Below are 57,671 nucleotides of genomic sequence, written 5' to 3'. Positions count from 1 at the left end.
TTAGCTCAAATTCTTTGTCGGCAAACTCACGGCTGCATAGGTGGGTAGAGACATAGATTTCATCGGCAGTCTTATCGGCATTACAGATATAATCGATTGCCTTCTTGAGTGTTGTTTTGATGGGGTGGATTGATGTAACAGCCATTATCCGACAATCTCACTGATTAGATTATTCGATACCATAGACCTAAATTCAAAGAGCATTTGGATTTCTTTTTGGAGAACTTCTTGAATATTTTCAAGCATTATTTTCTCAATAGAGCCAGCCGTGTTGGTATATTTTGCAATCTGATTGATGTTAGTAGCATTATGACTTACGAGCGATTGAAGTTCTCGGAGCTCTTTTGCAAACTCACCACTTACATCAATGCTGATGATTCGATTTTTCAAAATGGAATCCAGATAAAACTCTCTTTTGGTTTTATAACCAGAACGATTGAAGCGTCTGTTTAGTTCTTCCATTTCTTCTTCGTTTACCATGAAATGAACGGTATGATTATTGGTTCTCTTAATTTCATTGGTCATATATTTTTCCTCCTAGGTTTTTGTTTTTGGGTTTCAGGGTGTCCCTGATTAATAAATTTGGTACAAATTTCAAGCCTACTTTTGAGACTGTGGTCAAAAAGTATATGCTTGCTATCAACTAAAAGTATCTGAAATTGATTTCCTTATTTTCAAATAGGACTAGCACAAAGGAGCCCATAAATAGGACTCCCTCATGATTTACCGTTCATACCGTGCAGAGCGTGCGACATTCGGGGTATAGGGAAACATTGAACGGTCTTCACGGTAATTAGTACACTACATCCTCTGGCAGATACTTAATGGAATAGATGTTGTTGTTTTTGCTGCGTTTAGAAGTTACTGTGATGCCATTCTTACTTAGCACATCTTTATTTCTCTGAATCGTTTTGCCAAACTGCTGAGGACTTTCAATGTCGAGTTTAATCTTAGAACAGATATCGACAATGGTTCCTTCAAACTCATGAATTTTAGGCATCGCCTGCACTAGTCTTTGAATAGATGGTTCAAGGGACTCAATTGGGTCGATTTGATCCAGTTCAAGGATCTTTCTTTGCGGATTAATTTTGACTTGATAGGCTTTGGATTCAAACAAGCGGCTTGTGACATCCAGCTTAAATTCAGTATCAAATTCCGATGGCTTATCAATGGCAATGATGGTATCAACTGAACCAGATAGAGCTTGAGAGCCAATCACTTTCTCACTGACACTCTTCACACTGGAATCCTTCTTGGTGTGGTACATCATGATAAAAGTGCAGCCATATTTTTCAATTAGTTCGTAGTACTTTGCCATGATTTCATAGGTATCACTGTAATCGTTGGCATTATACTTTCGGTCATATTTGATTTTGGAGAAGGTATCAACGACAAAGACTTCATAACCCTCCTGTGTATCATTTTTGATGATGGATTCAAAGGTTTTAAAGTCAATATAACTGGTTCCCTCATAAAACTTCATATCAGCTGAACAAGGAATATCCAGCCTCTTAATTCGCTCTTGAATGAGACTGCCAGATAGTTCATTGCAGTAATAGACTACCTTGGTTTTTTTGACTGTTTGCTCTAGAAAGTTGACTCCTTCATGAATGCAAAGACCAAGATTTAGTCCTAGAGCTGTTTTACCTTTTTTGGGTGAAGCAACGATTAAGGTAATGCTTTTTCTAGCAATCAGATTATCAACAATGAACTTATCACCAACGTCAAAGGCTGTTTCAATGGTATAGGATTTCATCGGCTCAGCTCCCTTCGTGGTGACTTCATAAACTGGTAATCCCAGAAATTTTGATGTCCAATTTGATTTGCTTTTTGAATACTACCTCTTAGGTATTTAAGGTAGGACTCCTTATTACTTCTTTTGCTTCCTTCGCCCAGTCTACTAAGGGCAGATTCTAAGAAGATGGACTCCATGAGCTGACTATTGCCATGGGTAAAGCTTCGAAGTAGCAGAAGTAGAGCAAAGTCATCCTTGCTCCAATCACCACTTAAATTAGAACCATAAAAGAGCTCTCTTGCTCGTTGGTTGAATCGGCACATGGTATCAATGATGGTTCTGACATCGGGTAGTTCTTCTGTGCTAGTTGGTGCTTTTGATAACGTTCTAGTTTCTATTCTAGGGGCATAATCGTGGTAGAGTTGATTCAGTTCCTTGTCATAATCTAGGAGCGTTGTAGAGGTTTTTAAGTGCCTAGAATCGACATCACCAGTCATGGCAATGCAATGGTTCTCCTGATAAATTTCAACCCCATTTAATTGGCTATTAAGGTTGCCTGGCACTCGCCCTTTGCAAAAGATATGAACACCTTTCTTTGATTGGGAAAGCTCCATATAACTGCCTGTAAAGGTTTCTATAATTGCTTTTGATGGTAGATTTAGTGAATCATTTTCAAGACATTGGTCCAGGTCAATACAGACAAATGGATCATCACTTGATAGCACGAAGGCTAGACCATCAGCTTTAGAATTGACTAGCACATAGAGTGCAACTTCAAAGCTTGTCCACATCTTTTTGCTATTCCAATCACTGGCAGAAAGAGTTAATGCACTCATTGGAATTTTAGCGATTTTTGTTTCACCATATCGGTTTGTGCGTGGTATTTTTTTAAAGATAACCCACTGGGGGCTGTCTTTTAATTCTTTTGGAATGTATTTTTGATATTGATTTATTAGTTTTTCTTTCATCTGTTCCTCCTGTTTTTATTGCTAACGGAGGTACAAGCTGGTAAACTAATCTTGCTTAGGGATGGTTTACCAAGTGTACTTCCATCTTGCCCTCTGCTTAGGTGCTGGGGGCGTTTTTTATTGCTGCTTTTATAATCTCTAGTATGGTTTCTAACTCACTTTGCTTTTCTTCTGATAAATCCTTGTAACTGCTCAATCGACTGAGCTCTTCATAAATGGATAGGATTCCACTTTGACATCTATCAATAATATTTTGAGTTGCTATCACTTCAATTGGTGCTGAAAGAATCGCTTTTGTCATATACTCTTGCCTTGAAAGTCCTGATAGAGCAATCTTTGCAAATATCTTCTCTCTATCTTCCTCAGAAACTCTAAAGGCAATGGTAGTGGAGAGAATTCTGTTTTTATCAGATTCTTTGTGTTGCTCTTTACGAATCTCAATTTTATTTTCTTCTAAAGCTTTCCACTGGGCTTTTGTAAGCCTTTCTGCCTGTGTTTTTTTCTTTTCAACTACTTCTTTGTAGCTTGGGAATTTAGGAGCTTTCATTGCCAGTCTCCTTATTTAGTCTGTTTGCCATATCGACTTGCTTATTGGGGAACATATGACCATAGTCCATGAGTACCTTGAGACTTTCATGACCAGTTCTAGCTGCAATATCTACTGGGGTGAATCCCATTTCAATTAGTAGTGATATATGGCTATGACGAAGGGCATGAAGCTTGATTCTTTTAACGCCAGCAATCTTAATTCCACGATCCATTTCTTTGTTAAAATAGCTCTTGCATTTTGGGAAGATAGGAACTTCATCTTCAAAGTATTCAATTTTTAGGAAGTAGTCTTTTAGCTCATCAACTAAAAAATCTGGCAATGTTATTGTTCTCTTGCTTTTGGCTGTCTTGGGGTCGGTCACGACTTCTTTTCCTTGGATGGTTTGGGTTGATTTACTGATTCTCATCGTCTTTTTTTCAAAATCAAAATCAGGTTTTGTCAAAGCTCTTAATTCGCCAAGTCGAATCCCAGTCCAGTACAAAATCTCAAAGGCATAGAATGAAACATCCTTGTCTTTAATGGCTTCTGAAAACTTCAAATATTCTTCTTTCGTCCAAAACTCAACTTCATCATCACTTTTTCTTTTTCCGATACGACCAGTAACTTTACATGGATTTTGCCTTAAGCCATAGAAGGTAACGGCGTGATTAAAAATTGCACTGAGCTGGGCATGAATGCTTTTTAGATAGGTTGGCTTATAGGTGTTCCCTTCAGCATTTTCCATCGTCATCAGAACATTGTGCCATTTCTTTACAGTTACAGGCTTAATCTCATTCATTTTAAGTTCTCCGAAGAAGGGTAAAACTTTTGTTCTAATCATATGCTCTTTACTCATCCATGTATTTAGCCGAACCGTCTCTTTGACATCATCTTTGTAGAGCTCATAGAAATTTTCGAAGGTCATGTTGAGAGAACCAGACATCTTGATGGTGAAGTTTCTCTCAAATGTGGTGGCTTCTTTCTTGGTTGGAAATCCTCTTTTCATTTTCTTATGGCTTTGGTTGTCCCAGTCCTTATAGTAGAACGAGGCATACCAAGTCCCTGCTTTTTCATCTTTGTAGGCTGGCATTTATTTTTCCCCCTTTGCCTTGTAAATTTGTTCCATGAAATACTGTTTGTTGATACGCCCTCTAAGAGTTAGAAAGCCTTGCTCAGCAAGTTTTTCATTCAGTTCACGAATGATCTGATAAGCTTTTTGCTGCGAAACGTTTAGTATATCGGCTACTTCTCTAGAAGTTAGGAATAATTTCTCCATTGTGCTTTCCTCCTTTCTTGAGCGGAACATTTTTGTTTCTGCTTAATCATGATTATATGTAGCAAATTTGTTTCTGTCAAGGCTTTTTTATTTTCTTTTTGTTTTTTTGTAGATTTTTATTGTTTTTTGATGACCTAGCGGTTAGAATAGAAGTAGCAAATATGTTTCGTATAAGGAGGATGTCTTATGGCTTCAGGATATTTATTTAAAAAATTTAGAGAGTTACGTGGGTTAACTCAAAAGATATTAGGGGACAAAGTGAACTTAAGTGATGTCCGTATCCGACAATATGAGTTAGATATGAGAAATCCCAAAGACGATACACTGTATAACATTGCTGAAGCTTTAGATGTAAAGCCTGAATATTTCAAAGATCCAGCATATCCCTATGATTTTAACGAGGTGGTAAGACTTCTGTTTAAGCTTGAGGATTCAATCCCAATGGCAATCGGCAAATCTAGGATGGCTGATACAGAGATTCATACAGTTGCTTTCTTAGGACATAACATACTAAAAATGGATCAAGCTCTGAATGCTTGGAGGCAGATGCAAAATCGCTTCATGGATGAGGAAATCACTTGGGAAGAATATGAGGACTGGAAAGCTAACTGGCCGGATAGCATGGACGAAAACTATAAATTCAATCGTCAAAATGGGGCAAGTACCTCTTACAAGAAATATATCGACCGAGCACAAAGGCAAGATGACAAACAGGCTTTTCTAGAATCAATGGCTGAAAAAGGTCACGACGTAAAAGGAATAATGGCGAAACTAGAAAGTACTCCAGATAATACAAAACGAAAAAAGAAAAAATAAGGTGGCGATGGAATGGCGAATAAGTTGGAATTAACTTGGTATGGGAAAGAAGATAAAATCTCAGTTGAACCAAGACTATTAATAGAAAATAAAGAGCTTTCAAATACAGAGCATGACGAAAACACCGAAAATATCTTGATTCATGGCGATAATCTGCTTGCATTAAAAGCCCTAGAAAAGAAATATGCAGGTCAGGTGAAATGTATTTATATCGATCCGCCTTTTAATACAGGAAAAGCATTTGAGCATTATGATGACAACTTGGAACATAGTATTTGGCTTAATCTTATGCACACTAGGTTCAAATTACTGCATAAGTTATTATCAAATGAAGGGGTAATTTTTGTTAACTTAGATGATTCTGAAGCTGCATACTGTAAAGTTCTGATGGATGAAATTTTTGGAAGATCCAACTATTTGAATGAAATAATCGTTTCTACAAATGAATCATTTGGTTTCAAAAGTACTTCAGATATGATTTTTAAACAAGCTAACCATATTCTGTTTTATGCCAAAAACAGAAGTGAATTTGAAATAGATAAAGCATCATTATTAATTGAACGTGAATATGATACACAATATAAATGGGTGTTCTTTAATACTGAGGCAGAAGAAAGTGACTGGTATTGGGAAAATATAAATACAGTAGTTGCTCGTGAAAATGGATTTGAATCCAGCAAGGCTGCTAAAAAAGAGTTGCATGACTCTTTCGATATAATGGTTGCTAACTACGCTATAGAAAATGCAGAAAGAGTCTTTAGAACAGCATCAGTCAGCGGAGGAGCGTTACTTAAAAGAAAAGAAACTATAGCAATTTCAAAAGGGTTGAAAAATAAAATAGTACGGCATCCTGATGATGACATGGATTATATGTTTATTGGTGGGGAACGTGTTATTTATTATCGTGAAAGACTAAGTGAATTGGATGGACAACTGTTACCTGCAAAATTGGTTACCGATATTTGGCTTGATATCTCAGTTGAAGGTCTGGCTTCAGAAGGTGGAGTGTCATTTCCAAAAGGTAAAAAACCCGAAAAACTTCTGAGAAGATGCATAGAGATGTCAACAAAACCAGGTGATATTGTTCTAGACTCCTTCTTAGGCTCTGGAACAACAGCCGCAGTTGCTCACAAGATGAACCGTAGATGGATAGGTGTAGAAATGGGTAATCAAGCTTATACCCATAGTAAAATAAGATTAGACAGTATAATCGCTGGAGCTGAAAGAAGCGGAATTACGAAGTCTGTCGATTGGCAAGGTGGGGGTGGCTATCGTTTTTATGAATTAGCTCCTACTCTTATTAATACAGATGCTTTTGGTGAGCCAATCATTAATAAAGATTATAGTGCTGAAATGCTTGCCAGTGCTGTTGCACTTCATGAAGGCTTTGAATTCTATCCATCAGAAGAATACTTCTGGAAGCAATCTAGAGGAAATGAAAAATCATTCCTATTCGTCACCACAAGACATATTGATGTGAACTTCTTGGCTGGAATTCACGAATCAATGGAAGATGGTGAGTTCTTGATTATTGCTTGTAAGTCCTATGACCAAAAAGCGGAGTATCAGTTCTCTAATATCAAGATTAAGAAGATTCCTCAAATGCTTCTTGAAAAATGCGAGTTTGGGAAAGATGATTACAACTTAAATATTGTAAATCCTCCTGTTTATGAAGATGACGAGGAGGATGAATGTGATGAATAATTTTGACCAGTACACCATTGATTACATTAGCGGTGTTATGTCACTTCGTAAACCTCAGAGAAGAGCCTTAGAGATTTTAGATGATATTTTCAACTATGTTCACCCAACTAAGAATATGAACTTAGAAGTTGCTCTTGAAGAAGTTAAGAAGCGTTATCCTATCTGTATTGATTTTGAGAGGGACTTCATGTCCTTAGCTTTTGTCTTGGCTACTGGTGTAGGTAAAACAAGGCTGATGGGGACTTTTATCACTTATCTATATACGAATTATGGAGTGAAGAATTTCTTTGTTGTCGCCCCTGGTAAAATTGTATATGACAAGCTCAAACAAGACTTAGGCAACCCAGCAAATCCTAAATATGTCTTCAATGGTATTGGCTGTTTTGATAACCCACCAAGAATCATTGCTGATGATGATTATAGAGATAAGCAGATTGATTTATTTGATTCTGATGTGAAAATCTATGTTTTTAATATTGATAAGTTCAATTCTGAAAATGCAAAAATGAGAGCAATTAACGAATACTTAGGGGATTCCTTTTTCAATCAACTAGCACAGTTAGATGACCTAGTTATGATCATGGATGAATCTCATCATTATCATGCGGATAGGGGAGCTTTATCCCTCAATGAATTGAACCCGATACTTGGCTTAGAGTTGACAGCAACACCTTACTACAACAAAGGAGCAAAACAAGTTCCTTTTAAGAACGCTGTTTACGAATATCCTCTGTCTGCTTCTATTTCAGATGGATATACAAGGACTCCTTATGCGGTTACAAGGCAAGATATTGATTTCAAGAATTTTGGTGAAGATGAATTAGATCATACAATGTTATCTGATGGTCTGCTTTGCCATGAAACAATCAAACAAGAGCTTGAGATTTATGGTCTAGACAACAACGAGAAAGTTGTAAAGCCATTTATGATGGTAGTTTGTAAAGATACCGACCATGCCACAAAGATTTATAACTATGTGACGAGCACAGCTTTCTCCAATGGTGATTATCAATATAAGACTCTTCTCATTCACTCAAATCTTCCGAAAGCCAAGAAAGATGGGGCAGTTGATTTGCTTCAAAAAGTAGAAGAACAAGACAATCCTATAGAAATTGTGATTCATGTTGATATGCTCAAAGAAGGCTGGGATGTCAATAATCTTTATACCATTGTTCCACTTAGGACTGCCGCTTCCAAAATTCTTCGTGAACAGATGGTAGGCAGAGGGTTAAGGCTTCCATTCGGTCAAAGAACAGGTGTTAAAAATATTGATTCCGTAATGCTTACTGCTCATGACAAGTTTGAGGAAATCCTTACAGAAGCACAAAAGGGAGATTCCATCTTTAAGGCTGGTAATGTCATAAAGGTTGAAGATTTGGTTAAACAGAAAGTAAAAGAGACAGAACTTACGATTAAAGAACCAGAATCGACATTTGAATTTGCTGAAAATCTATTTGCACAATTAGGATTAGAAAAAACAACAGAAACCAAAGAGCAAGTAAAAAAGATAAATACAATCGTTCGTGAAGAGGTTGAAAAGGCGTTTGTTGATAATGCTAATCGTAGAGTTACTCCTTCAAAGGAAGAGGTAACTCGTAAGGTTTTTGAAGAAGTTAAGAAACACGAACAGGTAGGATTTCTATTTGTAGAAAATGGACAGACCTTAGAGTGGTATATTGAAGGAAAAACTGAAGAATATAGAACCGATGTTGTCAGTCAATTTATTCCTATACCAATTCTTAGTGTGGTTGGAACAGGGGCTGAAACCTATGAATTTGTTGACTTTGACCTAGAATTTAGTATGTTCACCCATGTGCCAGTTCGAGAAGAACTATTGATTCAAAACTTGGAGAACACTAGCGAACGATCTTTAATTCAGGGAGAAATGATTAATTTCTCGTCTTATAATGTTGAAAAAGAATTGCTAAAAGATTTGAGAGAAAAATCTGAGATTGATTACGAGAAGTGCTCTTCCCTTTTGTTTAAATTAATTTCTCAGGTTAAAGAACACTATGAAGGTCGCTATGGCGAAGATGGTATGAAAAATATCATCATGATGAATAAGAGGGATATAGTTGGAAAGATTTATAAACAAATGATTCTTCCAAACCATTTCTACTTCTCTTCTGGGGAGATTGAAGAAGAAGTAGTTGATGTTCAAAAGACTAACCTAACAACAAGATACCAGTATGAGGTTATAAGGCAGCTTTTTGAAGAGCCGCAAGGAGCATTAACAAGTAATCTATTTGATGGTATTCGCAAAGGAGTATTTGCTCAAGCTAAATTTGATAGTAGACCAGAGCTTATATTCGCTCGTGTATTAGAAAATGATTCCGATGTTGTTAATTGGCTTAGACCTAATGCTAACGAGTTTAAGATTTACTACAATCGTGGCAAGAGATATGAACCAGACTTTGTAGTTGAAACCGATGAGACAATTTATCTGGTTGAAGTCAAAGGTGAAAATATGCTTGAGGATGCAGATGTCATTGCCAAGAAAGAGCGAGCAATTCAATACTGCTCTCATGCGACCAAATGGTGCTTAGAGAATGGCTATAAGGCATGGAAATATGTATTTATCCCAGCTGGTGAAATAAAGAACAGCTCTAGTTTTATGAACTTGGCTATGAGATTTGAGGAGGTATAATATATCAATGAAACAAAAATACTTTAGAAGGGAAATTATATCATGAGTACAAAACCTATGGTTTTCATTTCATATTCTTGGGATAGTGATGAACATAATAATTGGGTGCGTAAACTGCATAGTATTTTATGCGCGAATGGTGTAGAGGCTTTAATAGACAAATACGAAGTTTTTTTGGGTAGTAATCTTGAGAATTATATGAAGCAGGGTTTAAATGAAAGCAAATATGTTTTGTGTATATGTTCAGGAGAATACCTAAAGAAGACGAATGACCCAATGACAGGCGTAGGAAAAGAAATTGATATTATTAAGGTAAGTGACAAAACAGATTTTATCATTCCTATCATAAAAAATAATCAGGAGAAAACACTTCCTAATTTTTTAAGTGGGAGATGGTATTCTGATTTTAGTGATGTGATACTTAATGGTCAGGATAAAAATGGAATCGAAAAAATTCGAGAGCTTTTAGAGCATGTATTTAATGTTGATGATTCTTTAAAATCTCAAGGAGGATCTAACCCCTTTGAAGCTATCCTCGGGAACGAGATAATTGTTAATACAAAAATAAATCGATCTATGTATATTAATCCAGAGTTAACAGGAACGGTTGAGTTTGACTATTCGAATAACGACAAAAAATATACATTCGGTACGGGTGAGTTCTCTTTTACAACCCAATGGAGTAAGGCAAGCGATACTAGTATACATGCATATAATGATTCATCGAACATTAGTCATATATCAATTATCAAAGATTTAGTAGAACTACCTGAAGAATTGCCAGATGTCAAAGAACTGGATTTTACTTCTAGGACACGAACCCCAAAGCGAGGCGACGGAATTGTATGGCTAAATACTAATGGACATTTCGCTATAACGATAGTTCGAGATATTATGGATGATACTCGTGGTGACAAAATAGATTGGCTAAAATTTGATTACAGGGTTTATCTGACCGAGAGAAATATTAACTTGGAATAATCTTATTAGTATCACTACTGATACTGTTTTGATACTAAAAACTTGCTAAACTACTATAAATGGGTGTTAAAACTACTATAAAAAGAAACATATCAGCTTCTAAACGAATGAAATAGAAACAAATATGATATGGAATTTATTGAGTGGGAGTAATAAAAAACCGTTAAACTTATCATTATGATAGGTTTGACGGTTTTTCTTTTGATTGTACTAAAGGAGGTGTGGTTGTGTCCAATAGTGATTTTTTTATTTTACAGATTCTTCCTGAGTATAAAGATATTTAACATCATTTAGATATCGGTTAGTTAATAAAAGTTTTTTTTTCGTACTGAATATAGTATTCTCAAATGCATTTCCTACAATAATAAGACCAATCAGTTGTAGAGCAATTGTTAATAATGTGCTTGATATAAATTTATAGTCTTCCCAAACTAGTTTGTAATGATGTTGTTCAATAAAGTTTTTTGAAAGAAATACAATGGGCGCCCAGAATATAGAAAAAAATACCACTGATATTCGTTTAAATAAATTTTTTTGCTCTAGTTCTTCTTTTTCTAAGTTTTTACTAATTTCTTCTTGTAACAATTCTATTACCTTAATTGATTTAACATATGTTTCTTTTCTCAAAGACTCTTTTATGTCAATAATCAATTCTTGGGGTGAAGTCTTCCTTTTTTGAGGAATTTCTTTGGATAGTTTCTTTTGGGTATAGAAAAAATAAATCAATGAAGTTATTGATACCAACAGTAAAATTCCCCTAAAGAGATTACTAATCTTAAAAAAAGAAATAAATCCACATCCATATGTGATTAGAAATGCTATGGTTAATTTTACTATTTTTTTGTTAATTTTATAATACTCTTTATGTTTAGATTGTATGATTTTTTCCACTAGGTAATATGTTATACTCATAAATTTACCTCGATCTTTCCTAATCGTTTAAATAACTTTCTTCTTTATCATTTTCGAATAATTCTATTGTCTTTGAGAGAACTTTTTCACTAGGTTTTGGATAAAACATAACCTTAATCCCAGTTCCAACATATCTTACTGTAGTTTATAGTAAAATAAGATAGCAAGTAATTCTCTAACTTTTGCGAAGTTTTGTAAAGCTTATCGAAGTACTGATTAAAGTTCATACCATCAAAGCAACTTTCAATAAGCCCATAGAGCGGTTTTTCAGGATTGTACAAGCTTTGTAAAATTACAGGATAATCTTCCTTATCTACCAAATCGTAGTGCATCATACAATTTCTAAAAGAAGTTGAAAAAACGTTCATGTCTTCCTTAAGATACTCTTCAATATCAGGGAGAGTTAAATCTTTGGAGCTGTTCTGTTTGAGGTTTTGTCTTGATTTTTTTATTCCAAGTAAAGTATTATGGGCTGTAATATACATTATTCGTAGTAACCATGTATTTCTATCTTGTAAAATTGGAACTAATAAATTGTTTACAAATCCTATTGCAGAAACCATATGTAAGTATATAAGATTGGTCTCCTTATCAAGTTGGTTGTTAAAAAAATCTTGCTTTCTATTAGTATTAAAGTCAATATAACCATATTTGGGAACAGGATTATAATTGAACATTTTATCTTTTAAATTCTTAGTATCACAATGGTTTACAAGTATTCCACCAATTTCTTCTCCAAATATTTGTCCAACTATAGTAGAATGTTCTTTAATTGATTTTCCTTTATTTTTTGAAATATTTAGATAGAAGTGTGCAAGTTGTGTATTAAAAATCACTTTTCCTTGTTTATCAAAATAGACTCCAAGATTGAAATGAATGTTAAGTTTTTTAGTAAAAGAAAATCGCAACTCATTTTTAAACAGTTCATTTTGCTGATCATCTGAATGGTAGGACATTTTTCTTCCTTTTGAAAACTTGCCAGTGAAGATTTTTAATCCATTTCGTATGTCAGTTATTTCTTTCTCAATCTCTTTGTTTTTTGAATCAATATCTAGAAATTCTTTGGCGGATCTACAGTAAAGTGCATAGAATGGAATTAAAGATAGGGCTATTGCACTATCCTTAACATTTAACGACAAGTCAATTAATAGTAGACCATCTTGTTTTATAAGGTCCTTAGAACTCATTCTTAAAATTTCAATATAGTTATCTATATTTGCATTCATAAATTTTATTTCTCCTAAAATTACTTGAATATCTATAAGTATACCAACTAATTAGCAGCTAGACAATTACATACTTCCTTGAAGTATTCATTTATTGATTTTGTAACCTACTCTAATTTTTTCTTTCTAAACGGTATTAAACTATTGGTAAATTCTATATTAGAGATGAGGTAGACAATGAAAGAGAGTCGAAAGGGATGTCTTATAATACTACTATGGCTGACTTAAAAGAGCTCTACGATAACCTTTGGGATGCTTCTTTTATTCATAAAGGTCAAAATTGCGGTATCTTTCCTAATTCCATTACAGATATTTTAGTTTGTATTGGTAGTAAAGATTATATTGTTTCATCTTTTGATGAATTGGTTAATTTAGATGTGGAAGGTGTGCTGTTACTCGACATCCTCGATAAAACAGAAGTTCAATATTACTAGGAGCTAATCAGAAATTGAAAGAACTAAAAAGAAGCGCTGGCTGAATTTGAATCATGGGGGATAAAGGATACATTTGTTAATTTTACCAAGGCAACTGATGAGGAATTATTGAAAACGAGTTTTAATCTTGACTTAGTTTCAATAGAAGAGGCACTTAGGTTTGTCGATGAACTTAAATCAAGAAATCTTTATGAAAAATATTATGAAATGAGACGACCTAAAAAGAAAAGTACTTGAAAAAACTTAAGCTTATCGGATTGAACCCTATTTTCTTGATATCAATCGAATACTACGTCCCTATAAATCCAATTATAAGTGGTTTTTCAAATGGAGATAGAGTAGTAGTCGTGGCTGCGTAAAATATTTCTTTGAGTATATGACAAGATTTGGGAGGAGGACAATGAGTAAGGGTTACGGAGGATATTGTCAGCTGATAGATTCAGATGGCGATTTTTATCTATTTGCGTATTCTGGCTATGATTTAAATGTTGATTTCAATTCATATAAAGAAGCATCTGTTGATATGGATGGGATTATAATGGTAGGAAAGGAGTATTTTCCTGAACCGACCATTAGTAGGAAACGCAAAAGAAAACCAAATGGCAAAAAAGTATGGATTGAGAAAAGAAGTTATCCAGAGGTTGATATGATAGAAATGCTAATGAATGGGAGAATTATTGTTGAAAATTCAAAAAGACTTTTCCAAAACAGTTCGGACGAGATGGATGTCATCATTATTAAACTTCTATTGAGTATGCATAGAGACTATGTACGTAGTGGAGTGATACCTGAGATAAAAGCTGTTCATAGTTAAAAGTGTATTTTATAAGACTGTATCTTTACTTGCTAAATAAAAATGGAGTCCGCTTTACCAGTAGCAATAGTATTATTAAAGGGGATACAAAATAATGTATAATTAATAAGACGAACCAGTATTTGATTAGTTATTGAGATCAATTTGATTGGAAGTGATAAGGATGAATGAGAACGTACAAAAAGTGTTGGATAGTATAGCTGATTTGAATTTGAAATCAGAACCTATTGTTCCATCTGAAATGACTCTTGAAGATATTGCACGTCTACGGTTTATTGGAGTTTCTCCAGAAGATGCAGAAGCCATTGAGTTGGAACTCAAAAAACGTGGTCTAGCCCCTGAAGACATCCTAAAAAAGGTACGATACAATGGCTAAAAATGATTACTGGGTAATAGTCTACAAACTGCTAAACTATTACTACCAGAAGATGAAACGTGGAGAGCAACATGGAAGTTTTAGCTCATCTATGATATTCAATGCTTCACCTTGATGCGAAAACGCTAGTTACTATTAATTATGAAAAAGAGGGTTAGCAAAGTAACATTAAAATTGATAGGAATATTCTTGATTACTGATTTTTTTGATGAGATGTTGTATAATAATTCTGAGGAATAGAAGTAGAAAAATATCGGCCGCACACGCACCCTGAAAAGGGTATCTGAGAGGTGGGGAGTGGTCGTCCCACCTATTCCTAAGCACTTAGAGAAATCTAGGTGCTTTTCTTTTGCTCAAATTTTATAATGTTTTGAATAAATGTGTTTTTATCTCCACACTCCAATCTAATCTCCAAATATTCCAATAATACTCCGATAAGTTTAAGGAAATCCCGACACTTCATGATATAATATAGCTAATTGGATTTGTAAACGATAGCAAATTATAGCTAATCTAGGGAGAATCTTTCACCCTATAAAACCCTAACTAGCTTTAAATACGAATATTAGTAACATCAGAAACTTAATGAAACAATACTATCCACTACGAAAGGAGGCGGCTACTTGGTAGCAGAGTCAATACGCAATGTAACTGAAGAGGATAAAGATAAACTAATTGAAGAAGTCAGCTCTACTGACATTTTAGAAAATACAATTCGTGAACAAATGCCAGGTATTTTAGATATTCTCTTAATTGATAGAACGGCATCAACTCAAAAAACAAGAAAAAACATCATTTGGGCGAATGAGAACTATATTAGGTATGGTATAAAAGAATATGCTGCTACCGCTCAAATGAAACCGGAGCTTGTAACTGGAAGAATGGGAAACATTATTAAACCACGAGCTTTAAAGTCAAAAGAAATGCAAAAAGAGCGAACCAAAGCTAAAGCAGAGGTCTTTACGCCTACTTGGATAGTAAAAAAACAAAACGATAAGGTTGATGAAGATTTTTTGAACGACGATATAGAAACCTATGTCAAACATACATGGTTAGAAATTACTTGTGGTGAGGCTCCTTATATGGCAACTCGCTATGACATGGAAACGGGAATTCTTGTTCCACTTGCTGAACGAGTGGGTTTTGTTGATCGCAAACTTAAGCGAATTAATGAGGAGATTGATGATAAGGCAGAATGGCAACGATTAGTTATGGAAGCCTACAAATCAAGCTATGGGTTTGAGTGGAGCGGGGACTCTTTATTACTTGCCAGAGAAAACCTACTTTACACCTACCGAGATTATTATGTTCAAAAATGGTTAGAAGAACCATCGCTGGGTTTGTTTGAAGACATAGCAGAAATCATTAGTTATAACTTGTTTCAGATGGATGGCTTGAAATACATTATCCCACTATCTGAGAAAAAAGAGAGAATTGTAGAATATCAAATGTCATTATTTGATGGGGAAGAACCTGAGGAACAATGGAAGATAAAACCAGGAAAACGAGTCAAAGTAATGAATTGGGAGACTAAAAAACAAGAATTTTTTGATAAGGGAGTTAAATAGGGATGAGCAATAACACAGTCATTAAAACAACAAAAACAATTTATCCACAGGTTTATGCGTATATATTGCCTGAAAACCAAGGAACACCGGGCTATTTTGATGTAGGGAATATCAAGATTGGGTATACTGACCGTTATGATGTCCATAAACGAATCAAAGAACAAACCCAAACACCTGCTGGTCAATTAAGATATGATTTGCTTTGGTCTAATTCTGCTAAATATAATCACTCTGATGAATGGTTTGATGATAAGAAGTTGCATGCCTTTTTGAGAAAATTTAAGCGTCGTGAACAGCAGTATTTCCCAGGCAGTAAAAAGCGCTCAGAATGGTTTTTCTATAATGGTAACCCAGAAGAAGCACAACTTGATTTCGATGATTTTCGTAACCAAGAGATGAGCCAAGTAAAAGAAGAGTTGGACTATGTTTTGCGTTATGAACAAACCAATGCGGTTTCTCAAACCTTGGCCTATCTTAAAGAGCATAAAGGTGGCAAGTTTTTATGGAATGCTAAACCACGATTTGGTAAGACCTTGACGACCTATGATCTAGCTCGAAAAATGAAAGCTAAGATGGTCTTAGTTGTTACGAACCGACCTGCTATTGCCAACTCTTGGTTTGATGACTTTGAAAAATTCATTGCATGGCAGACAGACTTTGCCTTTGTTTCGACTAGTGATTCTTTAAAAGATCGTCCAGTAATGAGCCGTGATGACTTTACCGCTCAATTGCTAGAAGATGAAAAGAATCCCAAGGAAGGTATGATTGCCTTTATATCGCTACAAGATTTAAAGGGAGCCATTGATTTTGGTGGACCTTACAACAAATTAAAATGGGTACAAAAACTTGAATGGGACCTACTTGTCATTGACGAAAGTCATGAAGGAGTAGACACATTCAAGACAGATATTGCTTTCCAAAATATAAAACGTAACTTTACATTACATTTATCGGGTACACCTTTCAAAGCAGTCGCCTCAGGTGAATTCCAGGATGACCAAATTTTTAACTGGACTTATACGGACGAGCAGAAAGCAAAATCATTATGGGTTGAAAGTTTAGAAGAAAACAATCCATACGAAAAATTACCTCGATTAAATATGTTCTCCTATCAAGTGAGTCAGATGATTACAGGTGAAGTTAATAAAGGTGCCGAGATTGACGGCAACAATATGGATTATGCCTTTGACCTAAATGAATTTTTTGCCACCAATGACAAAGAGAAGTTTATTCATGAAGCAGACATCAAGAAATGGCTAGACACACTGTCGCATAATGAGAAGTATCCATTTTCAACTCCAGAGTTGCAAGCTGAATTAAAGCATACTTTTTGGCTATTAAACCGAGTAGCCAGTGCCAGAGCTCTACAAAAGCTCCTAAAAGAGCATCCTGTTTTTAAAGAGTATAAAATCATATTGGCTGCAGGAGATGGACGTGCTAGCGATGATGACCAAATAATCAATCAAAAGTCCTTAGACCGTGTTCGTCAAGCAATCGCCACACATAAGAAGACCATTACGCTATCAGTAGGTCAATTAACAACCGGAGTGACGGTGCCAGAATGGACTGGCGTATTGATGCTCTCTAACATGAAGTCGCCAAGCCTATACATGCAAGCAGCTTTTCGTGCCCAAAATCCATGGGCTTATGAGGTAGACGGCACATGGTACCAAAAAGAAAATGCCTATGTATTTGACTTTGCTCCTGAACGTACCCTTACGATTTACGATGAATTTGCTAATAACTTGTCACGTAAAACGACAGGTGGCGGTGGAACTAGTGATGATCGGAAAACTAATATTCGAAAATTACTAAACTTTTTCCCAGTTATCGCCGAAGATAATGACGGAAAGATGATTGAACTTGATGTCAATCAAGTGCTGACAATTCCTAAAGTCATCAAAGCACAAGAAGTAGTTCGCCGCGGTTTCATGTCCAACCTACTTTTCCAAAACGTCTCTGGTATTTTTGCTTCAGCAGGTGCAAGAGAGATTCTAGAACAACTGAATCCAGTCGATGTTGGTAAATCTGTCCCACGTAAGACGGAGGAACCAATTGATACAAAAGGTGTTCAGGTAGATAATGAAGGAAACGCAACAGTAAATAAAGATATCGTGATAGCTACAACCGAGGCGAAATTTGGTCCTAAGGTTTATTCTGGAATACAGGCATCTGCAGAAAAGGCAGTTGAAAAAGGAACAAGTGATCTACCAAAAGAGATAGCGAAAAGCTTTATCGCAAATACACAAGAGTCCTTCAAAGACCTGGCTAAGAATAATGGTTTAACTGCTAAAGCTGGAGAACAAGTTGCTAAAATGAAAGCTAACATCATAGCTCGAGAAATAGAAGTCGTGGAAAAACAAACTGACATCAAACGAAATGTTGCTAAAGCAGACTATGAAAGAGAAGTTGCAGCAGCTAAGAATGATGATGCAAAAGTGGAAGAAGTAAAAGCCGCCTATGAGGCAAAAAAAGCCAATATTGAACAGGAGTTCAAAAAGGAAATCATCACTACTGTGGAAACCAAAACCAAAGAAGTGGCTCAAAAAGGTGCAGAAGAAGTACTTGTAAAAGCAGAAGATAAGAAAAAGAATACGGTTGAAGAAGATGTACGTGCTCGCTTACGTGGGTTTGCAAGAACCATTCCATCATTCTTGATGGCTTATGGTGAACAGACCACAACTCTTGACAGTTTTGATAGAACCATTAAAGATGAAGTGTTCAAAGAAGTTACTGGTATTACTTTACATCAGTTTAGAATGTTGCGTGATGATTACGACTTCTTTGACGCAGTAGTATTTGATGAATCAGTCCAAGAATTCTTGAGAAAACGTGAAGATTTGGCGAATTACTTTGACGAGGATCAAGAAGAAGATATCTTTGATTACATTCCACCACAGCAAACGAATCAGATTTTCACACCAAAAAAAGTTGTGAAGATGATGGTTGATAAGTTGCAAGACGAAAGTCCGGAAGACTTTACCAATCCTGATAAGACATTTGCTGACTTGTATATGAAGTCTGGTCTCTATATTACAGAGATTGTGAAACGACTGTATGTTGGGTTGGAAGATAAAATTCCTAATAGCGATGAGCGTTTGAAACACATTTTAGAGAATCAGGTATATGGTTTTGCACCAAGTGAAATTATCTATAACATTGCACGTAACTTTATCTTTGGATTCGACGAAAAAGCAAAGAGCATTGATGACTCACACATTGTCTACCTTGACACAACACCTTATGCTCGAGGTGAAGGTGACTTTGAAGCAAAATGCGATGAATTGTTTGGAGGTAAAAAATAATGAAATTTGATGTAGTGGTGGGGAATCCGCCGTATCAAGAAAATAGCGGAACAAGTGCTAGGGATGATGCACTTTACAACTATTTCTATGACCTTGCTGATAAAATTGGAGAGAAATATTTATTAATTTCGCCTGCTAGATTCCTATTTAATGCAGGGTCTACTCCTAAAGCATGGAACCAAAAAATGTTAAATGACAGTCACATTCAGATTGTATTTTATGAGCATAATTCATCAAAGGTTTTCCCTAATGTAGGAATTGCTGGGGGAGTTGTAATTTTATATAAAAATAAGAATGAAGTATTTGGAGCAATCAAATCTTTTACAAGTTTTGAAGAATTAAATAAAATATCCCAATTAATTGATTTAGATCAAGGAGAGGTGCTATCTTCTGTTATATCGGGTCGTGGCATTTATCGCTTGACAGCCAAACTACATGAAGATTATCCACAAATAAAAGAAATGCAATCAAAAGGACATCAAAATGATATTGGAACGGGTGCTTTCGATAAATTTAATAATTTGATTTTCTTTGAGGAGAAACCAAATGATGGGTACTCATATACACTAATTCAGGGGAGATTTAATAATACTAGAACATATAGGTATATTCGGAGTGATTATGTCAATGAACCTTTTGCCTATGATAGTTGGCGTGTTATATTACCAAAAGCGTATGGAGCAGGTATCTCAAAAGATGGTTCAGCAGCTACATTAATAGGAGAACCATTTGTGATTGCTCCAAACGTTGGTTTCACTGAAACATATATTTCAATTGGTAAATTCGATAATGAACAAGAAGCAAACAATGCTTTAAAATATATAAAAGGAAAGTTTGCTCGAACAATGTTGGCAGTGTTAAAAATTACGCAAGATAATACGAAAGAAAAATGGTCAAAAGTTCCTCTCCAAGACTTCACTCCACACTCTGATATTGACTGGAGTAAATCAATTCCTGAAATTGATCAACAGCTTTATACAAAATACGGTTTTGATCAAAATGATATTAATTTTATTGAGGAGAAAGTGAAAGCTATGGACTAGTGGTTTCTAATATAAGAGCTTAGGTTTGAAGAACAAGCAATTAGCAAGGAGGCCTTTTAATGCAATATTTAGAAACTGAAAGACTGATTATTAGACTTCCAAAACAAGATGACTTTGAGATTCTATATAAGATCCACGCAAACCCTCAAACCAATGTATATAATCCTAGTGGTCCGGTCAAAGACATGGATGAATTTCAAAAAACATTTGATGAGTGGTTAACACATCACGAAAAACATCGATTTGGCTACTATTCACTTATCGATAAAGAAGACAACAAAGTATTTGGTACTTGTGGTTTAAAGTTTGTTTTGATAAAGGGTGTCGAATTCTTAAATGTTTACTATAGAATTGATCCATCCAAATCAAGGAGAGGATTCGTGAAAGAAGCAGCTTCTGCTATTATTGAGAATGTACTAGCTGAATTAGATAACAACTATCAGGTTGTGGCTCTAACCTTAGATCAAAATATACCTTCAAGAAAAACTGCTGAATCTTTAGGTTTGGTCCATAACCCTGAGTTAGATAATTATGAGGGGAAAGGGAATGTTTACTATTTCAGCAATAATGAAGTATGAATAAAGCATGAATTGAAAATCCGTAAAGAAATAACACATAGGCTTTGAAGTAGAGTACTCCTAGCCTATGTGTTACTTTTCTAATCCTCTTCAATTGAAGCCTAAGCTTCATTCCCCAAATACTTAATATAAATCTGACAAGGGTTCTACTCATCCCATAAGTTTGGAAAACATTCTAACTCCTTGTAGGCCATGAGAATATAATGATTGTTTGTCAAATCATTTATTGTGTAAAGTCACTGTGTTAACCCAATAAAAAAATACAACAGTAAGCTAATAATTGAAGAACTGAAAATATTCTAGCTTCAAAGAAAAAGATGAGTACTTTCGACAATCTGAAAGTGTATTATATTCCTTTTTATTTTTTCTGAGAAGTATCGTAGTCCAACAGGGTTAAATTTTTATTTCCGCAGATTACAATGATGTTACATTGTTAAAAAAACACAACATATAGATTAAAATGGATAAAAAGTGAAAACAAATACTATATGTAGTTGTTTCTTTTTGTTGAATATGATAATCTGATAGTATACGAACTTACGTTTTAGATAAGGAGCTGACAAGGGAAATGAGAAATGTTGAAAAAAGACAAAAAGATGTTTTACGGTTGGTTGAAAAGTTGGATATCACACCAACTATGTTCGAAGCAGCTAAAGAAAGATACACTAATTTAGGAAAATATTTACAATCTAAAAATCCAGATTTTGATATCTATCCTCAAGGGTCATTCGCCATAGGAACAGTTATCCGCCCTCTTAAAAAGAATCACTCTTTTGATTTAGATTTCATAATTAACTCCGGAAAGTATTGCAATGATACAACACCAAAGGAAACAAAGTTGCAGATAAAAGGTTATTTGGATGAAAATCAAGTTTATAAAGATAAGATGGATAAAACTGAATATGATAAATGTTGGACTCTTGTTTATGAAGATGAGTTTTCAATGGATATCGTACCAAGCGTCTATTTTAATAAAGAAAAGGGGACAGAGATTGCCATTACAAACAAAATTGGATTAAATTATTCATGGTATATATCAAATCCAAAAGCCTATCGCGATTGGTTCGATAAAATTAATCAACCATTTAAGTTCCATTCTTGGCTAGGCAATAGAAGTAAGATTTTTAGTGAATATAGAGGAACATTATATTCTTCTATTGAAGAAATACCGGAGGAATTAAATAGATCTGCTTTGCAGCGAGTAATTCAAATCATCAAACGTCATAGAGATATTTACTATGACAAATGTAAAAAAAGTAAAAAAAAGCCATCGTCAGTAATAATTACAACACTTTCTGCTCAAATAGCTGATTTAGAGAGAAATAAAAGTATAGGTGTTTTTAGCTTACTAAGCAATATAGCTAATGCTCTAAAAATTAATACTAAAAAAAAGGTTGTTGGAGCTCAGTATTTTTTGGCGACATATGGTAATAAGTATAACCAGATTGAGTATAAAAACAACCAATGGTATTTACCAAATCCTATAAACCCAAATGATAATTTGGTTGATGCTTGGAACAACGACGCTGAAATAGTTAGTATATTTAATGACTGGATTAAGCAATTAAAAGAAGATTTTGTTGATGGATTCTCCAAAAGTGATGAGCAGTTTGTTGCAACTTTGACAAATTCGTTTGGTAGTGATTTTGTAAATAATAACTTGAATAAGAGTAAGTATGAAATACATCCACCTAAACAAATAATTGCAACTCCGAAACCATGGGGAGCCTAATTTATGAATGAGGAAATATATTATTTTTTATCTAAATACCCTGAATTTACTTATCAAGTAAAGGATAATAAAAAAATTCTAGAAGGAAACTTACATTTAAATCATGAATTTCAAGGGGTACACTTTATTAATGACTATACGATTCAAATAATCTTTGATGCTGACGAAGCAGTTATTGTACCCACTATTAGAGAAATTTCGAAAAAAATAGTCAAACAATACTCTCATCTTTATACTGATAAGTCATTATGCTTGTCGACTCTTCCTGAGCTTTATAATTTTTTCAAACAGGGTGGAGAAGATATTTTAGTCAGATGGATTGACTTTTTTGTTATACCATATTTCTTTTCATATGAGTATTACCAGAAATATAAAATCTATCCTTTTGGTGAGCGAAGTCATGGAACTTTAGGTATAATAGAATATTATCAGGAATATTTTAAAGTAGATAGCACTGATGATGTGTTAAATTTAGTTCAATATTTTCTAAAATGTAAAAAATATAGAGGGCATATTCAATGTCCTTGTGGGAGTGAAAAGAAACTAAGAGACTGTCATGGAAAGGAAGCGTTAGAAGTTATGAAAAGTGCTGAGAAAAAGATAATATTACAAATTTTATATGAATCTTACTTAAGGGAGAAAAATATTAATGAACGATAATAGTATACGAAGTCTAAAGCAAAGAAGAGCAGATGCAATCTATGGGAAGAAAAAACATTTTAATGCCTCTTATCGACAACAAAAATACGATTCTGCTCTATCTTGGATCTCCATAATTCTAAGTGCTTTAACAAGTGTTAGTCTATTACCAAGCTTGAAAGATACTTTCGCCCTATACTTAGAAGATACTTTTTTAAATCATGTAATGTTTCTGTTACCGTTGATACTTACAATTGTTCTTGCAGCACAAAAAAATTTTAAGTATAAAGAGTTCAGCGAGAAAAATTATCAAATCGGTTGTAGTTATTTGGAGATTTCTAAAGAGATTAGTAATTTTCTTTCTTTCATTGATGATGAAATGATAGAAGGAATAGAAATTCAAGAAAAACTTGAAGATATACAAAAAAGATTGAATGAAATTGACAGGCTTGCAACTAATACTAAAGTTAAAAAGTCAGATTATATTAAAACTAAAGAAGGGTTGAACTCAGGAGAAGAGACCTACACTGAGCAAGAACTAGATGGCTGGCAAAATATAAAGTAAAAATGTTGATGAATAATTTCAATCAAGCAATAGATGACACGGATCATTTCGGGCTCTCCTAATCAGGAGGCTTTTTTTAATTTAGAAAGATAGTTATGAAGTTATAGAGTTACCCAAATACTTAACATAAATCTGACAAGGGTTCCACTCATCCCATAAGTTTGGAAAACATTCTAACTCCTTGTAGCCCATGGCAATATAAAAATTATTTGTGATGTCATAGTTTGGGTAATGCCCCATCTTGACGGTTTTAACTTGTGAGTAGGTGTAACCGAGTCTTCTCGCTAGTTTTTCGTACTCTTCGTTTAGCTTTCGTCCAGCACCTTTACGATGGTACTCTTTCATAAGGCCCATAACGAATATATCCGCACAGTCTTTACTCGTTGCGTTTAAAGCAACAAATCCTACTAAATTCCCTTCAGTGTAGCAAGCTAAGAAAGGCATATTTTGTGCTTCGTCTATGTACTCTTGGGTACTTTCGGGCAGTCCCAAACCAATCCGGCAAGTTATATAAGACGGTTTTAGTGATATTTTCTTTTTCGCTAGCATCAAAAATTTCTTTAATTTCATATTTCATTAGCTATTCCTCCAAGTAATTCCGATATATATGGCTTTATTATAGCTCATTTCAATGCGTTTTTGTGTATATTGAAATTTATTATAGACGTTTATAAGTCATTCAGTTATTTATGCTGTGACTGCCAATATAGTTTGTTTTTAACCAATTAAGTTGTTAAACTTTTCTTAGTGACTTTACCATTTTGTAAGTTGAAAAATAAAAGAAAGCAGGGATCAAATGACAAATCATCCATCTAATAACCTTGTAGAGAGAGCCTTAGGGATAGCTACTCGTGCACATGCCGGACAAAAGGATAAGGCAGGGATTGACTATATTGAGCATCCAAAAACGGTCGCAAGCTTTGTTAATAGTGATGAGGAAAGGGCTACTGCCTATCTGCATGATGTGTTGGAAGATACAAGTTTAACCGAACAAGATTTGCGTGAGCAAGGAATTCCAGAGGATGTCATATCAGCGGTAAAAGCGATGACACATGCTAAAGATGTATCCTATTTTGATTACCTTGCTGTAGTTAAAAGCAATCCAATTGCAAGAGTAGTAAAATTAGCTGATTTGAAACATAATTCTGACTTATCACGGTTGACAGAGCTAAGTGAGGAAGACCATAGGCGAATTGAAAAATATAAAGAGGCTGCTGAATTTTTGAAGGATGTTGATGGTGACAATAAGTAAAAGTTCTTTGTTAATAGAGCTTTATTTTAAAGTAATTTTTCTCTTATGGGAAAGAAATAGTAGAGGTAGGGGCTGCACAAAAAGTCCATGCTGCTATTCAAACAAAAGAGTTTTGCAAAAATTTTATCAGAAATAACGGTGAAAAGCATAGCTGGCGTACAGTGGATGTTTCGGCTTTAGCTGATTACAACCACGTAGACAGCTAAGCCAGTGAGACCAAGGCTCACGGCGGTGCCACCGTTCTCATTTTTGATAAAATTTTTGCAAAACTCTTTTGTGCTTTTAAAAAATAGATATTAGTCATTATGGACTTTTTGCCCAGCCCCAAAGCTTCTAATAATAGAAAGAGTGAAGGAACACCTTTTCTATCTTGTAATTTTAGCATGGGCAAATGAGTTGTATAAGCTAAATAACTAGTATATGATTTTTGCTAGATTTCTCGTAGAAAAATGTAGTCATCTTTTCAAGAATTTATTGAAATATAAAACCTTTTCAGTATTGGGATTTGTTATAATGATAAGGAAAGGGATGGTAAATTTTTGACTGAATATTAGCAGAGAAGTATTAGCAGAAAAATTCAACTCAGAACTTATCAACCAAAACTTTAAGGAGGCATCACATGAGCACACATCATTTACAAAACGGTTCGGATATTCGTGGCATTGCCATCGCAACTGACGAGCTTTCCGTAAACTTAACGGAAGAAATAGTAGAAGAAATTGGTCGAGGCATTGTTAACTGGTTAGTCCAAGAAAAAGATTTGGGAGAGGTGTTAGCTAGTCAAAAACTGACTATCGCAGTCGGACAAGATAGTCGCTTGTCTGGTGATCGATTGAAAGCAGCCTTAATCAAAGGAATAGTTTCTCAAGGAGCAAATGCTATCGATACGGGGCTTTCGACAACGCCAGCCATGTTCAAAACAACGCAGTTTCCCGACTTTAACTGTGATGCAGGTGTCATGATTACCGCTAGCCATCTGCCTTATTACTTTAACGGCATCAAAATTTTTAGTCGAGATGGTGGGCTGGAGCATGAGGATATTGAGTATATCTTAAACCACAGGCAGAAGAATGACTTGGCAACAAGTGGTCAAGTGTCTAGTCAAGAACTAATCTCACTTTATGCCAATGACTTGGTTGAAAAAATTCGTCAAGGAACAGGCACGAAGGAAGCAAAACCTCTAAGCGGACTCAAAATCATTGTCGACGCTGGAAATGGTGCTGGTGGTTTCTTTGCTGAGCAAGTTTTGGCTGAATTAGGGGCAGATACAACAGGTAGTCAATTTTTGGAACCAGATGGTCATTTTCCTAACCATATTCCGAATCCAGATAATCCGGAAGCTATGGAGAGTATCCGGCAGGCGGTTCTTGCGAACGGGGCTGATCTAGGCGTCATTTTTGATACGGATGTGGACCGTAGTGCTGTGGTGGACAAGTTTGGCAATATTTTGAATCGGAATAATCTGATAGCGGTCTTAGCACAGATTGTTTTGAGTGCGGAGCCGGGCAGTACCATCGTAACCAATTCACCAACTTCGACCCATTTGAAAGACTTTATCAATCAGTTGGGAGGCAAACAAGTTCGCTATTTGAGTGGGTATCGAAATGTGATTAACAAGGCGATTGACTTAAATAAGCAGGGGATTCACACGCCACTCGCCATTGAAACTAGCGGACACGCCGCCTTTAAGGAGAACTATTTCCTTGATGACGGTGCCTATGTTATTGCAAAAATTCTAATGTTGATTCCACAACTCAGGGCAAATGGTACGGAGATTAGCGACCTTATCTCAGAATTGCAACAACCAGTAGAAGCTCAAGAGGTTCGATTTAAGATCAATACCCACGAGTACTATGCATACGGTGAAACGGTTATTGCGGATATGGAGGACTTTGTTGGTCGTACTGAAGGGTTTGAAAAGGATTCTGACAATGAGGAAGGGATTCGTGTCAACTTTTTTGGTGACTTTGGACAAGGTTGGTTCTTATTGCGGATGAGTTTGCATGAACCGCTGCTAGTCCTACAAGTTGAGAGTGATATTGAAGGTAAGAACAGGATGGTTTTTGAAAAACTCTCAGAATTCTTTGGGCAATACCCAGAGTTGGATAAGTCTGCCTTAGAAAAAGTTTTGTCCTAGAAATGGAGGTCAGTTATGGCAATTGTAGTATTCGATGTGGGTGGAACGGCTGTGAAATATGGCTTATGGAAAGATGATGACTTGAGCCACACTGATTCTTTTCCAAGACCAGATACTTGGCAAGAGATGAAGAATCATTTAGAGGTAGTTGTCGACAGTTTTAAAGAGCAAGAGGAAATTACCGGTGTAGCACTCAGCGTCCCCGGTGCGGTTGATTCTGCGGCAGGAGTTATTGGTGGGACTAGTGCTGTACCTTATATTCATGGGTTTCCAATTGTTAGTCAACTAGAAGAAGTATTTCATCTGCCAGTCACCATTGAAAATGACGCAAATTGTGCAGCCTTAGCTGAAGTCTGGCGTGGTGCAGCAAAAGATGTGGCTAACAGTCTCTTTTTAATTATTGGAAGTGGTATCGGTGGGGCACTTGTTTTGAATAAAGAATTGGTCAAAGGTCCTCAATTATTCGGCGGCGAATTTGGCTATATGCTGATGGAAGGCAATCAAACCCTCAGTCGGCTAGCCAGCCCAGTTGTTGTTGCACGAAAATTTGGGAGAGACCATTTGGACGGACAAAAGCTTTCTGGGAAAGAGCTTTTTGACTTGGCGGATGCTGGGAATCAAGAAGCTTCGGCTGTGATTGATAAGATGTATGACTACCTTGCTAGAGCCATTGTTAATCTGGCAGTTAGCTTTAATCCTGATAAGGTGCTAATCGGTGGCGGTATTTCAAGTCGTGAAGATTTATTGCCGATTGTACGAACGAAGGTTGAGCGATTAAGAGAACAAGTCATGGCAAAAGGCTTGGTTATAGAGATTGAAACCTGCCAGTTCAACAACCAAGCCAATCTGATTGGCGCAGTTGCTAACTTTATGAGCTTGAAACAGAAGTAACAGTGTTAGGCAAACGTTTTCGAGAGCTAAGTAGTGACTTTTTTACGGTTTAAAGCTAATGTTTTTGGATTCAAATCAATAATAATGAAACGGATTATGAGAAAGTGCATCAAATTTGAGCCATTTACTGGGAGTAGAGCACTTCTACTCCCAGTAAATGACTGGATTTGGACAGCGTTTCTCATAATCCGTAATATTTGCAGGTTATATTACTATTTTTTAGGGATTATCGGTAGAATTATGAGAAAGTGCATCTAATTTGAGCCATTTACTGGGAATAGAATGCTTCTACTCCCAGTAAATGCCTGAATTTGGACAGCTTTTCTCATAATCCGTAATATTGTCAGGTTATATTACTACTTTTTAAGGATTATCGGTAGAATTATGAGAAAGTGCATCTAATTTGAGCCATTTACTGGGAATAGAATGCTTCTACTCCCAGTAAATGCCTGAATTTGGACAGCTTTTCTCATAATCCGTAATATTGTCAGGTTATTTTACTTCTTTTTAGGGATTATCGGTAGAATTATGAGAAAATGCATCTAATTTGAGCCGTTTACTGGGAATAGAGTGCTTCTACTCCCAGTAAATGCCTGAATTTGGATAGGTTTTCTCATAATTCGCAACATTTGCAGGTTATATTACTATTTTTGGGGGATTGTCGGTCGAATTATGAGAAAGTGCATCTAATTTAAGCCATTTACAGAAGAAGATGTCATAATAGTGACAAGGGGTAGAAACGCTTAAACAATAGGGCTTTGAAGCTTCCACAAAGTAAAAATCAATAAATTGGTATGCAGCTTAGAGCTTTTATCTTGCAAAGTAGGCGTTGCCTTCCTGCACCACCAAGTAACAACAATAAGAAAGGAACTGATATGGGAAAGAAAAACGCTGGCAACCGCGACCCAAGACTTGTCCGCATACAGCGAGGCGGTACACTTAACGATAAAATACATCAGTCTTTAGCTCTTTGGGCTGCAAAATGTGCCGAACGAGTTTTATTTCTATTTGAGGATCAATGTCATGATGATCTACGCCCAGCCGAAGCTATAGAAGCTGCTCGTGCATGGGCACGTGGCGATATTACGATGATGCAGGCGAGAGAGTTTGCATATGCAGCGCATGCCGCTGCTCGTGAAACAAAAAGTGCAGCGAGAGAAGCTGCTCGTGCTGCTGGTCATGCTGTCGCCACTGCTCACATGGCCGATCACGAATTAGGCGCCGCATTTTATGCGCTACGAGCTATTAAAGCCGCCAACCCAGACGACCCCGAAAAAATGACCGAAGAACGTGAATGGCAGCGAGAAGTCCTTACATCAGATATTCGCGAGCTTGTCCTTGACGATATGTGTAGACGCGCAAAGAAATTTCAGAATATCTTTTCAGACGATAGTTTTTAACCTCAAGAAAGATATACGGAAACTATCCAGCTAAACATGATTTAGGTTATGAAATAATTAAAGAAAACGATCATGAAATAGATCATGGTTACAGAATATCTTAGAGATGCCTTATTTTATTAAAGGTATTTACCTCTGGCAGCAAACATATGATATTCCTTTTACTAGCTCAGTTCTAAGGCATTTCGCGAAATAAAACACGCAATTATTTATGACCCTGCTGGAAGGAATAGAGCACTTCTACTCCCAGTAAATGAATGGATTTGGGCAGTTCTTCTCATAATTCGTCAGTTATTGGGCAATAAGTCCGTGAAGAGTAATAGCTATTTCTAAATCACAAAAGAGTTTCCAAGAAATATATCGGAAATCAAAACAGTGGCATCGCCGTTTCTGATAGATGTTTCGGAAACTCTTTTATGGTTTATAGGAGGGTGTCATTCGTTATGAATTTTCCACCCGTTTTTTTATGCTTTAGAAATAGATGGTATTCTTTATAACTATTTTTCTGAGCCTACTACCATTCTCATTTCTAATAGGTATATGGGAGATTTGTTTACATAACATACAAGACTAATCTACCAACTTAGCCACATAAACTCTTCGAATAATCAAGAAACCTAAGGCAAACAAGATAGCAAAGATTCCGGCTCCAAGAGCTGACATTTGGAAGAAGACAGGTGAAATATTATTGCGTAGACTAAACAAGACAAAGAATTCTAGCATAGTCGCAGAAAAAATGGAACAAAGATTAAAATAAGCAACTCTTTTGTCACCACTGTACGAATTTCCTTGATAGACAAGCCGAGTTTTCGAAGACCAAGATACTTTTCTCTTTCCCCCGCAAGTGACGTTTGCAAATAAAAGTAGAGGATACTCATGGAGGCGCTGAGGAAGATTAGGCTGAGCATAAAGCCAATAGAAAATGAGACTTGGTTGACAAATTTCTCTGTTAAATAAAGTATAAAACTCATATAAACCCTAGTAAATACATCGCAAGTCCTAAAAATGGTCCTTCTTTACTAGTATCTTTTTTAGCTCCCATCAGCTTCATTTGTAAAAAATCTACTGAGTGACACTTTCAAGTAGAGTTAGGGTCTTTTTATCTAAATCCATTCTTGCTTTTATACTTTACTCCAAGATGATATTCTTGTCATTCTAAATGGAGAGTGGTAGGCTATGCCTATATTAAGTGTTGATGCATTAAAAAGTATCCAGTTAGATGTAAGAAGTCGGATGAATGGAGAGAAAGCTATGGTATCGTTTAAGCTAACAAGCTATATTGATGGGTTTTATCGGTATGAGGTTTATCCTGAGGGGAAGGAAGACTATAAGGGGTTTGTTGAATTTAATCCAGAAACAAAGGTATTAAAAGAATGGATAAATCCTCCAGAGCCATTTGATAGGGATAAATGGATAAGTATGGCACTGAATGGATTAAGGGATAAAGATGGAAATTATAGAGAAACGGGCTATGTTGCTTGGTATTAGCATTTTCTAAAAACAAATACTACGTTTATAACGTTCAAGCTATGAGGAAAGTTGATGCAGACAAGAAAGATTAAGGTGAAAAAATGTTAGAGTTAAAAAATATTAGTAAAATTTATGAGACTGCTGGATTAACTCAAAAAGCCTTGGATGGAGTGAATCTGTCATTTAGGCAAAATGAATTCGTGTCTATCTTAGGACAGAGTGGGAGCGGGAAGACAACCTTGCTCAATATTATCGGTGGCTTAGACCAATATACCAGTGGAGACTTAATCATTAACGGTCGTTCGACAAAGGAGTTTAAGGACCGAGATTGGGATAGCTACCGCAATAATTCAGTTGGATTTGTCTTTCAGAGCTACAATCTGATTCCCCACCAAACCGCGCTTGCCAATGTGGAACTGGCACTGACTTTGTCAGGAGTTCCTAGACAAGAACGTCGGCGCCGCTCCTTGGAAGCTTTAAAGAAAGTTGGCTTGGAAGACCATGTAAACAAACGCCCCGGTCAAATGTCTGGTGGTCAAATGCAAAGGATTGCCATAGCCCGTGCCCTTGTCAATGACCCAGATATTCTATTGGCTGACGAACCAACAGGGGCTCTTGATTCAGAAACTTCGCTACAGATTATGGAGCTTCTTAAAGAAATCGCTCACGACCGTTTGGTTGTCATGGTGACCCATAACCCTGATTTGGCACAGATGTATTCAACCAGGATTGTTAATTTATTAGATGGGCGTGTGGTAGGAGATTCCAATCCCTTTGACCCGTCATTAAGTAATGAAGAGTCTGGAGAATTTAACCCTAAACGAACCAGCATGTCCTATCTAACCGCTTTATCACTTAGTTTAAACAATTTGATGACGAAAAAAGGGCGGACGATTCTAACGGCTTTTGCTGGAAGCATCGGAATTATCGGGATTGCTTTGATTCTTTCCCTATCCACGGGGGTTCAAAGTTATATTAATAAGGTGCAAGAAGATACCTTGACTTCCTATCCATTAACCATAAATGAGTCGACAAATAATATATCAGCGCTGCTAGAAAGTATCGGTGCAAAGAAAGAAACCCATGAAGAAGGCTATATCTATGCCAATGAAATGCTGTCTCACATGCTGTCATCCAATATTGAGCACAACGATTTGGCAGCGTTCAAAACCTATTTGGAGGAACATCCGGAAGAGTTTAAGGAAGACACCAACAGTATCCAGTATGCCTACAATCTCAACTTAAACCTCTATCAAAATGATACCACTGATGGAGCAGTACAAGTCAATCCGAGTCCAGTAGGGCAGAAGCTGGGAATGAACACATCGTCCAATCTTCCAATTGGTCCACGAAGCTCCAGCTTTTACAGTACAGATGTCTGGGAAGAACTGATGGACAATCAAGAACTCTTGAATTCGCAGTATGATGTGCTTATCGGTCACATGCCAAGTGCCTACAATGAAGTCGTTCTTATTGCCGATAGCAACAGCGAGATTAACGACTATGCCCTCTACAGTCTAGGGCTCAAGTCACAAAAAGAACTAGACGACTTAATTAAAGAAGCCTCTGGAGACAAGGCGCAGACTGATTCATCTACTAGCAGCTCAGATGAGGGAGCACCATTACGCTATGCCTTAAATGATTTGATGAGTTTGAAGTATAAACTGGTGCTTAACAGTGATTATTTTGTCAAAGAAGGCGATATCTGGGTCGATAAATCAGATGATGCTGACTTTATGAAGAAATTGGTAGATGATTCCGAAACGATTTCTGTGGTAGGGGTGATTAAGCCAAAACCAGAAACGCAAGGACTTTCTACTTCAGGTGGGATTGGGTATACGAAAGATCTGAGCAGCCATGTTATTGAAAAAGTGCAAGCAAGTCTGGTTGCCAAAGACCAAGTTGCTAATCCAACACGTAATATTTTTACAAACAGGGATTTTGTGGCAAGTGATAGTAAGCAAACATTTTCCATGAATGACCTCAGCCAAGAAGAAAAAATGGCTCTGGCAGCCATGACTCCTGAGCAGCTAACCGAGTATGTCAATCGCTTCAACGAAAATATCAATGCTACTTATGATGATAATCTAGCTAGAATTGGGGTGGTTGATTTGGCAAACCCATCTAGCGTTAAGCTCTATCCTAAGTCATTTGTTGCGAAGGATACCTTGAAAACTCAAATCGAGGCCTACAGTCAAAAAGCTAGAGATGCTGGTAAGGAAGACTTGGTGTTAAACTACACGGATGAAGTGGGCTTGATTATGTCTTCAGTCACTGCGATTGTCGATATGATTACCTATGTATTGATTGCATTCGTGGCCATATCTCTAGTGGTTTCTTCTATCATGATTGGGATTATTACCTATATCTCTGTCTTGGAACGAACCAAAGAAATTGGGATCCTGCGTGCTATAGGAGCTTCTAAAGGGGATATCTCACGCGTCTTCAATGCTGAAACTTTAATCGAAGGCTTTGCTGCAGGGCTCTTAGGAATTGTTATCACCTTGTTGTTGAATATTCCAATCAATTACATTGTGGAAAATCTGACAGGAGTAGCTGGCATTACCTCGCTACCTTGGCAAGCTGGGGGCATCCTCATTCTTATTAGTATGGTTTTAACACTAATTGCTGGAATTATTCCTTCAAGAATAGCTGCCAAGAAAGACCCAGTAGAGTCACTTCGAATGGAATAAAATAAAAAGCTAGGTGTCCTTTATAGGGGCACCTAGCTTTTTTGTGCTAATAATTGATAGATAGGGATAGGTAAAAAGTCCTTATCATAGTTAAACAAAAGAGTTTCTGGGAAAAATATCAAAAATGAGAGCAGTGCACCGTTCTCATTTCTGGCAGATAGCCAGAAGACTCGATGAATATAAGCTCTATTTCAACTCATCCGTCAACTTGTACAATTGGTCTACTAGCGAACCAACATAAGCAATAGCGTCTTTTAATGGTTTATCAGTCGATACATCGCAGCCAGCTGATTGACACAAATCTAGTGCAGACATGCTGCCACCTTTTCCAAGTGTATCCAACCAAACTTGTGCGTGACTTGGGTCTTCTTCAATCTTGTTAGCCACAGCTGTACCAATTGTCAGACCAGCTGAATAGGTATATGGATATAAGCCCATGTAGTAATGTGGTTGGCGCATCCAAGTTAATTCAGCGCCATCATTGATGTCCAAGCTGTCGCCGAAGAATTCTTGCATGACTTCTTTTTTGATGGTAGACAAAATGTCAGCAGTAAACATGTCACCAGCGTCCAGTTTTTTGTAGACACGGTCTTGGAAGACAGCCTCTAGGTAGTGAGTCACCATGTTGTGGTAGTAAGTTCGGCTAATCATATTGCTAATAACCCAACGTTTAAATCTAGCGTCACTACTAGTTTTTAGCAAGTAATTAGATACCAATACTTCATTACAAGTGGATGGTGCCTCTACAAAATAGAGCGAACAATCTTGGTTCATCATACTTTGTTTCTCGCCACAATGCATAAAGTGATAGGCATGTCCTAATTCGTGGGCTAAGACAAAGACCTCGTTCATCTTACCGGTCCAAGAAAGCAGGATAAAGGCAGCTACACCACCAATTGTGTAACAGAAGCCACCCGTACTCTTGCCAATATTTTGTGGAAAGTCCGTCCAACGCTTGTCATAGCTTTCATCAATCATTTGACCATAGTCCTCGCCTAGCACAGCCAGAGCTTTTTTGAGGTAGTCGCGGGATTCTGGAATGGTCATATCGACTTCATAATCGGGGTCTAAGTTAATCTTACAATCGGCAAATTGCATATCGTTAATCTGGTGCTCTCTTGCCAAAAGTTTCATATAGCGACGAATATGTGGCGCCAACTCTTCCATAATGAGGTTGATTTGGCGGTCATAAAGGTCACGGTTACCATCTTGTTGGTCTAACAAATAGTCAATAACACTGTCGTAGCCACGCATGGTTGCCACAAGTTTTTCTTTTTTAATATGAGAAATGTACTCATTAGCAGTCGTATTCTTGTATTTTCTCAAGGTCTTATAAAAACTATCAGCAGCTTTTCTGCGAATTTCGGTATTGTTATCCATTTCATGAAGGTTTTCATAAGAGACATAGCTGTTTTCATAGTCTTTTCCATCAACTGTAAAGGATTCAAAATCCATGTCTTCAAACTTGGTGATTTCATACAAATCATAAAAGTCAGGCAAGCTTCTGAAATTAGACAAAACTTGTTCAGCATCTTTTGACAGACGGTGTTTTTTATCCCGTTTGATTTTTTCAATGACGTAAGCCAAATCAGGACGTTTTTCCGCAACGAATTGGTCTAACAACTCATCAGATAAGGTAGCTAATTCGCTGTCAAAAAATGAGGTGGAAGCTGCCCAAATAGCGCTAGCTTGTTGATAACGATTGGCATTATCAATGACTGTTTCATTAAAACGGTCAACCGTAGTAGGTAAGGTTGCATAGGCACCTAGACGGTAGAAGTTCGCTAAAAGAGATTCAAAATCAGTGAATGCCTTATCTAGGGTTTCGAGTTCATTCAAGCGGTTTTCATAGCTAGTTTTGAACTGAGGCAAAACTCTTTCGATATGGCTTAGTTCATTTTTAAAAATAGTATCACTAGGATAAAGTAGGGTCATATCCCAGGTTTCTTGAGCATTTACTTGATCACGAGGTACTTGTTGGTTCTTGGTCATTCATTTCACTCCATTCTAGACATTCTCAGAACAAGTTATCGTAGATTGAAAAATCAGACAACTCTAAGGTTTATTGTACCTTTCTTATAGGCGAAAATCTATAGAAAGTAAGCAGCAGGGCAAAAAGTTCATCCTGCAATTCAAACAAGGGGCAGGGCAAAAAGTCTGTAATAAAATAAAAAAAGTTTCTAAATCATAAAAGAGTTCCCCAGAAATCTATCCGAAATGGGAACGGTGGCACCGCCGTGAGCCTAGGTCTCACTGGCTTAGCTGTCTACGTGGTTGTAATCGGCTGAAGCCGAAACATCCACTGTGCGTCAGATATGCTATACACCGTTCTGTACGGATAGATTTCTGGGAAACTCTTTTATTTGGTTACCATTTGGACTTTTTGTCCAGCCCCTTGTGATTTAGAAATAGATATTATTTTTTATAGATTTTTCCGGTTTTGAATTTATTTTAATCCTTTGACAATGGCATCAACATTCAATTTATAAGTTTCGATATAGCTGCTATTCTCTTTTAGCGAGTCTGAATATAGCTCATCTCCAATAGTTAAGTCGACCCCCTTGGATTGTACGGCTTTTTGCAATGATTCAATGGTTTTATGAGAAATAGACGATTCAGTGAAAATAGCTTTAATCTGATTGGTAGCCAAAAATTCAGCTAAAGCATTGATGGCAGAAGTAGAAGCCTCTGACTCAGTACTAACCCCTTGAATGGCCTTAACTTGAAAGTCATTAGACCTTGCAAAATAATTAAAGGCATCATGAGCCGTTACTAAGACACGTTGCTCTTTTGGAATGCTGGATAATTCTTTTGTGACATAGCTTTGTAAATCATCTAGCTCTGCTAAATACTTGGTTAAATTGGCAGCATAATCATCTGCGTGCTGGGCATCTTTTTGAGCTAGGGTCTCTTTAATATGAGTGGCAGCTTTTTTCCATAGAGAAATGTCAAACCAGATATGTGGGTCTTCACCACCATCTTCTTCTAGAATATCACTTTTATCCAAAGCCGCTTCCATACTACTTGTATTCGGCAACTTTTCAAGCACATCGCTTAATTTTGCTTCCAAATGAATCCCGTTATAAAAAACAAGGTCGGCTGACTGCATACTGGCAGCATCGCTTTCTTTGGCTTTATAAAGATGGGGATCCACACCGGCCTTCATTAGACTAGTAACCTTAACATGGCTACCACCAATATTTTCTACTAAATCGGCAATCATTGTTGTAGTGGCTAAAACCTCTAGTCCCCCATCTTTTGCTGTTGAAGGTGAGGATGAAGCAGTTTGACACCCTATTAAAAATAGGCAGAGGCCTAAGAGATAAATCGATAGTTTTTTCATAGTAAAACTCCTTTTCATTTTTTAGGTAAGACTAATTTTTATTTGTAGGCGAACCTAATTAATGCTATAATACACTAAAGTAAACCTAATTACCAATATATTTTGTTGATTTTTAAACAAAAATAGATAAAATAAAAATTAGGTTAACCTAAAGGAGTGGTAAAATGTCAATCAATCAAGAAGACTATATCAAATATATATTTGAAAAAAACCAAGTACAGGAAAAAATTACTAATAAGGATATTGCTACTTATCTAGGCGTTTCGGCGCCATCAGTAACAGAAATGGTTGCTCGGTTGATAAAAGTGGGTAAAATACAACGAGATGATGAATTAGGTTTGATGCCAACAAGTTTAGGCCAAGAAGAGGCAAAAGAATTGATTCGCAAACACCGCCTGTGGGAAGTTTTTTTGGTGAATTATCTTGGTTATACTTGGGATGATGTGCATGATGATGCAGAAGTTCTGGAACATGCGACCTCTAACTTACTAGCAGATAGATTAGACCAGTTTCTGGATCATCCAGAATTTTGCCCACATGGAAAGATTATTTATGGCAATCGCCATATTGAGAAAAGCCGGATGATTGGAAGTCTAAGCGATTTGCCACTCGGTGTGCAAGCACAGGTACATGCTATTCATGAGCAAGAAGGGCTCTTGGCTTATCTAGAAAGAAAGGAAATCAGCTTAGAGACAATTCTGTTCATCAGAGAAATACTGCCATATGACCAGACGCTTGTTATCCAAATTGGCACTAAAATGGTAGAAATCTCACAACAAGCTGCTGAAAGAATAGTCGTAGAGTGGGAGGTTGACCAAAATGATAGATAAGCAATTAACCCCTCAAGTGGCTTTGTCCTTTCAGGATGTTAGTGTTTCTTATCAGGGAAATCAGGTGTTAGAAGCTATTCAACTTGATTTTTTAAAGGGTAAGAGAACGGCCATTGTTGGTCCAAATGGCGCAGGGAAATCCACCTTACTGAAAGCGATTATGGGGTTATTAAAGGTCGATAGTGGCCAAGTAAATTTTGAAATGTTCCATACGACCAATCAAGATAAAAAAAGTTGCCTAAAAAAAATCGCTTATGTTCCACAGGTATCTAGTGTAGATTGGGATTTTCCAGTTACGGTTTTCGAAGTAGTCATGATGGGACGATATGGGCATCTTGGCTGGTTTAGAAGACCTAAAAAAGTGGACAAGCAAGTGGTACGAGACACCTTGCGTCAAGTAGGCATGTTAGAGTACCAAGATAAACAAATTTTGCATTTATCAGGTGGGCAGCAACAAAGGGTTTTTCTGGCCCGAGCGCTAGTTCAGGAAGCTGAAATATATATATTAGACGAGCCTTTGAAGGGTGTTGATGTGACCACTGAGTCGATTTTAACAAATATCCTGAAAAAATTAGCGGAAAATGGCAAAACGATTATTGCTGTTCATCATGATTTGTCAACGGTAGCGACTTATTTTGACTGTGTTGCCTTAATTAATAAACAGGTTATCGCTAATGGAACGGTTAGCGACACCTTTACTGAGAACAATCTTAAATTAACTTATGGCATCCCTTATGGAGGTGACTTGTTTTGTTAACGATTGTTGATTTCTCTATTTTTGGGACCTATACGTTTCAAATTGTGGCGCTAGGAAGTTTCCTTCTGGGGATTTCGTCTGGTATCAGCGGAACCATTGCGGTCTTGAATAAACAAGGCTTGTTAGGGGATAGTATTGCACATTCTTCTTTGGCAGGAATTGGCATTGCCTTTATGGTGACCAACAGTAAACAAACTGAAGTCTTGCTTTTTGGAGCATTGGTGGCTGGTTTACTATCGGTTTTTTTGATTCATCTGGTTTCTAATGCTAAAAAAACGCAAGTGGATAGTGCTATGGCTTTAATGATGGCCATGTTTTTTGGTCTGGGACTTATTTGCCTCTCCATCATTCAAAAGTCTGCCAACTCTAACCAAGCAGGACTGACACGATTTTTATTCGGTCAAGCAGCATCTATTCTACAGGCGGATATTCTGGTCATGCTTGCTGTAACTTGTCTCTTGTTTGTTTTAACGGTACTTTTTTGGAAACAACTAAAAACCTATATCTTTGACAAAGACTTTGCTTATAGTCTAGGTTTTTCTTTGGCTAGACTACGACTATTAGTTTCTTTTATGATTGTTACGACAGTGATTATTGGGATCCAACTAATTGGTGTTGTACTGATGAGCTCCATGATGATTGCACCTGCAGTTGCTGCAAGGCAGTGGACAGGTAGTCTGGCTAGGATGATGACCTTAGCTTCTTTGATTGGTGGTTTTGTAGGCTTAGGAGGTACCTATATTTCATCAAGTATTGACCGCATCCCAACTGGTCCAGCCATTATTTTGATAGTTAGCTGTGTGGTTATTTTCAGTTTAGTCTTTGCTCCTAAAAGAGGTGTTTTCTGGAGAAAGCAAAGGAAAGCATCGAAAACATTCAGAAAGGGAGTGGATACTCTATGACCACCATGCAAATGGAAGTGATTATCTTAGCGGTTCTTTTTAGTTTATCTTGCTCTTTGGTAGGAGTTTTCTTAGTGCTGAAACGTATGGCCATGATGAGCGATGCCATTAGTCATACGGTACTTTTAGGGATTGTCTTAGGCTATTTGGTGACAAAAGACTTGACATCACCACTTTTATTTATTGGAGCGGTAGTAATGGGCTTATTAACCGTTTATTTTGTTGAGGTAATAAAAAACACAAAACTTCTGAGTGAAGAATCATCTATTGGGGTTGTTTTCCCACTCCTATTCAGCATAGCTGTCATCATTATCAGTAAATTTTTAGGCAATACGCACATTGATACGGATATGGTGTTATTAGGTGAATTGGTTTTTGCTCCTTTAAATAGGGTGGAAATTTTAGGGCTTAGTGTCCCAGAATCTTTACTGCCTAGCCTTATCATTTTACTGATAAATACTCTTGTCATCGCACTATTTTATAAGGAACTAACCATTTCTAGTTTTGATATTGTCTTAGCGACTACTCTTGGCTTCTCGCCAATTTTATTGAATTATTTATTGATGACTTTAGTTTCGATTACAGCTGTTACGACATTTAATGCGGTAGGGGTCATTGTTATGATTGCTTTTATGGTTGGTCCTCCGATTACGGCGCAGTTGCTAACTAATAGACTATTGCCTTTAATAGCTGTGTCTTGTCTGTTTGCAATTTGGAATGTGATTAGTGGTTACTTGCTGGCGCGTCATTTTGATATCTCGATTGCGGGTAGTATGGCCTTGATGACTGGTATCAGCTATCTCCTAGTATTTGCCTTTAACACTCAAAAAAATGTATGGCAACAAAAAGTCATTGTGTCCAAGCAATAACAAAGTCTTTCAATAAGACTGATAGTCCGCTATAATACTAAAGGACAAGTTGAAAGAAAATGAGGATGAACGAATGACACAAACAATGAAACAAGAAGTAGAATCACGCCGTACCTTTGCGATTATTTCCCATCCGGATGCGGGTAAAACAACCATAACAGAACAATTGCTCTTATTCGGAGGCGCTATTAGACAAGCTGGAACGGTAAAAGGAAAGAAATCTGGCAAATTCGCCAAATCAGACTGGATGGAAATTGAAAAGCAAAGAGGGATTTCTGTCACTAGTTCTGTTATGCAAGTGGAATATGACAATAAACACATTAACATCGTAGACACACCAGGACATGAGGACTTCTCGGAAGACACCTACCGTACCTTGATGGCAGTGGATAGTGCAGTCATGGTGATTGACAGCGCCAAAGGGATTGAACCACAAACGAAGAAACTATTTGAAGTTGTTAGTAGACGTGGCATTCCTATCTTTACCTTCATCAATAAAATGGACCGTGATGGAAGAGAGCCTTTAGAATTGGTAGCAGAATTAGAAGAAGTGTTGGGTATTGATGCTTATCCGATGAACTGGCCTATGGGGATGGGGAAAAACTTCCTAGGACTGTATGACCTTTATAATCAACGAGTAGAGCTAACACATCCTGAGGCAAATGGAGATAATGACTTTCTTCCCTTAAATGAAGAAGGACATGTAGATGGGGACTTTGCCTTCAAACAATCTACCATTTATGACCAAGCTATTGAAGATGCGCAACTTTTGAACGAAGCTGGAAATGAATTCTCACCTGAAGCCATTGCTAAAGGCAAGCTGACACCTGTCTTTTTTGGTTCAGCCTTAACAGGTTTTGGCGTACAGACCTTTTTAGATGCGTTTGTTGATTTTGCACCAAGCCCATCTAGTAAGATGACTGAAGATGGTGTGGAAGTTGACCCACTAGACCCACAATTTACTGGCTTTATCTTTAAGATTCAAGCCAATATGAATCCAGCTCACAGAGACCGGATTGCCTTTGTCAGAATCTGTTCTGGTGAATTTGAACCAGGAATGGATGTTACGGTCAATCGCTCACAAAAGAAGATGAAGTTGTCTCACACTACTCAGTTTATGGCGGATAGCCGTGAAACAGTCAAGACGGCGGTAGCTGGTGACATTATCGGTCTGTATGACACCGGAAACTTCCAGATTGGGGATACCATCTATTCAGGCAAATCAGCGCTGCAATTCGAACCACTACCACAATTTACTCCAGAGCTTTTTAACCGTGTTTCTGCTAAGAATGTTATGAAACAAAAATCCTTCCATAAAGGAATCGAGCAATTGGTTCAAGAAGGGGCTATTCAATTGTACAAAACCTACCATACTGGAGATTATATTCTCGGAGCGGTGGGGCAATTGCAGTTTGAGGTTTTCCAATACCGCCTCTTGAATGAATACAATGCTGAAGTTGTTATGACACCAATTGGTAGTAAAATCGCTCGCTGGATTGATGAAGATGTTTTAGACCCGAACATGTCATCTAGCCGCAATATTTTGTGCCGTGATCGTTTTAATCAACCAGTCTTTCTTTTTGAAAACCAATTCGCCTTAAACTGGTTTAAAGATAAACACCCAGAAATTGAACTGAAATCTTTGATTTAAAGTTAGGTGTGGCAAAAAATCCGTAGAAAAGAAGGTTAGTTTTATGTCAAAAAAGAATGAACAGTATAGTTTGTTTACAGCTATTTCGATGATTGTAGGAATTTGTATTGGTTCAGGGATTTTCTTTAAAGCAGATGATGTTCTGAGAGCTACTGGGGGCAATGTTACCTTAGGGGTTATCATTTTTGTGATGGGAGCCTTGGGGATTACTTTTGGTAGTATCAGTCTTTCAGAATTGGCAGGCATTTCAAGCGCATCGGGAGGCGTAGTTGGTTTTTTCCAAGAATTTATTTCTCCCAAAGCGTCCAGTGCCTTTGCCTGGTTTCAGACCTTCCTATATCTTCCGACTATCAACGTAGTCGTCTCTTGGGTTGGAGGAATTTACACCTTACAAATTTTAGGCATCGATTTCTCTTTAGAAGTTGCTACCTTAATCGGAACGGCTTATCTCTTGTTTTTCTACGGAGTTAACTACCTTTCTATGAGATTCGGCGCTGCCTTTCAAAGTGGCTCTACCTTTATCAAATTAATACCCTTGATATTGATCGCTGTTTTAGGAGTATTGAATGGACAAGGTGTCAGTGATAGCAGTCCAGACACTGTCCAAATGGGGTCTTCTTTTGCCTGGCTAGCTGCTTTGGCACCAATGGCCTTTTCGTATGATGGTTGGACGGTTGTACTGAACATCTCACCTCAGATAAAGAATGGAAAACGTAATGTCCCTTTGGCTTTATTTATTGGTCCATTAGTTGTTCTAGTTGCTTATTTAGCTTATTTTATCGGCTTGGTGACACTTCTGGGTTCAGAGCAAGTTTTGTCATTAGGGGATAATGCCATTTACACAGTTGGGAAAGATATTTTTGGTCAATATGGTGGTATCTTCATCACCCTCTTTATATTGATCTCAATCCTAGGTGTCAGCAACGGTATGACTATGGGTAGTATCCGAATGCCTGAAGTCTTGGCAAATAAACAGATGTTGCCGCAAGCATTTATATCCAATGACTTGACTCTTCGGCCTGCCAAAAACTCTATGCTATTATCGCTCGTTATTGCCTTAGTTTGGATGGCTATTCATTATGTGACGCAAAGATATGACATTCTAAAAGGTGGCGATGTCAGTGAGTTGGCTATCACGTTTAGTTACTTGTGCTACTTAATTCTGTATGTAAAAATTTTAAACTTAAGAAAAACAGGGGTACTGAAAAAAAGTTTTAAAAACAGTCTTGCACCTTTATTGGGCATTTTGAGTAGTTTGATGATATTTTTAGGCTCATTCATCGCTCATCCAGTGACAACGGTCATCTTTATCGGTTTTTGTTCCTTTGTATGTGTTTTAGGGTATCTATTTTATCAAAGAACAGCGAGTACGGACTGAGAAATTTTATCGGTTAAGCGTTGGAAGGTCTGTTGTCTAAGCCGTAAAATGGGTTTTTTGCTCAGTTGATTTGAAAACTAAAAAAGCTAGAAAAAATCAATTTCGATTTTTTCTAGCTTTTTTAAGTTGAGCCAATACCTATTTGTTTACTTCATATCCCATCAAAATACCAGCTTGTTCTGCATAGTAACTGCACAGCCCACTAGTTGGGATGCTTTGGATATCTGCACCTGGGAATTTTTCGTGAACAGCTATGGTGATTTGTGCACATATTTCTGGATTGTTGCAGTGGCTAATAAAGACGCGACCACCTTGGTAGCCTGCTTTTAGCATCTCATTAAATAGAGCAGCAACAGCTTTCTTTTGTCCACGTGGTTTTTGAAGTAATTCAAGTGTTCCTTCATCACTTGCACGACCCACCATGCGGATGTTTAGGAGACCAACGACACGGCCAATTAATTTATTGAGGCGGCCATTTTTGACTAGGTTGTCTACATTTGCTAAGACGAATAGCAGACGGGTTGAGTTTAAATAGTCTTGACCTTCTTTAACTACTTGGTCAAAGCCTAAACCTTCTTCAATAAGTTGATTTAATTTTTGAGCTAATAGGATCATTTCACCGGAAGCGGAAAGGGTGTTGTATACATGAACATTAGCGTTTGGGTGTTGTTCTAGATAGATCTTTTTAGCCAACTCAGCGCTGTTATAACTGCCAGATAAGGTGCCTGTAATCGTAACGACTAGAACGTTGTCGGCTCCTTCAAAACTGGACACATAAGCTTCAGGGCTTGGGCAAGAAGATGAGGTTTTCCCTTCGTAAGCATACATCTCTGTCATCATTTGATTAATATCAAGGTCTTTTGAGTCAACAAATGCTCTCTCTCCAACTTGAATTGTTAAAGGGACATTTACATACTCGGTATTGGGAGCGATAGGATCCATTTCTCTCAAGTCACAACCTGAGTCAGTAATAATCTTCCATTTCATTAGAGAAACCTCCAGGATAGTTTTAGTTATTTCCTATCTTTAACAATACAGTTATTTTAACTAGTAGTCAACTTCATAAAACCTAACTTTTACTACAAAATAAAATTATGGATAAAAGCAATTAAATAAATGGACTTTTTGCTGCGTCTATACTAATGTAAGGGTGTAGAATTCTTTAGAAATGAGAGGGATAACAATGGCGACACAAGTGGTAATTGGAAAAGGTAGTGAACCTGCAGTACTCTTATGTAATAAACTCAATCGACACGGCATTATTGCTGGTGCAACGGGAACTGGTAAAACAGTTACCTTAAAAGTTTTGGCAGAGCAACTAAGTGAACAGGGGATACCTGTATTTCTATCGGATATCAAGGGAGACTTGGCTAGTCTAGCTCAAGCAGGGGAAGTTACTGATAAAATTCAGGAACGGTTAACTAGTTTGGACTACCTAGATTATGAACCTAGCTCATACCCAACCCAGTTCTGGGATGTAAGAGGTCAGGACGGCATAGCGATTCGCACGACCATCTCTGAAATGGGACCAATCCTCTTATCGCAATTATTAGGGCTTAATGATACACAAGAGGGAATCTTAAACATTGCCTTTAAAGTGGCTGATGATGAGGGCTTGCTTTTAATTGATCTGAAAGACTTGAGAGCTATGCTTAACTATGTGGCTTCTAAAGCAGGCGAATTACGTTCCTTATATGGGAATATTGCGCAGCAATCCATTGGTGCTATTCTAAGAAGTTTATTGGTTCTAGAAGAGCAAGGTGGCGATGTTTTCTTTGGTGAGCCAGCTTTTGAAATTGCTGATTTACTACAAGTGGATAGCGATGGGCGTGGTGTCATCAACATTCTAGCTTCCGAAAAATTATTCTTAACACCAAAATTGTATTCAACGTTCTTATTGTGGTTTTTATCGGAATTGTATGAAAGCCTACCAGAAGTAGGAGACTTAGAGAAACCTAAGATGGTCTTTTTCTTTGATGAAGCCCATTTATTATTCCAAAACACGAACCCTGAGGTGATTGAAAAGGTTGAATTAATCGTTCGCCTCATTCGTTCTAAGGGAATTGGTATATTCTTTGTAACGCAAAATCCGACTGATATTCCCGATTCCGTTGCTAGTCAATTGGGTCACCGTATCCAACATGGTTTGCGAGCATTTACCCCTAAGGAGCAAAAAAGTGTTAAAGCAGTAGCCGAAACCTTTCGTCAGGATCAAGAACGAGATTTGGTGGCAGAGATTACTAATCTCAAGGTGGGCCAAGCAGTCGTTTCTTTCTTAAGAGAAGATGGGTCACCAAGCTTTGCTGATATTGCAACCATTTTCCCGCCAAAGAGTTTGATGGGTGTGGTGGATCCTTTGGTAAGGCAAGAGATTATCAACAAATCTAAGTTTTACAATAAATATTCTGAGCCTATCGACCGTCAGTCTGCCCATGAGGAGCTCTTAAAAATGGAGCAAACCTTAAATGAGCAAGCGCAAATGGATTTAAAGGCACAAGAAGATTTGAAGGCTCAACAATTGGAAGAAAAAGAGCGTTTGAAGCAAGAAAAAGAGTTGGAACGCCAAGCTAGAAGTTCAACGCCGGCTGGTCGTAAGACGGACTCGACTATGGATCGATTCACCAAGAATTTTATGTCTACAGTCGGTAGAGAGGTTGGAAAGGTCATCTCACGTGGTATTTTAGGTATGTTTAAAAAATAACTTTTCAGGAGGAGTGTTCCATGAAACAAGTCGCAGTATTAATGGCAACCGGTTTTGAAGAGATTGAAGCCATTGCAACGATTGATATTTTGAGACGAGCAGATATGCAGGTAGATATGATTGGTTTGGATGCCATGCACATTAGGGGAGCTCACGGTATTGAAGTTAGCATGAATGATGTACTAGAAAATGTGATGGATAAGGCTTATCACATGGTATTTCTGCCGGGTGGCATGCCAGGTGCAAAGCACTTAAAAGAAGATCCTCAAGTTATCCGTTTTTTACAAAAGCATGATGAGATAGGTGCGTGGATTACGGCCATCTGTGCTGCACCAATTGCGCTTCACGAGGCTGGATTACTAGAAGGCAAAAACTTCACTTGCTACCCAAGCTTTGAAGAAGAAATTCTACCTAGTGGAACCTACACTGGCTCTATCGTAGAAATGGATGGACGTATCATCACTGGAAGAGGACCAGCAGCAGTCTTTGAATTTGCCTATAGCCTAGTAGACGCTCTAGGTGGAGACAGCCAACCGCTAAGAGAAGGAATGGTCTATAACCAATTGCTAGAGGAAAAAGGGTAAATCTATTAAGAATAGGGTTTTTGTCTAAATCATAAAAGAGTTCCCCAGAAATCTATCAGAAATGGGAACGGTGGCACCGCCGTGAGCCAAGGTCTCACTGGCTTAGCTGTCTACGTGGCTGTAAATCGGCTGAAGCCGAAACATCCACTGTGCATCAGCTATGCTTTACACCGTTATTTCGGATAGATTTCTGGGGAACTCTTTTATTTGGTTACCATTTGGACTTTTGCCCAGCTCACATTTTAGTAAACAAGCCTAAATGAGTAGAGTAATCGAAACCTGATTTTACCGCAAGCATATGATAAAATAGTCATACAGAGGTGAACTTATGAAGAAGAAAGCGAATATAAAAACTAATGCGGTTCGAATGGTGGAAAAGGCGAAGATACCCTATCAACTACACGAATACCCCTGGTCAGAAGAGCACCTAGATGCTTTTCATGTAGGACAAGAGATGGGAGTTTCTTTGCAACAAGTCTACAAAACCATTGTTCTAAAAGGAGATCGTGTCCCTTATCTGGTGGTTTGTATAGCGGCAGATAAAGAAGTTGATTTGAAAAAAGTAGCCAAGGTATCAGGCAACAAACGAGTGGAGCTCTTTCCACTTAGCGACCTAGAAAAAGTGACGGGCTATGTTCGTGGAGGTTGCTCACCAGTAGGTATGAAAAAACACTTCCCAACCTATATCGAAAGTAGCGCCAAAGCCCAGTCCAGCATTCGTATTTCAGCTGGCAAGCGTGGCATTCAAATGGAAATTAATCCACTACAATTAGCTGAACTGACCAATGCTACTTGGTTTGACAATTAACCATATCAAAAAAGATCTAAGACATATGAGGGGTTCAAATGGCACATACATTACACATATTTCATAGCAATGATTTGCATTCCCATTTTGATTTATGGGAGCGACAGGTTTCCTATTATCTAAATCGCAAACAGGAATTACTTGCACAGGGGCAGAGTGTCTTGCATTTGGATTTGGGTGATTTTGCGGACCGTGTTCATCCCCTAATCGAGGCAACTGAAAGTGCGATTGCTGGTTCTTTGTTAGAGGAAGCTCAAGTTGACATGATAACCATTGGCAACAACGAGGGTTTGGGCAACTCCCCACAGCAATTGGTGAATATCTACAAAAATGTCAACTTTGAGGTATGCCTAGCCAATATGAAATACTTAGAGAGTCAGCAACTTCTATCCTTTGCTAAACCCTATATTCTAAAAGAAATTGCAGGATGTAAACTGGCCTTTATCGGTTTGACGTCACCATTTCCAGCAAGCTATTTGCCTAATGGTTGGTTAGTTGAGGACTATCAAGATGTTTTGCCACAGATTCTTGAGGAAGTCAAAGAGCAGGCTGATACCATCATACTTTTATCACATCTTGGTATTTGTGATGACCGAAAAATTGCCGAGGAATTTCCAGAAATCTCAGTTATCTTAGGAGCACATACACATCACGTTTTTGAGCATGGTGAGTGGGTGGGCGAGACTTTGCTGACTGGCGGAGGGAAATTCGGTCAATATTTAGGAGAGCTTACCTTAACCATTGACAATGGGCAAGTGATTGATACAGTAGAAGTGTTACATTCCGTTCAAGACCTACCGGCAACAGGTCGTGAACTATCTCGCAGTAGCCAGCTCTTTAATGATGGAAAAGATATGCTAAAGAGGCAGACTATTGCTTTATTGCCAAAAGATTTCAAGAAAGATTGGCGACAGGATAATCAAATGGTACAATTAGCTTTAGCTGCCATCACAGATTTTTCAGATATTCCAATTGGAGTTCTATCAACAGGACTATTTTTGGCAGATTTTCATAAAGGATTACTGACTAGAAATGAGTTACACGAGGGATTACCGCATCCGATGCATCTCAATACCTGCACTCTAAAGGGCGCAGATTTCTATCAGTTAATCAAAAATTTTGAGCGCCAACAGGATTCCCTAAAGGACCTTCCAATAAAGGGAAATGGCTTTAGAGGTCAGGTCTTTGGACGCTTAGTCTATCGCGGTATAGAGGTTTTACCAAGAGAAGATGATATTCGGATTTTAGGACAAAGCCTAGTCGAGGCTAACGAGTATACTTTTGTATCGGTTGACCACCTACGATTCGTTCGATTCTTTTCACAAATCGAGGAAGCAGGAGTCAACCAAATACTCTACCCCTATTTTTTCAGAGATATTGTTGGCATGTACCTACAAAATCAATGGGGTAAGCCAAACTAAAACAACTAATTATTAGGACAAATTTAACAGAAAAAGGTGACATAATGACAGATGAAACAAAAAATTTGACGATTGAAGAGGAGTTGACCATAGCTCTGACAGAATTTAGTCAAGAGACGGAGCCGGCAGAGCCTAAGCTAGTGGTCATGTTGGATGAGACGCATCTCCAAATTAATGGAGTCGATTATAGCTTGGTGTCCAACCACAAAGATGCTTTTCAAGTGGATGCATTAAATGGACGATACAATGAAGTCTTGAATAAATACGATTATATTGTAGGAGACTGGGGCTATGACCAGTTGCGTCTCAAAGGATTTTATAAAAACTCTAGCAACTTTGGCGGTCAGGACAAAAAAATTCAATTCTTACAAGATTATTTATACGAATACTGCAATTTTGGCTGTGCCTACTTTGTTATTCAACGAGAGGGAGACCCAATTCCAGAACCTAGCCTTTCCAAGAAAAGCCGTCAACGTCAACAACATTCAGCACAAAAAGCCACTGTTCAACAAGAACGTCCACACCAAAACCAAGAAAATAAACGACAAAAAGCTAAAGTAAACCAAACTCAAAAACATAAAAAAGCAACGAAATCAGCACCAGAGGTAGAACACCATAAAAAGACGGCTAATGCAGCAAAACAATTTGCTATCAAAGAAAACCATGAAGAAAAGGTATCTGTAAAAACTCATCGAAAAGTCCCTGCTTCAAAAAAGAAGGGACAAATCCAAAAGCCAGATATAAAAAAAGACCCTAAAAAACGATTTGAAATTCGACAAACCAATGACTAAAAAATTAAGCTGTAATAGAGCTTAATAAAATTTGGAGGTAACAATGACCTTACGCTACAAAGCATATTTAATTGATTTAGACGGCACCATTTATAAGGGCAAGGACCGTATACCAAGTGCAGAGAAGTTTATCGAAAGACTTCAACTGGAGGAGATTCCATTTTTATTTGTGACCAATAATGCCACTAAGACACCACAAGAAGTGGCGGATAATTTGGCAAACCATTACCATATCACTGTTTTGCCTGATTTAGTCTATACCAGTGGTGTTGCGACTGCCGACTATATTAAAGAGCATATTACTGGTCAAAAAGCCTTTGTTATTGGAGAGAAAGCTTTAAAAGAACAACTCCAATTAGCTGGCTACCAAGTGGTTGATCAAGACCCTGACTTTATTGTGCAAGCCTTGGACAGGGAGTTAACGTATCAAAAGTTAGAAAAAGCAACCCTTGCTATTCGAGAGGGGCTGCCTTATATCGTGACCAATGGGGACACCAACATGCCAACGGAACGAGGATTTGTTCCAGGTTCTGGAGCTATCACGGCATTCTTACGTGCAGCTACTCAAACAGAACCCATTATGATTGGTAAGCCAAGCCCCATCATTATGCAGGGAGCGTTAGACAAACTTAACCACATGTTGCAGTCCAACCAAGAAGAGGCAACCTTGTTAAGCAAAGAAGATCTAGTCATGGTAGGGGACAACTATCAAACCGATATTTTAGCTGGTATTGATTTCGGTATGGACACATTGATGGTCTTAACTGGTTTTTCAACCCTTGACGATATCAAAGGCAAAGAAAAACAACCCACCCATGTCATAACAGACCTAAGTCAGTGGAGTTTGAGATGAATAAAACAAGAGTGATAAAATGGTTGACCGCAATTAGTTTGTTCCTGTTTATTTTGAGTATTTCTATCTTATTTGTCATTTTCTATCGACCACTATACAGTATGGCCATTGGTTGGTTTGATATTGAAAGTATGACTGGTTTATCCAAGCTTCAACTGGAAAACAATTATCAGCAACTGATGGATTATTTGACTAAGCCATGGGTTTCACAACTAGTCATGACCAACTTTCCCAGTTCTGAACAGGGACTTTTTCATTTTCATGAAGTGAAACGACTGTTTATGGTTGATTATGTAGTTGTGGTGGTGACTTTGGGTATCTTATACTATGGGGCAAAATGGCTTCAAAGAGAAGGTAAGTTATGGCTTTTGCTCAATCCCTTAAAACTGTTACTCATGCTTCCGTTCGTGGTTTTAACCATGGTGGCCTTCTTCTTTGACCCATTATTTGTCTTCTTCCACAAGGTCTTCTTTAATAATGATGCATGGATTTTTGACGTTAGGACTGATCCTGTCATTGCAGCACTGCCACAAGACTTTTTCCTTGTCTGTTTTGCAGCAGTTTTTATTCTGTTAATGCTTGGCCTCTTCCTAGCCCATACAGCCATTAAAAATAGCTTGAAACCAAGACAATGAACTAAAGTTAGTAGTCCCAGAAAAGAATCACAAATTATAACGGTGGCATCGGAGTTGGGCAAAAAGTCCAGGCTGCTATACAAATAAAAGAGTTTTGCGAAAACCTCCCGACTTTTGCACTTGAATGAAAGAAAACACCACCAAACCCCTTGTTACTAAAGGGTTTTAGTGGTGTTTTTATTTTTTTAAGAGTATATATACAGTTTTTTCAAGTTTTTAATGTCATCAATGAGGAATTCATTTCATTTTCAATATTTTTGCATAGTATTCAGTCAAAATTACTCTGTTTTCTCAAATGAAATAATAATTTTATGCATCTAAATTTGATAAATACTTATTTCTTATAGGATAAATTTATCAAAAATCATATGATAAATTAGCTTTTTTATCAAAAAATAGTAAATTTATATACAAAACTTTTATTTAACCATTATAGCAAAACTACTATATATATACAAGTGTTAATTGATTATATTTTGTGTAACCCTTGTGGCTGTAGGTGTTTGTCGACTTATTTTTTTCTGCAAGTGCAAAAGTCGGGAAAAAGTCCAGGCTGCTATACAAATAAAAGAGTTTTGCGAAAACCTTATCAGAAATAACGGTGTACAGCTAAGCCAGTGAGATCAATGCTGTCGGCGGTGCCACCGTCCTCATTTCTGATAAGGTTTTCGCAAAACTCTTTTGTTTGTAATAAATGAGTGGGAGAATATATTTTTCTTATTTCATAATAGTACTTTTGTTTGGGTCTGAGTGGGCAATACGACTAGCTGCAGCAGCTGCAATAGCACCAACAATATCATCTAAAAAAGTATGACATTCTTCATCTGTTTTATCGTTTAATTTTTGTAAAATACCAGGTTTTACTTTATCAATGTAACCATAGTTAGTAAAGCCAATTGAGCCGTATACATTCACAATAGATAAGGCAAGAATTTCATCTAGCCCATATAAGCCTTCATCTTCTGTTAGAATATCATTTAATGGTTGTGATAGTTTGTTTTGTTCAGCTAAAATATCCAGCTCAATCCCTGTGATGATAGCGTTTTGTACTTCACGTTTTAACAAAACCGCTTCGATATTCTCTTTGCAGAATTCTAAGGTTAGATTTTTTACATATTTATTTTGTAAGAACATGACCAGTTCGGCAATGTCGTCGATTTTGATGCCACGTTCTTTTAGTAGTTCCAAGGCTCTCTTGTGTAGTTCTGTTTCTGTTTTCATAAGTTCCTCCTAATAGGGTTATTTGTTATAGTGGTTGACTAAAAAATTGAGGTTGAATGCATTGGTTGGACGCGTTGGTCGGGATTGATATAGGCCATGGCATTGTTGACGGCTGTCGGTGCCTCACCAAATCCAGTGGCTATCACCTTGACTTTGCCAGAATAGGTGGCAATATCTCCAACGGCATAGACGCCCTCAAGTGTCGTTTCCATCTTACTATTGGTTAAAATAGAGTTTCGTTCAACTATGAAGCCCCATGTTTTCATAGAACCAATGGAAGAGGAGAAGCCGTAATTGACTAAAAAATCATCTAGTGCCAACTCTTCTTCGTGCTCTCCACGAGCTTCTTTAAAGGTCACCGAATGTAGCTTTTTGCCATCACCATTGACACGAAGGGGAACATAGGGTGTCAATACTTTAATGGAAGAATTTTGCATTTGGGCAACACTGTGCTCTTGGGCACGAAACTGGTTACGTCTATGAACGACAATTACTTTTTTGGCTATCGGTTCCAACGTTAGTGCCCAGTCGACGGCAGAATCTCCACCACCACAGATGGCAACGGTTCGATCCCTGAATTGCTCAAGATTGTTCACGAAATAATGAAGATTGCTAGATTCATAAAGTTCAGCATTCTCAATTTCAAGTTTTCTCGGTCTGAAGGCACCATTTCCACAAGCGATGATGACGGCTTTGGAGTAGTGGGTAGCTTTGGGAGTGGTGATTTCGAAGATACCATCATCATTTTTTTGGAGTTGAAAGGCCTCTTCGCCCAAGCAGATGGTTGTATCTTCAAAGCGGGCTAGTTGTTTTTTTAGATTAGAAATCAGAGTTCCGGCTAACACTTCTGGGTAAGCGGGGATATCATAGATGGTCTTTTCAGGATAGAGCATGCCGGGTTGTCCTCCTAGTTGAGGTAGGCTCTCGATGATTTTTACTTTTGCCTGTCTTAATCCCGCATAAAAGGCGGTGAATAGCCCAACTGGTCCACCGCCAATGATTGTTATATCATATATATCATTGTTTAAGTTGTTCAAGATAAATCCTCCAAGATTGGTTGTAGAGTATGTTTAGAAAAAGCCTCGTAAAAAGAAGGCTACCATGATTCCAGTTAAGGTACCGGCAACAACCTCCAAAGGTTTGTGGCCTAAGTATTTTTTGACAATGAGATTACCCGGTTTGTCAAAGACACTCTCCGTGAGTTCCTCATCAATGGTGATGTCTGGGATGGGTTGTCCGCCATTTTTTAAGTGCTCTTCATAAAGGTAGGCTAGTAAGATCCCTTGTTCGCCACTTTGTCTACGAACGCCCATTGAGTCGAACATGACAATAACACCAAACGTTGTCGCGATAGCTACAAAGGGGGAAGCAAAACCATAGTCCAGTACCAAAGCAGTGATTAATGCACTAACTGCTGCCGAGTGGGAGCTGGGCATGCCACCTGTAGATGTAACGATAGAAATAGATGCTCGCTTCTCTTTGGTAAAGTAAGCTATGGGAAATTTGATGACCTGAGCAAAGACGATAGCTACTAAGGCTGCAATTAAAGGGTAATTAAGTAATAGAGTCATAAGATGAAACACCTTTCACTTTAAGAATATCCACTCCTACTATACCACGAAATGGCAAATTTACCCTAAAAGAATACCTAAATTTAAAAATTAAATTTGTTACGCTAGAAATAAATGGCGGTATGTGGTTAAATAACACTGTATATAAACTAAGAAAACGAAGGAGATAACTATGACTACTTTTCCACAGTTACAAGAAACAAGCTCAAAACATCCATTGGTGCTCATGAAAACCAATAAAGGGGATATCAAAATTGCACTATTTCCAGAGATAGCACCCAAAACAGTTGAAAACTTTTTAACACACGCTAAAAACGGCTACTACAATGGTATCATTTTCCACCGTGTCATTGAAGACTTTATGATTCAAGGTGGAGATCCAACCGGCACTGGTATGGGTGGTGAGTCAATTTGGGGCAAGAGCTTTGCAGATGAATTTTCACTAGAAGCTTTTAATCTAAAGGGCGCTCTCTCCATGGCAAATGCAGGCCCAAATACCAATGGTAGCCAATTTTTTATTGTTACAGCTAAACAAGTTCCAGCACAAATGTTACAACAATTAAAAGATGGTGGATGGCCAGAAGCTATTGTAGAAGCCTACGCAAAGGGCGGAGGTACACCATGGTTAGACAATCGTCATACTGTTTTTGGTCAAGTAGTTGATGGCATGGATGTGGTTTATGCTATTGAACAAGCGGATAAAGATGGACGTGACAAACCAAAAGAAGACATTGTTATTGAATCTATCGACGTTATATCCGAATAATAAACCAATAGCAAAAGGAAAGGAGCGCTGTATTCTATGGATAAACACTATCGAATAGGCGATATTATTGAAGGTAATGTCACCGGCATCCAAACATATGGTGTCTTCGTATCCCTTGATGCCCATACACAAGGGTTGGTCCATATCTCAGAGTGTAAACACGGCTACATGGATAATTTAAAAGAATTCGTCTCTGTAGGAGATACGGTGGTTGCCAAGGTGATAGATATTGACGAATATACCAATAAGATTAGTCTATCCATTAGAGCTTTAGAGCCAGTGGAACCGTGTGGTCAAGAAGGATACCGTAAACGAGCTAAGAAAAGATATACACCGTCAATAGGATTTGCTTCCTTAGCACAAATCCTTCCTAAATGGATTGATGAAGCTAAACATGTCTTTGTGGAAGAACGCAAGAAATAATAAATGGAGGAGATTTTATGGGACTTGCAACAAGTAGAGGAATGGTTGCAGGAACAGTAGTGTGTCAAACAAGCCAAGAAGAGGTTTTTGTATTAACAACTAAAGACAATACGGCTCCCTATTTTGCTGTATGCGAACGCCAAGATGATTTCACAGCATTAGCAGTCAGTTTAAAAATGATTCTTTCTATAGTAGATGTTCAAGCAGATGAATTACGGCTAGCTGATTTAAAATCTGTCAAACTAGAAGAGTCAGCTATGCCCGTATATGTTTTCATCGTGAAAGAGCATGTGTTAGAAATGCCAACTAATTTAGTCAATAACCAAGAATATGTCTTTTCGAATTACAATGACGTGAAGGATCAAATAGACCAGTTTGATATTTCAGGGGTACCCTTTTTCTAAATGGCAGGCTATTGTGAAAGACATTTTAAATGATTTACCGTATAATAGAACAAGATAGAGATATAAGATATGATTCAATAAATTTAGGAGGAACTCATTATGCCACATATTACATTTGACTATTCGAAAGCATTAAGTTTTTTTGACCAACACGAGGTGGATTATCTACAAAGCCAAGTAACTGCAGTCGACAAGGACTTACGCAACGGAACTGGTGCAGGAAATGATTTTACTGGATGGGTACAACTTCCAAAAGACTACGACAAAGAAGAGTTTGCTAGAATTAAAGCAGCAGCTAAACAAATTCAAAGCGATTCAGAAGTATTAGTTGTTATCGGAATTGGTGGCTCTTACCTAGGAGCTCGTGCAGCCATTGAATTCTTAAACAACGCTTTCTATAATCATTTGCCAGCAAGCGAAAGAAAAACACCTCAAGTATTGTTTGCAGGAAACAGCATTAGTTCAACTTACTTACATGATTTAATCCAACTCATTGGAGACCGTGATTTTTCAGTTAATGTAATTTCAAAATCAGGAACAACTACAGAACCAGCTATTGCTTTCCGTGTCTTCAAAGATCTACTGATTAAGAAGTACGGTAAAGAAGGAGCCGTTAAACGTATTTATGCAACAACTGACCGCGCTAGAGGCGCCTTGAAGAGCGAAGCAGATGTGGCAGGCTACCAAACATTCGTTATTCCAGATGATGTCGGTGGACGCTTCACTGTTTTAACACCAGTTGGATTATTGCCAATTGCAGTTACAGGTGCTGATATTGATGCCTTAATGGCAGGTGCGGCAGCTGCCATGGATGACTATAGTAATCCAGATTTAGCAAGCAACCAAGCTTATCAATATGCAGCAATCCGTAATATCCTCTACCGCAAAGGTAAAGTGACAGAATTGCTCATTAACTATGAGCCAACTTTGCAATACTTTTCTGAGTGGTGGAAACAATTATTTGGCGAATCTGAAGGGAAAGATCAAAAAGGAATCTACCCATCAAGTGCTAACTTCTCGACTGATTTACACTCATTAGGACAATACATTCAAGAAGGCAGAAGAAACCTTTTTGAAACTGTTATTAAAGTAGAAAAACCGAATGCAGACATTCTAATTCCAGAAGAAGCAGAAGACCTAGACGGCTTAGGCTACCTACAAGGAAAAGAAATGGATTTCGTAAACACAAAAGCTTACCAAGGAACCCTATTAGCTCATACAGACGGTGGAGTACCAAACCTATTAATCACCATTCCAGAGATGGACGCCTATACACTAGGTTACCTAATGTACTTCTTCGAAATCGCTGTAGGAATTTCAGGTTATCTAAATGGTGTTAACCCATTTGACCAACCTGGGGTAGAAGCGTATAAGAAGAATATGTTTGCTCTATTAGGAAAACCAGGATTTGAAGATTTAGCCAAAGAGCTAAATGAAAGACTATAATATCATTTAAAACAAACCGACTGTGTTGTTAAACAAGCACATAGTCGGTTTGTTTTTTATTAGGAAATAAAACACGAAAACTAAAGGAAATATATGTGCTTTAACAAAAATATGAAAAAGTGAAAAATTTTTACTAATATCAATTGACAATAGAATTGAGTGTATGGTATTCTAACTCTACTGTTTTAGTTGAAGCACGAGTTATAGATAAATGAAGCGCTTTTATTTTTTAAAAATAAAATAAAAAAACTTCAAAAACTTGTTGACATGTAACAGAGACGGTGATAATATATAGAAGTTGTCAAAACGACAACGAAAGACATTGACCTTTGAAAACTGAACAAAGAAGACAAACCAAATGTGTAGGGAACTTCATCAAAGAGATGAAGAAAACTAAACAATTTCTTGTTTTTATGGGCAACCATAGAAAACAAAAACAATAAGTCAGCAAAGACAAAAAACGAGCTATTCAAAATGGCTCATGAGGAATGGCAACATTCCACTATCATGAGAGTTTGATCCTGGCTCAGGACGAACGCTGGCGGCGTGCCTAATACATGCAAGTCGAGCGGAGTTACAAGAGATGCTTGCATCTCTTGTAACTTAGCGGCGAACGGGTGAGTAAC

At 37.4% G+C, this 57,671-nt stretch carries 54 protein-coding genes and 1 rRNA gene (1 of these 55 running past the window's edge); 38 read left to right on the top strand and 17 right to left on the bottom strand.

Features of this window, described 5'->3' with window-relative positions; translation table 11 throughout:
* The 7 genes from NPA36_RS02505 to NPA36_RS02475 all read right to left on the bottom strand — a co-directional run.
* A protein-coding gene (locus tag NPA36_RS02505; RefSeq protein ID WP_256944529.1) for a relaxase/mobilization nuclease domain-containing protein crosses the window boundary here: on the bottom strand, nt 1-145 show its 5' end (the start). It extends 1,313 nt beyond the left edge of the window; 145 of the gene's 1,458 nt are visible here — the first part of the coding sequence; its start codon is at nt 143-145; the stop codon falls past the left edge of the window.
* Nucleotides 145-525: a mobilization protein gene (locus tag NPA36_RS02500; protein WP_256944528.1), complete on the bottom strand. Its 381-nt coding sequence runs from the start codon at nt 523-525 to the stop codon at nt 145-147. The genes NPA36_RS02505 and NPA36_RS02500 overlap by 1 nt, the downstream gene beginning before the upstream one ends.
* A 268-nt stretch (nt 526-793) precedes the next feature.
* Nucleotides 794-1,756: an AAA family ATPase gene (locus NPA36_RS02495; protein WP_256944527.1), complete on the bottom strand. Its 963-nt coding sequence runs from the start codon at nt 1,754-1,756 to the stop codon at nt 794-796.
* Nucleotides 1,753-2,703: a DNA primase gene (locus NPA36_RS02490; RefSeq protein WP_256944526.1), complete on the bottom strand. Its 951-nt coding sequence runs from the start codon at nt 2,701-2,703 to the stop codon at nt 1,753-1,755. Before NPA36_RS02490 ends, NPA36_RS02495 begins: the two co-directional genes overlap by 4 nt.
* 97 nt (nt 2,704-2,800) lie before the next feature.
* A complete protein-coding gene (locus NPA36_RS02485) occupies nt 2,801-3,250 on the bottom strand; it encodes a plasmid mobilization protein (RefSeq protein WP_256944525.1) in 450 nt (149 codons plus the stop codon).
* Complete coding sequence (locus NPA36_RS02480; RefSeq protein WP_256944524.1) at nt 3,237-4,322, bottom strand: site-specific integrase; 1,086 nt, start codon at nt 4,320-4,322, stop codon at nt 3,237-3,239. The genes NPA36_RS02485 and NPA36_RS02480 overlap by 14 nt, the downstream gene beginning before the upstream one ends.
* A complete protein-coding gene (locus NPA36_RS02475; RefSeq protein WP_256944523.1) occupies nt 4,323-4,508 on the bottom strand; it encodes a DNA-binding protein in 186 nt (61 codons plus the stop codon).
* 186 nt (nt 4,509-4,694) lie between these two features.
* Between NPA36_RS02475 and NPA36_RS02470 the strand changes: the two genes are divergently transcribed.
* The 4 genes from NPA36_RS02470 to NPA36_RS02455 are packed head-to-tail and all read left to right on the top strand — an operon-like array spanning nt 4,695 to nt 10,656.
* Nucleotides 4,695-5,324 (top strand): helix-turn-helix domain-containing protein, encoded by a 630-nt coding sequence (locus tag NPA36_RS02470; protein ID WP_256944522.1) that lies wholly within the window; start codon nt 4,695-4,697, stop codon nt 5,322-5,324.
* Between the two features lie 12 nt (nt 5,325-5,336).
* Entirely contained in the window at nt 5,337-7,028 is a 1,692-nt protein-coding gene (locus tag NPA36_RS02465; RefSeq protein WP_256944521.1) for a site-specific DNA-methyltransferase, read from the top strand.
* Nucleotides 7,021-9,675 carry a DEAD/DEAH box helicase gene (locus NPA36_RS02460; RefSeq protein ID WP_256944803.1) on the top strand — a complete coding sequence of 885 codons (2,655 nt, stop codon included), beginning with the start codon at nt 7,021-7,023 and terminating at the stop codon, nt 9,673-9,675. The genes NPA36_RS02465 and NPA36_RS02460 overlap by 8 nt, the downstream gene beginning before the upstream one ends.
* Before the next feature lie 42 nt (nt 9,676-9,717).
* A complete protein-coding gene (locus NPA36_RS02455) occupies nt 9,718-10,656 on the top strand; it encodes a toll/interleukin-1 receptor domain-containing protein (protein ID WP_256944520.1) in 939 nt (312 codons plus the stop codon).
* A gap of 246 nt (nt 10,657-10,902) precedes the next feature.
* Here the strand turns inward: NPA36_RS02455 and NPA36_RS02450 are convergent, their stop codons facing one another.
* Together NPA36_RS02450 and NPA36_RS02445 are read right to left on the bottom strand one after the other, a co-directional pair.
* Complete coding sequence (locus NPA36_RS02450) at nt 10,903-11,568, bottom strand: hypothetical protein (RefSeq protein WP_256944519.1); 666 nt, start codon at nt 11,566-11,568, stop codon at nt 10,903-10,905.
* A 113-nt stretch (nt 11,569-11,681) separates the two neighbouring features.
* On the bottom strand, nt 11,682-12,794 hold the full coding sequence (locus NPA36_RS02445) for a hypothetical protein (RefSeq protein ID WP_256944518.1): 1,113 nt from the start codon (nt 12,792-12,794) through the stop codon (nt 11,682-11,684).
* A 197-nt stretch (nt 12,795-12,991) separates the two neighbouring features.
* Here NPA36_RS02445 and NPA36_RS02440 point away from each other — a divergent pair, with 197 nt between their 5' ends.
* The 10 genes from NPA36_RS02440 to NPA36_RS02395 all read left to right on the top strand — a co-directional run bounded on the left by NPA36_RS02440 (nt 12,992) and on the right by NPA36_RS02395 (nt 23,848).
* Entirely contained in the window at nt 12,992-13,228 is a 237-nt protein-coding gene (locus NPA36_RS02440) for a 16S rRNA processing protein RimM (RefSeq protein WP_256944517.1), read from the top strand.
* A 400-nt stretch (nt 13,229-13,628) separates the two neighbouring features.
* Nucleotides 13,629-14,042 (top strand): hypothetical protein, encoded by a 414-nt coding sequence (locus NPA36_RS02435; RefSeq protein WP_256944516.1) that lies wholly within the window; start codon nt 13,629-13,631, stop codon nt 14,040-14,042.
* A gap of 163 nt (nt 14,043-14,205) precedes the next feature.
* A complete protein-coding gene (locus tag NPA36_RS02430) occupies nt 14,206-14,418 on the top strand; it encodes a hypothetical protein (protein WP_256944515.1) in 213 nt (70 codons plus the stop codon).
* A 623-nt stretch (nt 14,419-15,041) separates the two neighbouring features.
* The gene (locus NPA36_RS02425; protein WP_256944514.1) at nt 15,042-15,986 is read left to right on the top strand and encodes a restriction endonuclease; all 945 of its coding nucleotides are present in this window, start codon (nt 15,042-15,044) and stop codon (nt 15,984-15,986) included.
* Nucleotides 15,987-15,988: 2 nt separating this feature from the next.
* Nucleotides 15,989-19,291, top strand: coding sequence for a DEAD/DEAH box helicase family protein (locus tag NPA36_RS02420; protein WP_256944513.1), 3,303 nt, complete (start codon nt 15,989-15,991; stop codon nt 19,289-19,291).
* Entirely contained in the window at nt 19,291-20,334 is a 1,044-nt protein-coding gene (locus NPA36_RS02415) for an Eco57I restriction-modification methylase domain-containing protein (RefSeq protein WP_256944512.1), read from the top strand. Before NPA36_RS02420 ends, NPA36_RS02415 begins: the two co-directional genes overlap by 1 nt.
* A gap of 59 nt (nt 20,335-20,393) precedes the next feature.
* Complete coding sequence (locus NPA36_RS02410) at nt 20,394-20,912, top strand: GNAT family N-acetyltransferase (protein WP_256944511.1); 519 nt, start codon at nt 20,394-20,396, stop codon at nt 20,910-20,912.
* A 568-nt stretch (nt 20,913-21,480) separates the two neighbouring features.
* Nucleotides 21,481-22,644: a nucleotidyltransferase domain-containing protein gene (locus tag NPA36_RS02405; RefSeq protein WP_256944510.1), complete on the top strand. Its 1,164-nt coding sequence runs from the start codon at nt 21,481-21,483 to the stop codon at nt 22,642-22,644.
* Between the two features lie 3 nt (nt 22,645-22,647).
* Nucleotides 22,648-23,304: an SEC-C domain-containing protein gene (locus NPA36_RS02400; protein ID WP_256944509.1), complete on the top strand. Its 657-nt coding sequence runs from the start codon at nt 22,648-22,650 to the stop codon at nt 23,302-23,304.
* The gene (locus NPA36_RS02395; RefSeq protein WP_256944508.1) at nt 23,294-23,848 is read left to right on the top strand and encodes an SLATT domain-containing protein; all 555 of its coding nucleotides are present in this window, start codon (nt 23,294-23,296) and stop codon (nt 23,846-23,848) included. The genes NPA36_RS02400 and NPA36_RS02395 overlap by 11 nt, the downstream gene beginning before the upstream one ends.
* Nucleotides 23,849-23,941: 93 nt before the next feature.
* On the opposite strand, the gene NPA36_RS02390 is transcribed toward NPA36_RS02395, so the two are convergent.
* A complete protein-coding gene (locus NPA36_RS02390) occupies nt 23,942-24,418 on the bottom strand; it encodes a GNAT family N-acetyltransferase (RefSeq protein ID WP_456237496.1) in 477 nt (158 codons plus the stop codon).
* 226 nt (nt 24,419-24,644) lie between these two features.
* On the opposite strand from NPA36_RS02390, the gene NPA36_RS02385 reads away from it, so the two are divergent.
* The 4 genes from NPA36_RS02385 to NPA36_RS02370 all read left to right on the top strand — a co-directional run bounded on the left by NPA36_RS02385 (nt 24,645) and on the right by NPA36_RS02370 (nt 29,528).
* Nucleotides 24,645-25,100: an HD domain-containing protein gene (locus tag NPA36_RS02385; protein WP_256944507.1), complete on the top strand. Its 456-nt coding sequence runs from the start codon at nt 24,645-24,647 to the stop codon at nt 25,098-25,100.
* 619 nt (nt 25,101-25,719) lie between these two features.
* The gene (locus NPA36_RS02380) at nt 25,720-27,237 is read left to right on the top strand and encodes a phosphohexomutase domain-containing protein (RefSeq protein WP_256944506.1); all 1,518 of its coding nucleotides are present in this window, start codon (nt 25,720-25,722) and stop codon (nt 27,235-27,237) included.
* Between the two features lie 15 nt (nt 27,238-27,252).
* Nucleotides 27,253-28,128 (top strand): ROK family protein, encoded by an 876-nt coding sequence (locus tag NPA36_RS02375; RefSeq protein WP_256944505.1) that lies wholly within the window; start codon nt 27,253-27,255, stop codon nt 28,126-28,128.
* 875 nt (nt 28,129-29,003) lie between these two features.
* Entirely contained in the window at nt 29,004-29,528 is a 525-nt protein-coding gene (locus NPA36_RS02370) for a putative immunity protein (RefSeq protein WP_256944504.1), read from the top strand.
* 570 nt (nt 29,529-30,098) lie between these two features.
* Here the strand turns inward: NPA36_RS02370 and NPA36_RS02365 are convergent.
* Nucleotides 30,099-30,233, bottom strand: coding sequence for a hypothetical protein (locus tag NPA36_RS02365; RefSeq protein ID WP_256944503.1), 135 nt, complete (start codon nt 30,231-30,233; stop codon nt 30,099-30,101).
* 471 nt (nt 30,234-30,704) lie between these two features.
* Here NPA36_RS02365 and NPA36_RS02360 point away from each other — a divergent pair, with 471 nt between their 5' ends.
* Both NPA36_RS02360 and NPA36_RS02355 read left to right on the top strand, forming a co-directional pair.
* Entirely contained in the window at nt 30,705-31,016 is a 312-nt protein-coding gene (locus NPA36_RS02360) for a hypothetical protein (protein ID WP_256944502.1), read from the top strand.
* Between the two features lie 83 nt (nt 31,017-31,099).
* Nucleotides 31,100-33,691, top strand: a complete 2,592-nt coding sequence (locus tag NPA36_RS02355; protein WP_256944501.1) for an ABC transporter ATP-binding protein/permease — start codon at nt 31,100-31,102, stop codon at nt 33,689-33,691.
* A gap of 186 nt (nt 33,692-33,877) precedes the next feature.
* Here the strand turns inward: NPA36_RS02355 and pepF are convergent, their stop codons facing one another.
* Both pepF and NPA36_RS02345 read right to left on the bottom strand, forming a co-directional pair.
* Complete coding sequence (gene pepF / locus NPA36_RS02350) at nt 33,878-35,683, bottom strand: oligoendopeptidase F (RefSeq protein WP_256944500.1); 1,806 nt, start codon at nt 35,681-35,683, stop codon at nt 33,878-33,880.
* 454 nt (nt 35,684-36,137) lie between these two features.
* The gene (locus NPA36_RS02345) at nt 36,138-37,034 is read right to left on the bottom strand and encodes a metal ABC transporter solute-binding protein, Zn/Mn family (RefSeq protein ID WP_256944499.1); all 897 of its coding nucleotides are present in this window, start codon (nt 37,032-37,034) and stop codon (nt 36,138-36,140) included.
* A 164-nt stretch (nt 37,035-37,198) separates the two neighbouring features.
* Here NPA36_RS02345 and NPA36_RS02340 point away from each other — a divergent pair, with 164 nt between their 5' ends.
* The 6 genes from NPA36_RS02340 (at nt 37,199) to NPA36_RS02315 (ending at nt 43,421) form a co-directional block, all read left to right on the top strand.
* Nucleotides 37,199-37,864 carry a metal-dependent transcriptional regulator gene (locus NPA36_RS02340; protein ID WP_256944498.1) on the top strand — a complete coding sequence of 222 codons (666 nt, stop codon included), beginning with the start codon at nt 37,199-37,201 and terminating at the stop codon, nt 37,862-37,864.
* Nucleotides 37,854-38,621 carry a metal ABC transporter ATP-binding protein gene (locus NPA36_RS02335; RefSeq protein WP_256944497.1) on the top strand — a complete coding sequence of 256 codons (768 nt, stop codon included), beginning with the start codon at nt 37,854-37,856 and terminating at the stop codon, nt 38,619-38,621. The genes NPA36_RS02340 and NPA36_RS02335 overlap by 11 nt, the downstream gene beginning before the upstream one ends.
* Entirely contained in the window at nt 38,615-39,523 is a 909-nt protein-coding gene (locus tag NPA36_RS02330) for a metal ABC transporter permease (protein WP_256944496.1), read from the top strand. Before NPA36_RS02335 ends, NPA36_RS02330 begins: the two co-directional genes overlap by 7 nt.
* A complete protein-coding gene (locus NPA36_RS02325) occupies nt 39,520-40,392 on the top strand; it encodes a metal ABC transporter permease (protein WP_256944495.1) in 873 nt (290 codons plus the stop codon). The genes NPA36_RS02330 and NPA36_RS02325 overlap by 4 nt, the downstream gene beginning before the upstream one ends.
* A 73-nt stretch (nt 40,393-40,465) precedes the next feature.
* Nucleotides 40,466-42,043 carry a peptide chain release factor 3 gene (locus NPA36_RS02320; protein WP_256944494.1) on the top strand — a complete coding sequence of 526 codons (1,578 nt, stop codon included), beginning with the start codon at nt 40,466-40,468 and terminating at the stop codon, nt 42,041-42,043.
* Between the two features lie 43 nt (nt 42,044-42,086).
* Nucleotides 42,087-43,421, top strand: coding sequence for an APC family permease (locus NPA36_RS02315; RefSeq protein ID WP_256944493.1), 1,335 nt, complete (start codon nt 42,087-42,089; stop codon nt 43,419-43,421).
* A gap of 138 nt (nt 43,422-43,559) precedes the next feature.
* On the opposite strand, the gene NPA36_RS02310 is transcribed toward NPA36_RS02315, so the two are convergent.
* Complete coding sequence (locus tag NPA36_RS02310) at nt 43,560-44,408, bottom strand: DegV family protein (RefSeq protein ID WP_256944492.1); 849 nt, start codon at nt 44,406-44,408, stop codon at nt 43,560-43,562.
* A gap of 196 nt (nt 44,409-44,604) precedes the next feature.
* Between NPA36_RS02310 and NPA36_RS02305 the strand changes: the two genes are divergently transcribed.
* The 7 genes from NPA36_RS02305 to NPA36_RS02275 all read left to right on the top strand — a co-directional run bounded on the left by NPA36_RS02305 (nt 44,605) and on the right by NPA36_RS02275 (nt 51,214).
* Complete coding sequence (locus NPA36_RS02305) at nt 44,605-46,122, top strand: DUF853 domain-containing protein (RefSeq protein WP_256944491.1); 1,518 nt, start codon at nt 44,605-44,607, stop codon at nt 46,120-46,122.
* A gap of 20 nt (nt 46,123-46,142) precedes the next feature.
* Nucleotides 46,143-46,706 carry a DJ-1 family glyoxalase III gene (locus tag NPA36_RS02300; RefSeq protein WP_256944490.1) on the top strand — a complete coding sequence of 188 codons (564 nt, stop codon included), beginning with the start codon at nt 46,143-46,145 and terminating at the stop codon, nt 46,704-46,706.
* A 328-nt stretch (nt 46,707-47,034) separates the two neighbouring features.
* The gene (gene ybaK / locus NPA36_RS02295) at nt 47,035-47,514 is read left to right on the top strand and encodes a Cys-tRNA(Pro) deacylase (RefSeq protein ID WP_256944489.1); all 480 of its coding nucleotides are present in this window, start codon (nt 47,035-47,037) and stop codon (nt 47,512-47,514) included.
* Nucleotides 47,515-47,552: 38 nt separating this feature from the next.
* On the top strand, nt 47,553-48,935 hold the full coding sequence (locus tag NPA36_RS02290) for a bifunctional metallophosphatase/5'-nucleotidase (RefSeq protein ID WP_256944488.1): 1,383 nt from the start codon (nt 47,553-47,555) through the stop codon (nt 48,933-48,935).
* Nucleotides 48,936-48,979: 44 nt separating this feature from the next.
* Complete coding sequence (locus tag NPA36_RS02285; RefSeq protein ID WP_256944487.1) at nt 48,980-49,726, top strand: YutD family protein; 747 nt, start codon at nt 48,980-48,982, stop codon at nt 49,724-49,726.
* Nucleotides 49,727-49,769: 43 nt separating this feature from the next.
* Nucleotides 49,770-50,579, top strand: coding sequence for a TIGR01457 family HAD-type hydrolase (locus NPA36_RS02280; protein ID WP_256944486.1), 810 nt, complete (start codon nt 49,770-49,772; stop codon nt 50,577-50,579).
* The gene (locus tag NPA36_RS02275) at nt 50,576-51,214 is read left to right on the top strand and encodes a TIGR01906 family membrane protein (RefSeq protein WP_256944485.1); all 639 of its coding nucleotides are present in this window, start codon (nt 50,576-50,578) and stop codon (nt 51,212-51,214) included. The genes NPA36_RS02280 and NPA36_RS02275 overlap by 4 nt, the downstream gene beginning before the upstream one ends.
* Before the next feature lie 717 nt (nt 51,215-51,931).
* Here NPA36_RS02275 and NPA36_RS02270 read toward each other — a convergent pair.
* Genes NPA36_RS02270 through NPA36_RS02260 form a run of 3 tightly spaced genes read right to left on the bottom strand, consistent with a single transcriptional unit; the run spans nt 51,932 to nt 54,006 of the window.
* The gene (locus NPA36_RS02270) at nt 51,932-52,435 is read right to left on the bottom strand and encodes a phosphatidylglycerophosphatase A family protein (RefSeq protein WP_256944484.1); all 504 of its coding nucleotides are present in this window, start codon (nt 52,433-52,435) and stop codon (nt 51,932-51,934) included.
* Nucleotides 52,436-52,473: 38 nt separating this feature from the next.
* A complete protein-coding gene (locus tag NPA36_RS02265; protein WP_256944483.1) occupies nt 52,474-53,472 on the bottom strand; it encodes an NAD(P)/FAD-dependent oxidoreductase in 999 nt (332 codons plus the stop codon).
* A 33-nt stretch (nt 53,473-53,505) separates the two neighbouring features.
* Nucleotides 53,506-54,006 (bottom strand): divergent PAP2 family protein, encoded by a 501-nt coding sequence (locus tag NPA36_RS02260; RefSeq protein ID WP_256944482.1) that lies wholly within the window; start codon nt 54,004-54,006, stop codon nt 53,506-53,508.
* Between the two features lie 172 nt (nt 54,007-54,178).
* Here NPA36_RS02260 and NPA36_RS02255 point away from each other — a divergent pair, with 172 nt between their 5' ends.
* The 5 genes from NPA36_RS02255 to NPA36_RS02235 form a co-directional block, all read left to right on the top strand.
* Nucleotides 54,179-54,772: a peptidylprolyl isomerase gene (locus NPA36_RS02255; protein WP_256944481.1), complete on the top strand. Its 594-nt coding sequence runs from the start codon at nt 54,179-54,181 to the stop codon at nt 54,770-54,772.
* 36 nt (nt 54,773-54,808) lie between these two features.
* A complete protein-coding gene (locus NPA36_RS02250; RefSeq protein WP_256944480.1) occupies nt 54,809-55,195 on the top strand; it encodes a CvfD/Ygs/GSP13 family RNA-binding post-transcriptional regulator in 387 nt (128 codons plus the stop codon).
* Nucleotides 55,196-55,212: 17 nt separating this feature from the next.
* Entirely contained in the window at nt 55,213-55,599 is a 387-nt protein-coding gene (locus NPA36_RS02245) for a hypothetical protein (protein WP_256944479.1), read from the top strand.
* A gap of 99 nt (nt 55,600-55,698) precedes the next feature.
* The gene (locus NPA36_RS02240; RefSeq protein WP_256944478.1) at nt 55,699-57,045 is read left to right on the top strand and encodes a glucose-6-phosphate isomerase; all 1,347 of its coding nucleotides are present in this window, start codon (nt 55,699-55,701) and stop codon (nt 57,043-57,045) included.
* A gap of 503 nt (nt 57,046-57,548) precedes the next feature.
* A 16S ribosomal RNA gene (locus tag NPA36_RS02235) occupies nt 57,549-57,671 on the top strand; the annotation flags it as partial.

The organism is Granulicatella seriolae, assembly GCF_024543085.1.
Lineage (GTDB): Bacteria > Bacillota > Bacilli > Lactobacillales > Aerococcaceae > Granulicatella > Granulicatella seriolae.
Note: the sequence above shows the minus strand (reverse complement) of the source record. Positions and strands in the feature narration are given on the sequence as shown.

Coding starts and splice junctions, on each gene's coding strand:
- NPA36_RS02500 (WP_256944528.1), bottom strand. CDS start 525: ATGACCAATGAAATTAAGAGAACCAATAATCATACCGTTCATTTCATG.
- NPA36_RS02495 (WP_256944527.1), bottom strand. CDS start 1,756: ATGAAATCCTATACCATTGAAACAGCCTTTGACGTTGGTGATAAGTTC.
- NPA36_RS02490 (WP_256944526.1), bottom strand. CDS start 2,703: ATGAAAGAAAAACTAATAAATCAATATCAAAAATACATTCCAAAAGAA.
- NPA36_RS02485 (WP_256944525.1), bottom strand. CDS start 3,250: ATGAAAGCTCCTAAATTCCCAAGCTACAAAGAAGTAGTTGAAAAGAAA.
- NPA36_RS02480 (WP_256944524.1), bottom strand. CDS start 4,322: ATGCCAGCCTACAAAGATGAAAAAGCAGGGACTTGGTATGCCTCGTTC.
- NPA36_RS02475 (WP_256944523.1), bottom strand. CDS start 4,508: ATGGAGAAATTATTCCTAACTTCTAGAGAAGTAGCCGATATACTAAAC.
- NPA36_RS02470 (WP_256944522.1), top strand. CDS start 4,695: ATGGCTTCAGGATATTTATTTAAAAAATTTAGAGAGTTACGTGGGTTA.
- NPA36_RS02465 (WP_256944521.1), top strand. CDS start 5,337: ATGGCGAATAAGTTGGAATTAACTTGGTATGGGAAAGAAGATAAAATC.
- NPA36_RS02460 (WP_256944803.1), top strand. CDS start 7,021: ATGAATAATTTTGACCAGTACACCATTGATTACATTAGCGGTGTTATG.
- NPA36_RS02455 (WP_256944520.1), top strand. CDS start 9,718: ATGAGTACAAAACCTATGGTTTTCATTTCATATTCTTGGGATAGTGAT.
- NPA36_RS02450 (WP_256944519.1), bottom strand. CDS start 11,568: ATGAGTATAACATATTACCTAGTGGAAAAAATCATACAATCTAAACAT.
- NPA36_RS02445 (WP_256944518.1), bottom strand. CDS start 12,794: ATGAATGCAAATATAGATAACTATATTGAAATTTTAAGAATGAGTTCT.
- NPA36_RS02440 (WP_256944517.1), top strand. CDS start 12,992: ATGTCTTATAATACTACTATGGCTGACTTAAAAGAGCTCTACGATAAC.
- NPA36_RS02435 (WP_256944516.1), top strand. CDS start 13,629: ATGAGTAAGGGTTACGGAGGATATTGTCAGCTGATAGATTCAGATGGC.
- NPA36_RS02430 (WP_256944515.1), top strand. CDS start 14,206: ATGAATGAGAACGTACAAAAAGTGTTGGATAGTATAGCTGATTTGAAT.
- NPA36_RS02420 (WP_256944513.1), top strand. CDS start 15,989: ATGAGCAATAACACAGTCATTAAAACAACAAAAACAATTTATCCACAG.
- NPA36_RS02415 (WP_256944512.1), top strand. CDS start 19,291: ATGAAATTTGATGTAGTGGTGGGGAATCCGCCGTATCAAGAAAATAGC.
- NPA36_RS02410 (WP_256944511.1), top strand. CDS start 20,394: ATGCAATATTTAGAAACTGAAAGACTGATTATTAGACTTCCAAAACAA.
- NPA36_RS02405 (WP_256944510.1), top strand. CDS start 21,481: ATGAGAAATGTTGAAAAAAGACAAAAAGATGTTTTACGGTTGGTTGAA.
- NPA36_RS02400 (WP_256944509.1), top strand. CDS start 22,648: ATGAATGAGGAAATATATTATTTTTTATCTAAATACCCTGAATTTACT.
- NPA36_RS02395 (WP_256944508.1), top strand. CDS start 23,294: ATGAACGATAATAGTATACGAAGTCTAAAGCAAAGAAGAGCAGATGCA.
- NPA36_RS02390 (WP_456237496.1), bottom strand. CDS start 24,418: ATGAAATTAAAGAAATTTTTGATGCTAGCGAAAAAGAAAATATCACTA.
- NPA36_RS02385 (WP_256944507.1), top strand. CDS start 24,645: ATGACAAATCATCCATCTAATAACCTTGTAGAGAGAGCCTTAGGGATA.
- NPA36_RS02380 (WP_256944506.1), top strand. CDS start 25,720: ATGAGCACACATCATTTACAAAACGGTTCGGATATTCGTGGCATTGCC.
- NPA36_RS02375 (WP_256944505.1), top strand. CDS start 27,253: ATGGCAATTGTAGTATTCGATGTGGGTGGAACGGCTGTGAAATATGGC.
- NPA36_RS02370 (WP_256944504.1), top strand. CDS start 29,004: ATGGGAAAGAAAAACGCTGGCAACCGCGACCCAAGACTTGTCCGCATA.
- NPA36_RS02360 (WP_256944502.1), top strand. CDS start 30,705: ATGCCTATATTAAGTGTTGATGCATTAAAAAGTATCCAGTTAGATGTA.
- NPA36_RS02355 (WP_256944501.1), top strand. CDS start 31,100: ATGTTAGAGTTAAAAAATATTAGTAAAATTTATGAGACTGCTGGATTA.
- pepF (WP_256944500.1), bottom strand. CDS start 35,683: ATGACCAAGAACCAACAAGTACCTCGTGATCAAGTAAATGCTCAAGAA.
- NPA36_RS02345 (WP_256944499.1), bottom strand. CDS start 37,034: ATGAAAAAACTATCGATTTATCTCTTAGGCCTCTGCCTATTTTTAATA.
- NPA36_RS02340 (WP_256944498.1), top strand. CDS start 37,199: ATGTCAATCAATCAAGAAGACTATATCAAATATATATTTGAAAAAAAC.
- NPA36_RS02335 (WP_256944497.1), top strand. CDS start 37,854: ATGATAGATAAGCAATTAACCCCTCAAGTGGCTTTGTCCTTTCAGGAT.
- NPA36_RS02325 (WP_256944495.1), top strand. CDS start 39,520: ATGACCACCATGCAAATGGAAGTGATTATCTTAGCGGTTCTTTTTAGT.
- NPA36_RS02320 (WP_256944494.1), top strand. CDS start 40,466: ATGACACAAACAATGAAACAAGAAGTAGAATCACGCCGTACCTTTGCG.
- NPA36_RS02315 (WP_256944493.1), top strand. CDS start 42,087: ATGTCAAAAAAGAATGAACAGTATAGTTTGTTTACAGCTATTTCGATG.
- NPA36_RS02310 (WP_256944492.1), bottom strand. CDS start 44,408: ATGAAATGGAAGATTATTACTGACTCAGGTTGTGACTTGAGAGAAATG.
- NPA36_RS02305 (WP_256944491.1), top strand. CDS start 44,605: ATGGCGACACAAGTGGTAATTGGAAAAGGTAGTGAACCTGCAGTACTC.
- NPA36_RS02300 (WP_256944490.1), top strand. CDS start 46,143: ATGAAACAAGTCGCAGTATTAATGGCAACCGGTTTTGAAGAGATTGAA.
- ybaK (WP_256944489.1), top strand. CDS start 47,035: ATGAAGAAGAAAGCGAATATAAAAACTAATGCGGTTCGAATGGTGGAA.
- NPA36_RS02290 (WP_256944488.1), top strand. CDS start 47,553: ATGGCACATACATTACACATATTTCATAGCAATGATTTGCATTCCCAT.
- NPA36_RS02285 (WP_256944487.1), top strand. CDS start 48,980: ATGACAGATGAAACAAAAAATTTGACGATTGAAGAGGAGTTGACCATA.
- NPA36_RS02280 (WP_256944486.1), top strand. CDS start 49,770: ATGACCTTACGCTACAAAGCATATTTAATTGATTTAGACGGCACCATT.
- NPA36_RS02275 (WP_256944485.1), top strand. CDS start 50,576: ATGAATAAAACAAGAGTGATAAAATGGTTGACCGCAATTAGTTTGTTC.
- NPA36_RS02270 (WP_256944484.1), bottom strand. CDS start 52,435: ATGAAAACAGAAACAGAACTACACAAGAGAGCCTTGGAACTACTAAAA.
- NPA36_RS02260 (WP_256944482.1), bottom strand. CDS start 54,006: ATGACTCTATTACTTAATTACCCTTTAATTGCAGCCTTAGTAGCTATC.
- NPA36_RS02255 (WP_256944481.1), top strand. CDS start 54,179: ATGACTACTTTTCCACAGTTACAAGAAACAAGCTCAAAACATCCATTG.
- NPA36_RS02250 (WP_256944480.1), top strand. CDS start 54,809: ATGGATAAACACTATCGAATAGGCGATATTATTGAAGGTAATGTCACC.
- NPA36_RS02245 (WP_256944479.1), top strand. CDS start 55,213: ATGGGACTTGCAACAAGTAGAGGAATGGTTGCAGGAACAGTAGTGTGT.
- NPA36_RS02240 (WP_256944478.1), top strand. CDS start 55,699: ATGCCACATATTACATTTGACTATTCGAAAGCATTAAGTTTTTTTGAC.